A 55,184-nucleotide genomic window follows, 5' to 3' on the forward strand; every position below is an offset into this window, starting at 1 on the left:
GTATTGGTCCAGGCTGTAGACCTGCCGCCGCCTTTGACGCGGAAGCAGAAGGCGGCGGGGCGCCCGCTGAGGGAGGTGCTCCGCCAGCCGGCACTTATCGTGGCTGTTCTCTCGGCGATGATCGCCTACGGTTCCATGAACCTGATCATGGTCTCCACGCCGCTGGCGATGATCGCCTGCGCCCATCCTTTCGAAACCGCCGCCTTTGTCATCCAATGGCACGTTGTCGGCATGTATGCGCCCTCTTTCGTGACCGGGCATATCATTGAGCGAATCGGGGTGCTTCGTGTCATCACCATCGGCGCTTTTTTGATTTTCAGCTGCGTTGTGGTCAATCTGACCGGCGTCGAGTTCCTGCAGTTTTGGAGCGGTCTGGTGCTTCTGGGCGTCGGCTGGAACTTCATGTATGTCGGGGCGACCAGCCTGCTCACGGAAACCTACAGGCCGGAAGAACAGGCCCGGGTTCAGGCTTTCAACGAGTTCATGGTTTTCGGCACGACGGCCGTTACCGCCTTGGCTTCAGGCGCTATTTTCAGCACTTTCGGCTGGCAGGCCGTCAATCTCGGGGTTGTCGTGCCGGTGGTTTTTGCCGCTGCGGCGGTGTTCTGGCTCGCCCGTCAGCGGGCGCAGGCCGCCGGCTAGGGCGGCTTGGACGGCATCAGGCTTCGGCCAGCGAAGATTTGCCCCAGCAGAACTGCGCAGTAGCGGTTGCTATCCCGGGGCGATTCTGGCATTTTCCGCGCGATTTTGGGGTGCTGCAGCATGGCAGCTAAGTCTTCGCGCTCGGTCGCAGTCGCCTGACCGGCCTATCTATCTTGAGGGATTCCTTATGTCGAACGAGTTGTACGTGGTCATCGGCTGCGGGCTGCTTGCCCTGGTCTACGGTGGCTGGGCTACCATGTCGGTGCTCTCAGCCTCCGCCGGAAACGCCCGCATGCAGGAAATTGCCGCTGCGGTACAGGAGGGGGCGAAAGCCTATCTGAACCGCCAGTACCGGACGATCGCCATCGTCGGTGTCGTGATCTTTGTTCTCCTGTCCGTCGTTCTCGACGTTAGGGAGGGTATCGGCTTTCTGATCGGTGCCGTGCTTTCCGGTGCCGCCGGTTATATCGGCATGCATGTCTCTGTCCGGGCCAACGTGCGTACGGCGGAGGCTTCGCGCACCGGCTTGGCTGAAGGTCTTTCCGTGGCCTTCCGCTCCGGCGCCATCACCGGCATGCTGGTCGCAGGCTTGGCCCTTCTGGCCGTTGCCGGCTACTACGCCGTGCTGCTGGTCATGGGGGTGGGCGAGCGTGAAATCTCGGTTGCCCTGGTGGCCCTCGGCTTCGGCGCTTCGTTGATTTCGATTTTCGCACGTCTCGGCGGCGGCATCTTCACCAAGGGCGCCGACGTCGGCGCCGATCTGGTGGGTAAGGTCGAAGCCGGCATTCCGGAAGACGATCCCCGCAACCCGGCGGTGATCGCCGATAACGTCGGCGACAATGTCGGCGACTGCGCGGGCATGGCTGCCGACCTTTTCGAAACCTACGTCGTGACAGTGGTCGCGACCATGGTTCTGGCGACCATCTTTGCCGTCAACGACCCGAACATCTCCTCATTGGTGATGTATCCGCTGACCGTCGGCGCGGCCTGCATCGTCACCTCGATCATCGGGACTTTCTTCGTGAAGCTCGGATCCTCCCAGAACATCATGGGGGCGCTCTACAAGGGCTTTGTCGCCTCTGCGGTTCTCTCGGCGGTGTTGCTGTGGCCGGTAACCGACCACGTGGTCGGCATGGATACGGTGATGAACGCGGGCGGCGTTACCTTCGATGGTCTCGACCTCTACATCTGCGGCATCATCGGTCTGGTCGTGACCGGCGCCATCATCTGGATCACGGAGTACTACACCGGTACGGAATACCGTCCCGTCCGCTCCGTCGCCGAATCCTCAGTGACCGGCCACGGCACCAACGTCATTCAGGGCTTGGCGATCTCGATGGAAGCGACGGCGGTGCCGGCGCTGATCATCTGCGCCGGCATCATTGCCACCTATCTGCTGGCCGGTCTGCTGGGCATCGCCATTGCGGTGACCACGATGCTGGCCCTTGCGGGCATGGTGGTTGCGCTTGATGCTTACGGCCCGGTGACCGACAACGCCGGCGGCATTGCCGAGATGGCGGAGTTGGAGGATGAGGTCCGCAAGACCACCGACGCTCTGGACGCGGTCGGCAATACCACCAAGGCGGTGACCAAGGGTTACGCCATTGCGTCGGCCGGCCTCGGTGCCCTGGTGCTCTTTGCGGCCTATACCTCGGATCTGGCGCTCTTCGTATCGGAAGGCTCCATTCAGCCGGGCGCGCCGGTCGACTTCTCGCTGTCCAATCCCTACGTGGTGGTCGGCCTCATCATCGGCGGTCTTCTGCCCTATCTCTTCGGGGCCATGGGCATGACGGCGGTTGGCCGTGCGGCGGGTTCGGTGGTGATCGAAGTCCGCAGGCAGTTCAAGCAGATCCCCGGGATCATGGAAGGCACTGGCAAGCCCGAGTACGGCACCTGCGTGGACCTTCTGACGAAGGCAGCCATTAAGGAGATGATCATCCCCTCAATGCTGCCGGTCCTTTCACCGGTGGTGCTCTACTTCGTCATCCTGCTCATTGGCGGACAGGCTGCGGCGCTCAGTGCCGTGGGCGCCATGCTGCTGGGTGTCATCGTCACCGGCATTTTCGTCGCCATCTCGATGACCGCCGGCGGCGGTGCCTGGGACAATGCCAAGAAGTACATTGAAGACGGCAATCACGGCGGCAAGGGTTCAGAGGCCCACAAGGCTGCTGTGACCGGTGACACGGTCGGCGATCCCTACAAGGATACCGCAGGGCCGGCGGTCAATCCGATGATCAAGATCACGAACATCGTGGCCTTGCTTCTGCTGGCGATCCTGGCGCACTAGCTGCTGCGCCAAAAGTAAAAGGGCCCCGGAAGCGTGCTTCCGGGGCCCTTTTTTGTGCCTGATCGCCGGCCTTGGCCGCGGGCTTAGTTGGAGCCTGAACCGCCGAAGCGTCCCAGGTTGCCGAACAACTGCTGCAACAGCGTCAGATCCTTGCCTTCCGTCGGCGTGATCCGCTCGACGGGCTGGATTTCCTGAGCGTCGGCAAGCGAATAACTTGTGGTTTGGTCGACGTAACCCGCTTCGTCGAAGGTCACGACGAGAACCTTGCGGTCCAAGACCTCAGGCTTCAGGAAGGCGAATTCCTGGGTTTTTTGGCCGATGTAGTACCACTTGCGGTCCTGGAAGGTGGAAACGGTGGAGGGCGATCCGAGGAGATCCGCAACATCCTGGCGGCTGTGAACCCCCGGCTCCAGGACAGCGACGTCCTCCACATCGGGCATATTGCCGCGAACCTGAACCGGTCCGCCGCAAGCCGCCAGGCCCAGACAAGCTGCCGTCAGCGCCAAGGCTGGCAAAGCGAAAACCCGCCGGCGCAGGGACTGCTCCTTCGTTGCGATCACGATAAACCTCTCATTTGACCCCGAACAGCTTGATTAAACCGTCAGGTGGTGCCATTTCAAGCCCCAAAATAGGGCTGCTCAGGGCAGACCCGAGACTGATCGTTCCCTCGAATTTCCGTGATCTATATGATTTTCAAGCGATTTTTCGGAACTAAGCCAGATGAGGACATCGCCTGGACGCTTTACGGCGAAATCGTCGAGCAGGCACGCAGGCCGGCGCTGTTCGCGGATATGAAGATTCCCGACAGCGTCGATGGCCGGTTTGAGTCCATCGTCCTCCATATGGTTTTGGTGCTGCGCCGCCTGAAACGGGACTTTCCGGAGGGCGAGATGTTGGCGGGCGCTCTTCAGGAAGCTTTCTACGCCGATATGGACCGTTCCTTGAGAGAGATGGGGGCCGGTGATTTGGGGGTCGGCAAGCGGGTGCAGCGCATGGCAGAGGGCTTTACCGGGCGCCTGGCCGCCTACGAAGCGGCCCTGGACGACGACCCGGGCGCGGAAGGCGAAGATGATCTGTCGGCGGCCCTGCTGCGCAATGTTTACGGTACCTTGCCGAGCGGCGCGGTCGACCCTGCCGACCTTGCGAAATACGTGACGGCGCAGGCTGCGGCGCTGGATGGCCAGGACGGGGCGGCCCTGCGTCGCGGCAAGGTCGGATTCGCCGCCCCCTAGCGGCTGAAAGCACCGGATTTGTGGTCTTTTAAGGGGATTGACCCGGGCCTTCCCAAACCCTATGGTGCGCCGCTTTTTGACGCTGGAGACGGAGGGCTGCCATGGGCGGATCAACCGCGAAGGCGACGAGCGAGTTCTCAAGGATTGTGACCTTGGACCGGCTTGGCGAACACAAGGTCGCCGAGCGCATAGAGGCGACGGTTGAGGAGAGGGCGCTGGTTTCAGCGCGCCTGGGGCTGCTGGGTCTTGATAGCCTGAGCGCCGACTGCCGGTTGTCGCCGGGGCTTGGGGGCTTGATCGTCGTGGACGGTCGCTGGGCTGCAGAGCTGACGCAAGCCTGTGTGGTAACCCTGGAACCGGTGCATCAGTCGCTTTCCGGCGACTTTCAGGTGTCTTATCAGACGCTGGTTGCCGGAACGAAGGTTGAGAGCGAAGTTTTGGTGGACCCTGAGGCTGATGACCCGCCCGAGCCGCTGCCCGGGGAGGGAATCGACCTCGGCGAGTTGGTGGTGCAGGAATTGGCGGTTTCGCTGGATCCATACCCGCGTGCCGCGGGTGCGGAGCTTCCAGACCGCTACCGGCCATCTGAAGACGAGGGGGAGACCAGCCCCTTCGCCGCACTGAAGGTGCTGAAGAGTAAACGATAGGTTAGGTTACCTTTGCCTCGAGATCCTGGCTTTGCTTGATGAAGAGGCTGAGATTGGCTAAGTAGTCGCTTGTGAAGGCAAGCCTAGCCTGATGAAGAAAGACGAGAATCATGGCAGTTCCTAAGAGTAAAATCTCCAAGTCCAGGCGCAACCAGCGGCGGGCCCACGATGCCCTTGCAGCTAGCAACTATCATGAGTGTCCCAACTGTGGCGAGTTGAAGCGGCCGCACCATGTCTGCGCTGCCTGCGGTTACTATGACGGCCGCGAAGTTGCGGATGCGGAGAGCATCTAAGGCCCGGCCTGTGCGACTGTTTCTGGCAGTTGACCGCAGGCGGAGCTGAGCGGGCCTATGGGCAAGGCGGTTACGATCGCATTGGATGCCATGGGCGGCGACGCGGCACCGGATATGGTGGTTCGTGGCGCCAATATTGCGCGTGAACGCTTCCCTGAAGTGCGCTTCCTAATGTTTGGACGGAAGTCCGAGGTTGAACCGCTCCTCAAGCGCAAGAAGGGCCTGAAGGCGGTGACCACGCTGCTGCATACCGACGATGTGGTGAGCAGCGAGGAAAAACCTTCGATAGCGCTGCGCTCCGGCCGCAATTCCAGCATGCGCTTGGCGATCAATGCCGTTCAGGCCGGCGAGGCCGACTGTGTTGTCTCGGCGGGGAATACCGGCGCCCTGATGGCCATGGCGAAGTTCGTGCTGAAGACCCTGCCGGGGATCAACCGGCCGGCGATTGCCTCTTTCTTTCCGACGATGCATGGCGAGTCGGTCATGCTCGATCTTGGCGCCAATGTGCATTGCGACGCCGAGAATCTGGTCGATTTTGCGGTGATGGGCAACGCCTTCGCCCGCTCGGTGCTCGGTCTGCTTCAGCCCAGCTTCGCGCTTTTGAACGTCGGGTCCGAAGACACCAAAGGTCATGAGGCTTTGCAGGAAGCCAATACCATCCTGCGTGAAAGCGCCATTCCCGGCGAGTTCCTCGGTTTCGTGGAAGGCGACGACATCGCCAAAGGCACCGCCGATGTCATTGTGACGGACGGTTTCACCGGTAACGTCGCCCTTAAGACGGCCGAGGGAACGGCCAAGCTGATCAATGAGTATATGCGCCACACCTTCCGGTCATCGATTCTTGCCAGTCTCGGCTACCTGCTGGCCCGCCCCGCCATGCGCAAGCTGCGCGAACGGGTCGACCCCCGCGGGTACAACGGGGCGATGTTTCTGGGACTGAACGGTATTGTCGTGAAAAGCCACGGCGGAACCGATGCGCTGGGCTTTGCCAATGCCATCGGCGTCGCGGTGGATATGCACCGGCACGGCATCATCGAGAAAATCCGCTCGGACCTGGCGTTGTTGGATCGCGGCCCCGACAAAGCACAAGTGGCTGCCGTCTAGTGATGTTCCGATCCCTTGTCACTGGCTGTGGGGCCTATCTGCCCTCACAAGTCGTCACCAATGCCGACTTGTCAAAGCGCGTCGATACCGACGACGCGTGGATTCGCCAGCGCACCGGCATCTGCCAGCGCCATATCGCGGCGGAAGGCGAAATGACCTCGGATCTGGGGCTCGCGGCGGCGAAAGAGGCGCTGGCCCAGGCCGGCGTGGCGGCGGATGCCATCGATCTGATCGTCTGCGCCACGTCGACCCCGGATGAAACCTTCCCGGCGACCGCGACCCGCATTCAATACGGCCTCGGTATGGCCGGCGGTGCGGCCTTTGATGTTCAGGCGGTCTGCAGCGGTTTCGTCTATGGGCTTTCGGTAGCGGACAACTTTCTGCGCAGCGGCCAGGCCTCGAAGGCCCTGGTGATCGGCGCCGAGACCTTTTCGCGTATCCTCGACTGGGAAGACCGCTCGACCTGTGTGCTCTTCGGCGACGGGGCGGGGGCCGTGGTGCTGGAAGGGATCAAGCAGGACGGCCCGCCCAACGGCAAGGACAGAGGAATCCTGTCCACCCATCTGTACTCCGACGGCAGCCACCACGACGCGCTCTACGTCGATGGCGGGCCTTCTTCCACTCAATCGGTCGGACACCTGCGTATGGAGGGCCGGGAGGTCTTCCGCCACGCCGTGGTCCGCATGGCCGAGGCCGTGGATGCTGCCCTGGAGGCCAATGGGCTGACGCCGGGAGATGTCGATTGGCTGGTGCCGCACCAGGCGAACATCCGGATTATCGAATCCATGGGCAAACGGCTCAATCTGCCCAGCGACCGGGTCGTTGTAACGGTCGACCGTCATGCCAACACCTCCGCCGCTTCCATCCCGCTGGCCCTGAACGAGGCCATCGGCGACGGGCGTATCAGGTCCGGCGACCTTCTGATGATGGAAGCCATGGGCGGCGGCTTTACCTGGGGCTCGGCTCTGGTTCGCTGGTGATCCGGCGTCCGCGCCAAGCCCTGAATTCCCCAGGTTGTCAAGCTGCGTCAAAAATTAGTCGCATCCTACGGTATTCCCTGCATAATTGACCGTCAATTGACGTTGCGTTAGTGTCTTAAGAATCAGAAAAGCATAGGAGGGGAGCATGGCCGGAGGGACAATTACCAGAGCGGATTTAAGTGAGGCCGTCTATCAGGAGGTCGGGCTGTCGCGCAACGAGTCCGCCGATTTGGTCGAATCGGTCCTTAACGAGATTTCGGACGCTTTGGTGCGGGGCGAGATGGTGAAGCTCTCGTCTTTCGGCAGCTTCTCGGTCCGGGAAAAGGGGGAGCGTATCGGTCGCAATCCCAAAACCGGTGAAGAAGTTCCGATCTTACCCCGACGCGTGCTGGTGTTCCGTGCGTCGCATGTTCTAAAGAATCGGATCAACGATTCGCTGAGCAACACGGTCAGCGAAGCCGCGCACTAGAGTCTTTCAAGGCGCTGAACAGTATAGGATCAGCATGCAAGCCAGTCGTTCTGCCGGTAAGTCAGCATCCGCTTTTCGGACCATCAGTGAGGTCAGCGAAGAGCTGGATGTGCCGCAGCATGTCCTGCGCTTTTGGGAGGGCAAGTTCAGCCAGGTCCGCCCGCTCAAACGTGGCGGCGGCCGCCGCTACTACCGCCCTGAAGACATTGCCTTGCTGCGCCGGATCAGGGATTTGCTGTACAGCGAAGGCTATACGATCAAGGGGGTTCAGAAGCTCCTGCGGGAGGGGCGCGCCAAGGAAGACGGGGCCGAAGCCGACACCGCCCCGGCGGCCGGCACGGCTTCCGCCGGAGCTGGCGACGCTGGCAAGGTTGAAGAGATCCAGGCGATCATTGCGGAACTCAGCGAGTTGAGCGCCCTGCTCAAGAAGGCTCGTTAAGGGGACGCCGAAGACAATGATCCGGGCATTGCCAACCCTCGGATCCACGGCTATACAAAGGCCGCGCGGGAGGTCGCGCAGCAATGAATTGGCGGAGCGTAGCGCAGCCTGGTAGCGCACCACACTGGGGGTGTGGGGGTCGTAGGTTCAAATCCTGCCGCTCCGACCATTTCATTGAGAGCCGCTTGTCATTGCGGCTTTTTTTGTGCCTGCACGCTGGCAGGCAGGGTCGGGGTTTGACGCCTCATGCCGCTCCACAGCAAGATCGGCAGTGCTTTGCTTTCTATTGAAATCAACTAGATATGAGCTTTTTCTTAGTTTCCAAGATAACTTGGTTTCTTTTGAAGCCTCTGCATTCCCTGATCTTCCTGCTGCTCTGCGGCGTGTTTTTCCGGATGCTTGGCTGGAAGACGATGCAACGCCTCTGCGTCCTTCTTGTCGTTCTCTACGGGGGCTTGATCATGCTGACGCCCCTGCCGGAACTGGCTGTGCGCACCTTGGAGGACCGATTTGCCGGCGCGGCATCGGGGCCTCAAGTCGCCGGGATTATCGTTCTTGGTGGCGCCACGGATGACGGCGGGCTTGTGGCGGCGCGCGGTCAGCCGGCCCTCAACGGGGCGGTGGAACGCCTGACCACGGCGATGGCTCTTCACCGCGCCATGCCCGACCGGCCTTTGATCGTGACGGGCTACAGCGGACGTTTGAACCCGCGTGGCCTGAACGAGGCGGAGATCACGCGGATGTTTTTCGAAGAGCAGGGCCTGCCCATGGCCCAGGTCCGCTTTGAGGCAAGATCCCGCAATACGGCCGAGAATGCGCGTCTGACCGTAGAACTCGCCGGCCAGGACGAACGCCCCTGGCTGTTGATTACCTCGGCCTCTCACATGCCCCGCGCGGTGGCGAGCTTCCGGGCGGCGGGCCTTACAGTGCTGCCCCATCCGGTGGATTTCCGTACGGAACCGGGCCGGCTGGTCTGGCCGCGGGAGCCGGACAGTTCGCTGAGGCTTGCCTCGGTGGCGCTGCACGAGTGGCTGGGGCTGCTGGCTTACTACGTGACCGGCAGGACCGAGACCCTGTTGCCTGCACCGACCCCTGAGGGACGACCCTGAGGGACGACTGGGGGTCAGGCCGACGGCGGCGCGCTCATTACTTGGCAGTACTGCTTCTTGGCCTTAAGGGCGCCACAGAGCTGCTTTGCGGCCTGTTTGGAAGGCAGCGGGCCCGCCAGCACCCTGTAGAAGGTCCCGCGCTGGGCGATTTCGGTTCGGGCGAAACGGGGGCTCATGGCGGAGAGCTGCTCTGGAAAGGCCTGCTTCAGGGCCTCCCATTCCTTCTTTGCGGCCTTTTCCGAGCGCAGGGAGGAGAGGTGGACTACCATCGGCGCCTTGGACGAATTCGCCGCCTTTGGTGCGCCGGGAGTCTTCTTTTCTGCGTTTTCGGCCGGTTTTGCAGGTTTCAGCTTTGGCCGCGGGGGCGAGGCCGGTTTGGCCTCTGCCATGGGCCCGGTCGGGTCCATGGCTTCGGGGGCCTGCTGCCCGCTCGGCGGAGGTGCTGGCACAGGGGCAGAGGCAGAGGCGATGGCCGCTTTGCTCTCGTCGGCGGCCGTGACCGCCTCTTCGGGCGCCGCCATTGCTGCCGCAGCTTCTTCCACCAGGCCTTGTGGTTTGCCTGGAGCCGGGGAGACGGTGGCCTCTTCACCGACCCACTCGACCCCGGTTGGGGGGCGGCTCTGTGCTTCGCTGAGGTTGTTCCCGAAATCCTTGGCCGCTTTCATCAAAGACGCTTCCACCCGATTGGCCCAGCCTTTTGTGTCGTCATACATCGCCTGGCAACCGGAGAGGCTGAGGGCAAGGGCGAGCGGCGCAAGGGTACCGGCGCGAAGGCGGAAACGGGGCAACACCTGGGTATCTCCATTGCCTCGGAGGATGAATTCGGAGCCGCCTTGGGCTGCCCCGGGCTGATCCGTCAAAACTATCCCGCCTATGGTTTAAAATCCTTAAATGCCGGTGACTTAGAGAATTTCCCTAAAGTTCATCCCTTTGTTATTGCTTAACATCTCGCTGCGATGATCGCCTCTGCTGGGCTCTTTACGAGAGCCGCTGGAAAAAGGGCGAAACGATGCAGGCGGTTGAGAATCTGGAACAAGCTTCGGCAGCTCCGGCGAAGTCGGCTGGCACGGCGATTAAGGTTGGACACATCGTCTCGGTGAGCGGCGCCAAGATCACCGGTAGCCTGGTTTCGGTCGGGCCCGATGCGGAATCGGCGGCAAAACTGAATGAAGCGGTTCAGATCGGCGCTCTTTTGAAGATGCCGACCCCGCGCTCCGTTGCCTTCGGCATCGTCTCTTCGCTTTCGACCGGCAATCCCTCGCCGTCGCCTTCTTTGGGCGAGCAGTGGGTCGTTGAGATCGATCTCTTCGGCGAATACCTCCTGGCGGAGGGGCAGGATGCAGAGAGCGGGGAGAGTTTCGATCTGCTGCGCGGCGTCTCGAACTATCCCGGGCTTGGCGAGCCGATCTTTGCCGCGACGTCAGAGGAACTCCAGCAGATCTACAAACGCCCGCGTGGGTCGAATGTGCGGATCGGTACGCTTCACCAGGACGAAACACTGCCGGCCTACCTGGTGACCGACGATCTCTTGGGTAAGCACTTTGCCATCCTCGGCACCACCGGTTCGGGCAAGTCCTGTGCGGTGGCCACGGTTTTGCATGCAATCCTTTCCGAACACCCCTTCGGCCACGTGGTCCTGCTTGATCCCCATAACGAATATGCGAAGGCCTTCAAGGGGCTGGCCGAGGTGGTTACGCCGGAGACCCTGCAACTGCCGTACTGGCTGCTGAACTTTGAAGAGATGGTCGAGGTGATGTGCAGCCGCGACGACGCCAACCGGTCATCCGAGGCCTTCATTCTGAAAGACGCGATCCTGAACGCGAAACGCGCCACCGCAGAAGATGACGAGGCCAAGCGTTACCTCACCGTCGATACGCCGTCGCCCTATCCCTTGAGCGCCCTGCTCCAGAACATCGAAGCGGCAATGGGGCAGTTGCAGAAGGCCGAACAGGCAAAGCCCTACCTGCGTTTGCGCTCCCGCATTGAAAACCTGCGGGCGGACCGGCGCTACGCCTTCATGTTCTCCGGGCTTTCCGTGCGCGACACGCTGCCGGATGTTCTGGCGCGTATCATCCGGGTGCCGGTGGAAGGCAAGCCGCTGACCACATTCGATCTGGCAGGGGTCCCGTCTGAGATCGTTGACGTGGTGATATCGCTGCTTTGCCGAACCCTCTTCGACTTTGCGATTTGGAGCGAGCGCGACGTTTCCGTTCCGGTGCTTCTGGTCTGTGAGGAGGCGCATCGCTACATCCCCGAGGACGAAGGCATTGGCTTTGAGCCGACCCGGCGGGTGATTTCCCGCATCGCCAAGGAAGGCCGAAAGTACGGGCTTTCCCTGGGGCTTGTCTCACAGCGTCCCTCTGAGCTCTCGGAAACCATCATCTCCCAATGCAGCACGCTTTTTGCTTTGCGCATGGGCAATCAGAAAGATCAGGACTTTGTCCGGCGGGCCCTGCCGGAGAGCGCGGAGGGGATGCTGGCCAGCCTGCCGGCGCTGCGCAATCAACAAGCCGTGGTGGTGGGCGAGGGTGCCGTCCTGCCGATGCGCATCCGCTTTGACGACCTGCCGGAAGACAAGCGTCCACACAGCGACACGGCAAGCTTCTCCGAGCATTGGAAGGAGGAGCGGGGGCTCAACGGCTTCATTCCCGACACCATCGAGCGTTGGCGCAAACAGATCCGCTGAAGCGGGCTTCTGCTTTCGGGCCTGTCCGCAAGCCTGCCTTCAGCTAAACAGGTCTTCGACCAGTTCCCGGATCTCCGGCGAAGCTCTTTCGGCCGCCGTGCCGGCGACCTCTTTGCCGGCCTCGGTAAGCTTGCAGATCAGCCAGTCAGGCTTGGTCGGATTGTTGAACCAAGGTTCCGCCCAACCCTGCTCAATACAGCTTCGGATCGTTCGGCTGTCGTATCTTTGACCATAGCGATCGAACAACGGCAACTTACCGCCAGCCTGATTGAGGCCGCGCCGCAACCAGGCAAGTTGGGTTACCGTCGGACGGCTGCGCCGCCGCTTTGGTTCGAGCGCATGGGCCGTGGGGGACAAATCGGCCATGCTCACTCTCCCTGCTAAGCCTCTATGGTAAGCTAGCTTGACTGAGAAAGCGAATCGGGAGCCTGGGCCGTGGCTGCTTGTCTGGTCTACGTCACGACGTCAGATGTCGAGGAAGCGCGGACGATAGGCCGCGCGATGGTTAAGGCGCGCCTTGCCGCCTGCGCGAATATCATTCCGGCCATACATCCGATTTTCTGGTGGGAAGGCGAGGTTCAGGAGGGGGAGGAGACCCTGCTTCTGCTAAAGGCGGCGGAACACCTGGTCCAGGCTCTGACCGAGGCGGTATCGAGACTGCACAGCTATGATTGCCCCTGTGTCGTCTCGATTCCCCTCACCGGCGGCAATCCTGCCTTTCTCGACTGGATCGACGCGGAGACCGCTGGGGCGCCGTCGCTAGGAAATTAGTCTTTGCGCTGGAGCAGGTGGCGCATCGCTTTGCGGTACTCCGGGTCCCAGACCAGCCTTTCCAGGTCGATCGCGGCCTTCGGATCGCCCTTTCCCGGTGCACCTTCCAAAGGTGCGGTGGGGGTTTGGCAAGCCTCTTTTCCTGCAATCATCTTATCCTTTCCGCCCTTGCCGGGCTTGGGCTCATGCTTTTTCATCGCCTTCGAGCCTGCAGGGACATGATGGCAAGGAAGAGGCGGGATCATGGCCCCGGCGTGTTCGATTGCGGCGCAAAAGGGGCAGCGGTCTAATCGCATTGCTGTGTCTGGGGCCGCATAGCTGCCTTGCATGCCGCCTGCTTGCCGAATTAGTTATCAGTGTATACAGACATTCCAAGGAGTTGACGGGGAGAAGCCATGAAGGCTGGATCAGCGCAACTGGCGCTGTCTTTTTCGTGCTTAGGCCATGCCTACATGCACCTCTTCACTGCGTTCTACTTCGTCATCGCCCTGTCGCTGGAAATCGACTGGGGCATTCCCAATCACGAATTGATAAAGCTCTGGGCCCTCGGATCGCTTCTCGTCGGTCTGGCGGCGCTGCCGGCTGGTTGGTTGGGGGACCGCTGGTCCGCCTCCGGCATGATGGCCGTCTATTTCATCGGCCTGGGGATCTCGGGCATCGTCTGCGGTCTTGTCGACTCTGCCAGCGCCCTGATGCTGGGATTGACCGCAATCGGCCTTTTCAGTTCGATCTATCATCCCGTCGGCATTGCTTGGCTGGTGCGCAACGCCAAGAAGCGTGGCATGGCCCTGGCCGTGAACGGCATCTTCGGATCTCTGGGCGTCGGTTCCGCCGGCTTGATTGCGGGTTTTCTCATCGACGCCATCTCTTGGCGGGCCGCCTTCATCCTGCCTGGTATCATCTGTTTGGTGACCGGGCTTGTCCTTGTTGTGGCGCTGCGCCGGGGATGGGTCACCGAAGGCGGGCCCGAAGAGGCACGTGATCCGCCGCCGGCGCGCCAGGACATGATCAAGGTCTTTGCAATCCTGCTGCTGACCATGTCGGTGATGGGCCTGATGTTCCATGCCACCCAGGCGTCGCTACCGAAGATGTTCGATCTTCGCATGCGCGATCTGACGGGGGAGGGTGCCTTCGGTATCGGTGTGCTGGTCGCGGTGGTCTATACCGCCGGCGGTGTGATGCAGCTTGTCGGCGGCTGGCTCGCGGATCGTTTTTCGCTGAAGCTCATCTATCTCAGCGCCTTCGTCTTTCAGATTCCGGTCATGGCCTTTATCGCCACCGCCGTGTCGGCGCCCTTGATTGCCTTGGCGATCCTGACGGTGCTTTTGAGCGCCGCCGCGCTGCCCGCGGAGAACATGCTGCTGGCCCGCTACACACCGCAGCGTCACCGCAGCCTGGCTTATGGCGTGAAGTTCGTGCTCGCCTTCTCGATCGCCAACCCCGCGATCCTCCTCGCATCCTGGGTCGAAGGCAGCAGCGGAGAATACGTCTGGCTTTACATGATCCTGGCGCTGGCCGCCGCAGCAGCAGCGTTCGTCGCCCTGTTTCTGCCAAACAAACCGCCACGGGCCGTTGTGGCGGTCCCCGCCGAATAGTTCGTTCTGACCAGTACCTGTTGTTAAAGAGAGTTGTTACCCGTCTATGACTTCCACACCTTTGGAACTCGACCGCCTCGATCACTTTGTGCTGACCGTCCGCGACATTGACGAGACCTGTGCCTTCTATGAAACGGTTTTCGGGATGCGTCGCGTGGACTTCGGGGAAGGAAGGGTAGCGCTGCACTTCGGCAGTCAGAAAATCAATCTTCATCCCAATCCCTCGCCGGTCGAGCCCAAGGCGGCGGTGCCGGTACCCGGCTCGGCCGACTTCTGCCTTATCGCTTCGGTGCCGACAGAGGAGGTGGCAAGGCGGTTGCGCAGCTGGGGAATCGGCATCGAGCGCGGACCGGTTTCCACCGTAGGTGCCCAGGGGGATATGCGCTCCGTCTACTTCCGCGATCCCGACGGCAACCTTATCGAGGTAGCCTGCTACGGCGCGGAGTAGCGCGAGCCCGGGCGCGCTTCGGACAGCGCGTCACAAGTTTCTGCTTCACGATATCCCAAGCCGCTATCTGCGATCCTTTGGACTGCAGTTGTAGACGGCGGTTCGAGCCGGCCTGGCCGAACTAGACGGTGGCCGCGAGCGCCTTGCCAAGGTCGTCGATGAGGTCTTCCACCGTCTCCAGGCCAATCGAGAGGCGCACCACCGCCGGGCCGGCACCGGCGGCTTCGCGCTGTTCTTCGGTCAGCTGGCGGTGGGTGGTCGATGCCGGATGCAGGATGAGGGAGCGGCTGTCGCCGATGTTCGCAAGATGCGAGAAAAGCTCGCAGCTCTCGACCACCTTCACACCGGCTTCGTAACCGCCCTTAACCCCGAAGGTGAAGACAGAGCCCGCACCCAACGGCAGATACTTCTGGGCGAGATCGTGATAGGGGCTGGCCGGCAAGGCAGCGCAGGAAACCCAGTCCACCGCTTCGTGGTTCTCCAGAAACTCGGCAACGGTTTTCGCATTGGCACAGTGACGCTCCATGCGCAGGCTGAGCGTTTCTGTACCGAGCAGTGTCTGGAACGCGTTCATCGGTGCCATGGTGGCGCCGAGGTCGCGCAGGCCGACGGCGTGGGCCTGCATGGTGAAGGCCATGTCTCCGAAGGTCTCGTAAAAACTGAGCCCGTGATAGGCCGGTTCGGGTTCGGCCAGGCCCGGGAACTTCCCGCTCTTGGCCCAGTCGAAACGGCCTGAGTCGACAACGGCACCGCCGACGGAAGTTCCGTTGCCCGAGAGGAATTTGGTGGTCGAGTGCACCACCAGATCCGCGCCCCATTCGAAGGGACGACAGAGATAAGGCGTCGCCATGGTGTTGTCGACGATCAGCGGAATCTCCGCCGCTTGGGCAATGGCCGAGAGGGCTTCAAGGTCGCTCACCACGCCACCGGGATTGGCGAGGCTCTCGACAAAGATCGCCTTGGTCTTCGGGCCGATGGCCTTGCGGACGTTCTCAGGGTTATCGACGTCGACGAAGTCGACCTGCCAATCGAACTTCTTGAAAGTCTTGCCGAACTGCGTGATCGATCCGCCGTAAAGCCGGTTCGACGCGACGAAGCGGTCGCCCGGTGCCATAATGGCAAAGAACGCCAGGATCTGCGCCGCGTGTCCCGAGGCACAGCAGGTCGCCCCGCGTCCGCCCTCCAGGCTCGCCAGGCGTTCTTCCAGAGCCGCGACGGTCGGGTTGGTCAGGCGCGAATAGATGAAGCCGAAAGTTTGGAGATTAAATAGCGAGGCGGCGTGGTCGGCGTCATGGAATACGTAGGAGGTGTTCTGGAAGATCGGCGTCTGCCGGGCGCCGGTCACCGGTTCCGGCTGGGTGCCAGCGTGGATCATTCGTGTCTCGAAACCCGGTGTCTTGGTTTTTTTCATGCCGGACTCTTTCTCATGAGAGGCGGACCCTGCGGCGCTTTGCGGAGATGATGCCGGAGTTGAAGCCGCCCCAGGACAGTTCGGCATTGAGGCGGCCGAACTCGATCTTGGGGCAGCGGTCCATGACCACGGTCAGGCCGGCAGCCTCGGCTTTCTCGGCGGCTTCATGATTGATCACGCCGAGTTGCATCCAGATCACCTTGATACCCTTGTCCACAGCGACGGCGATCGCCTCTTCGGTGATGGGGCCGGCCGCCGCGGAGTTTCGGAAGATGTCGACCATCTCGAACTTCCCGGGGATTTCGGCGAGGGAGGCGTAGACCTTCTCGCCCAGGATCTCCTTGCCTGCCACCCCGGGATTGATCGGAACCACCCGGTAGCCCTTTTCCTGCAGATACTTCATCGCAAAGAAGCTGGGCCGGTTCCATTTCGGAGAGGCCCCGACCATGGCGATGGTCTTGGTTTCCTGCAGGATGGCGAGCAGCTCTTTGTTGGTGTAGGCGAGGCTGTGGGTCATGGCTCAGTCTGAAGCTCTATCTGGGATCGGGTCCTGGCCGCTTCGGCTCTCTGTGGGCGGCACGAAAGTCTCGGGCCGGTCGTCGGGCAGGCTTTCGATATAGAGCGACTGGCTGGGGAAGGCGAAGCCGCTGCCTGCGCCCTCGACCACTTCCATGATGTAGTAGGCCAGCTTCTCCTTGATCTCCAGCCACTCGCCCCAGTTGGTGGTCTTGGTAAAGCAGTAGAGCATGATGTCGATGGAAGAGTCGTTGAAGCTGTCGATGCGCACGAAGGTCGAGGCTTCGCTGGGCGGCGCAAAATCATCGTTGTCCAGAACATAGCGCTCGATGCCGTCGCGGATCTCGCGCAGTTGGGGAACCGTGGTTCGATATTCGACGCCGATTTTCCAATAGATGCGCCGATGGGTCATGGCGCTGAAGTTGGTGACGGCGTTGTCTGAGAGCTTGGCATTGGGAACGAAGACCGGGGCCTTGTCGAAGCGCCGCACGCGGGTCGAGCGAAACCCGATGGTCTCCACGGTGCCCTCGACCACACCGTCGACCCGGATCCAGTCACCCGGATGAAAGCGCTTTTCCGCGAGGACCAGAATGCCGGCGATCAGGTTCTTGAAAAGATCCTGGGCCCCAAGCGCGACGGCAACGCCGAACAGGCCAAGGCCGGCGATGATCGGTCCGACCTCGATGCCCCAGATCTCCAGGACCGTGGCAACCCCGATGAAGACAATGCCGATCTTGATGGCCTTCACCAGCCATTCGATCATCGGTCGGGTAAAGATGCGCTCCAGCCGGCTGAACAGGAAGGAGAGAGGGCCGACTGCGTTGAAGAAGCCCCAGAAGATCGCCAGCACCACAAGCGAGCGCAGGATGTTGTCGACGATCAGCTCGAATGTACCTTCGGGCCCCAGATACTCCGCCGCAAAGAAGGCGCCCATAACCACGGGGATGAAACGGACCGGTTGCTCCAGGGCGGCGATCAGTTCGTCGTCGAACTGCCCGTCGGTTCGCTTGGCGAGCCGCTTCAGGCGGGCCAGAACGAACTTCGTGAAGAGACGGCGGAAAATCAGGAAGAGCAGGAAGATGCCCAGCGCGCCCAGCAGGCGGCTGATTTCGATTCCAAGGAATCCCTGGTTCCAGACATCCAGGACCAGGGCCCAGAACTCTTGCAACTGCTGCATAGGGCGAAAGGCTTTCTAACGTTGACTGACTGAAGGGGGGCGGGCGGCTATCTAGCGGCCCTGCCACTCGGGCCGGCGCTTCTCGATAAAGGCATCGATCCCCTCTTCGGCATCGCGCGCCAGCATGTTGGTGGTCATGACCTCGCTTGTGTAGGCATAGGCCTCCACCAGACCGTACTCGACCTGTCGGTAGAAGGCTTCCTTGCCGATCTTCACGGTCAGCGGGGACTTGGCGACTACTTTCTCGGCCAGGCGCTCTGTTTCGCTCTCCAGGTCGCTCGCCGCGACGGCCCGGTTGATCAGGCCCAGACCGACGGCGGTCTCGGCATCGATCATCTCGCCGGTCAACAGCATCTCCAAGGCCTGTTTGCGCGGGACGGCGCGGGACAGCGCGACCATCGGCGTTGAGCAGAACAGGCCGATATTGACCCCTGGGGTGCCGAAGTGCGACGCCGCATCGGCAACCGCCAGATCACAAGTCGCCACCATCTGGCAGCCCGCCGCCGTGGCGATGCCATGCACCTTGGCGATGACCGGCTGCGGCAGGTTGGTCAGCCTGATCATGAGCTTGCTGCACTGTTTGAAGACGGATTGATAGAAGGCCCGGTCGCCGCTTTGCGCGCGCAGCTCCTTCAGGTCATGGCCCGCGCAGAAGCCTTTGCCGGCGCCTTCGATGATCACCGCGCGAACGGAGGAGTCTTCGGCGATCTCGTCGAGAGTGGCCTGCAGTTCGGTCATCAAGGCCATGGACAGAGCATTGTACTGCCGGGGTCGGTTCATGGTCAGGCGGGCGATCCCGCCACTGTCGGAACGAAGGAGAAGAGGGGGCTCGCTCGCTGGTGCGGCTTCGGCTGGCATAGGGACCTCTCGCGGGTTCTGGAAAGCGGGGAGACTTTGGCGCTTTCGCAGGTGTGTTATCAAGCGGTATTAGAGTTCTCTTAGAGCAGATCCGGGTTGGATGAATCGCGTGAGCGATTCATCCAACCCGGTGAATCTGCTCTAACTATTTGATGCCGATCGGATTCACATGTTTTGGCGCAACCACGAAGTGGTTCCGTCAAAACATGATCCGATCCAGGACAGGATATCCAAGAAGGAAGACGTCATCCAGATGGACTACTCAAGCCAGGCCCCCCGCATCACCCTGGAGGAGTTCAATCGGCTCCTCGACGAGTCGGCCCCTTTTCAGAAGATATACGGCTTCGTCACCGAGGAAATCGGCTACGGCACGGCAAGGGCGCGGCTGCCCGCCAGTGCGGACCATGTGCGCCCCGGCGGCACCGTCTCCGGGCCCGCGCAGATGGCGCTGGGCGATTTCGCGGTCTATGCCGCCGTCCTCGGGGCCATCGGCAACGTACCCCTGGCGGTGACCACCAGTCTTTCGATCAATTTTCTGCACAAGCCGCTGCCCGGCGATATCCAGGCCGACTGCCGGCTCATCAAGCTGGGCAAACGTCTGGCGGTCGGGGAGGTCTTTCTGACCTCCGGAGGTCAGGAAGCACCGATTTCCCACGTTACCGCGACCTATTCGATCCCGCCAAAGGGCTGATTCCTGGGGCTTTGCAGGGGTGCGCGGGGTGGTTAAGAATTCTCGTTCTTTGTGAATGAGTTATCAGTGAGGTACTATAATACCACCATTCTAACCTATTCGCAGAAAGGTGCTTTTTGCGATTGACAGAACACCTCTTGCCCCATAGAAAACCGCTCTTCGGAGCCGGCCCGGGCCGACGCTCCATCTCCTATTCATTCGGACAGTGATTGGCACGATGAAAACCTTTTCCGCCACACCGTCGGATATCGAGAAGAAGTGGTTTCTGATCGATGCCGATGGGCTCGTCCTCGGCCGTTTGGCCTCGCAGGTGGCCAAGATCCTGCGCGGCAAGCACAAGCCGAGCTTCACGCCGCACATGGACTGCGGCGACAACGTCATCATCATCAATGCCGAGAAGGTCAAGCTGACCGGCAAGAAGACGACCGACAAGATCTACTACTGGCACACCGGCCATCCGGGCGGCATCAAGCAGCGCACCGCGGGCCAGGTTCTGGATGGGGACCATCCGGAGCGGGTGGTGATCAAGGCGGTGGAGCGCATGATCACGCGCAACAGCCTTGGCCGGCAGCAGATGCGGAACCTGAAGGTTTACGTCGGTGGTGAGCATCCCCATGAGGCTCAGCAGCCGGAGACGCTCGATCTCGCGGCGATGAATGCGAAGAACAAGAGGAGCCAGTAAGCATGGCCGATGAGACTCAAACCCTGAGTGATCTGGGCGATCTGGCTGAAGCAACCGGCGTGACCCCGGAAGCGGCCGCTGAGACGGCGGAGCCCCAGCGCGACGCCCAGGGCCGTTCCTATGCGACCGGTAAGCGCAAGGATGCGGTTGCCCGTGTCTGGATCAAGCCTGGCAGCGGCAAGGTGACGGTGAACGGTAAGGACCAGACCGAATACTTCGCACGGCCGGTTCTGCGTATGATCCTGGACCAACCCTTTGTGGTTGCCGACCGCACCAGCCAGTTCGACGTGGTCTGCACGGTCAGAGGCGGCGGTCTTTCCGGTCAGGCCGGTGCCGTTCGCCATGGCATTTCCAAAGCCCTGATGCTTTACGAGCCGGGCCTGCGCCCGGTGCTGAAGCGCGGCGGTTTCCTGACCCGCGACTCCCGTGTTGTGGAGCGTAAGAAGTACGGCCGCGCCAAGGCCCGCCGGAGCTTCCAGTTCTCCAAGCGGTAACCGAGACATACAAAACAGAAGTAACGATCTATGCGGCGTCCCCAGGTTATGGGGGCGCCGTATTTCTTTGCCAAAGCCGCGGTTAGTCCTTGGTCAGGTCAGGACCTTGTCTCCATCTCACTCGATGGTTTCTGTCTTGGTCGACGGGGGGACAAGTAGGTCCTCAAAGAACCACGCAGTGAGTTCGTTTCGACTTGAAACACCCGCTTTGCGATAAACCGATGAGGCCTGTTGCCGGACAGTTTTTTCACGCGTTTCCCGTAGTCCAGCAATTTCCCTAAATGAGAGCCCCTTGAGTATCCCGATCACGACGTCTTGCTCGCTAGCAGAGAGCTTCCAGTGATCAAATTGCTTTTGCATGACGGCTCGGTATTGGTTTGTGATTTCGCTCGAGCTGCTATCGAGTTTCACCAGTTTTCCGCGCGCATTTTCCAGTGCTGCGCGAAGCTGATGAATCTCCCGCAAACTCAGTCTGCGCTGATGCAAATAGAACAATACAAGAGCTGCGCTCAAGGCGAACCAGAGGACGTCATCCCACATTGAGATAAGCGAGCCGCCAGCGAAGAACTCCGAGACTATTTCGATGGCGCTTGTGGCGAAAACGATCAGGACAAAAACAACCAGTGATTTTTGGCCGATCGAAAGCTGCCCAAATTCATCGAACACGTCACTTCTTCCCAACTCTTATCTCCTCACGGTCCCCCAACTCTTATCTCCTCACGGTCCCCCAACTCGTTGAAATCGGACATAAGCACTATGAAACCTCCTGCGCAATCGGGCATTTGTCCGATAGCGGAATGGCCGAACTTGCCTTACTGAACTGGGAAGCGAGCAGGGAGTCAGCCCGCTTTCAAACCATTGCGAAACGAGAGGTTTAGTGCCCGTGACCCTATCGCGTCGACGCTTTCTTACAGGTAGTGCTGCCTTCGTTGGTACGGCATTCGCCAGCAATGCTTGGTCGAATTCCAACCGGCCCGAGTTGCCAATCCCCACCTTGATTGATGGTACCATTGAGGCACCTGTTCATCTGCAACTTCGCGAGGGGCTCTGGTCGTTCAAGCCCGGTATCATGACGCCTACCCTCGGGATCAACCAAGACTATCTTGGACCGACGATCCGGGCGCGAAAGAATAGGGAACTCAACCTGAGTTATCACAACACCCTGAATGAGGGGGTGGCTGTACATGGACATGGGCTCCATGTACCGGGTGAAGTTGATGGAGGACCGCAGTTGGAAATTGCGCCGGGTGATCGCTGGTCCCCCAAGCTATCGATCGTTCAGCCCTCTGCTACCTGCTGGTATCACTCTCATACGCACGGCAAATCAGGCGAGCAAACCTATCGTGGCCTTGCAGGAATGATCCTGATCGATGATGACGAAACCGATGCAATGGATCTTCCTCGGCGATATGGCATCGATGATATACCCATTGTTATTCAAGACCGGACTTTCGATGAGCAAGGCCGTCTCGTCTATTCCTTGATGGAAGCAGATGAAGACGGTTGGTATGGCGATACCGTGGTGATAAATGGCGCCATTGCTCCGGTTGCCAAAGTCCCTGCTGGTAGGGTGCGTCTACGTCTACTCAATGGCGCCAATGCCCGATTTTACATCGTCGCTTTTGCAGATAATCGGGTGTTCCACAAAATCGCAACAGATGGTGGTTTGCTCGAAGCGCCTGTTCCCATGACAACAATGGAAATGTCACCCGGGGAACGTTGCGAGATCATTGTTGATCTTTCAGATGGCAAATCCGCGGATCTGTTCACACTGTTCGAAGATGACGTTGACGAGGCTGAAGAGGGTATTGTCAGCGGCATGTTGGGGGTGCTGGGCTCGTCAGAGGTTGCGGCTGAGATGCCGTCGTTGACCTTGGAAGTCGATACCTCGCTTGTCCCAAACCTTGTCCCGCTGCCTGAAAAGCTCGTCAACATTATCCGCCCCAAGGCGAGCGATGTCGTACGAGTCCGTGAGTTTGAACTAACCATGGAGCACGGTGGTGGGGCCTCAGGTCATCACGGCCACGCTGTAATGGATATGGCCATCAACGGTGCATCAATGGACATGAACGTGATCAATGAAAGGGTCAATCTGGGCGAATGGGAGCGATGGCGTATCCGCTCGGATATGGGCGCGCATCCCTTTCATGCGCATGGTTGCTCTTTTCTCATTGATCAAATGGAAGGTGCAACTGCGCCGGAAGACCAGCGGGGATGGAAGGATACCGTTGTCCTGGACGACGACGATTGGTCTGAGATTGTCGTGCGCTTTGACCACGTTGCCACAGACCAGTTCCCTTATATGTATCACTGCCATATCCTGGAACACGAAGACCGCGGCATGATGGGGCAGTTTACAGTCACGTAAAAAGGGGACCTTTCGCATATTCTGACGACTTAGGTCTCGGGTGCTTTCAACACGGTACCGACGAGCACGGCAGCGCCAAGGCCAGCGAAGCCGTCCCGCGTTCGGTGGTCCAAACGCTGTCTGTCGGCCTGTTCGCCTCAGCGGAACCAGCAAGCCCCGGAGACGCCGACTCTGCGCTTGAGCAGGGGACTCATTCTTGGGTGAGTGTCAGCCCGTGGCCGCCACGCGCCGCCAGGCCGGGAAGGGGTCTGGCAACTCCGGTAGGTCGTCAGGGCCCTGCGAATGCTGATCAGGAAGGAGACAGGCATCCAGCCGCGCCTTTAGCACCTGCCAGTCTATGCCGCTGCCGATGAAGACGATCTCCTGCCGACGGTCGCCCCAGGGCTCCTGCCAGTGATCACGCATGTAAGCACGCGCGCTTTCATGTTCCACCCAACGCTCTTTCGGTACCGCCGCCCACCAGGTGCCAAGTGGACTGATCGACGACAAAGCGCCTGCGAGCGAGAACTCCACGACCCAATCAGGCCGCGTGGCGATCCAGAAATGGCCTTTGGCGCGGATCACGCCGGGAAGGGCTCCGTTCAATAGGGCGTGGATGCGTTCCGGCACGAAGGGACGACGCGCGCGGTAGACAAAGCTTGCGACCCCGTATTCTTCGGTTTCCGGCACGTGATCGGCGAAGCCGTAGAGTTCCTTGGCCCACATCGGATGTTCATGCGCTTTCTCGTAGTCGAACAACCCTGTATCGAGGATTTCATCCGTGCCGACTTTGGAATGGTTGGTCTCGATGATCTTTGCATCCGCATTCAGGCTGCGGATGATCTTGCGCGCGGCGTCCACCTGCTGCGGCTCCGCATCGGCCACCTTGTTGAGAATGACCACATCAGCGAATTCGATCTGGTCGGTGAGAAGGTGTACAAGCGTTCGATCATCTTCTTCTCCCAGAGTTTCGCCACGGTCCCGCAAGAAGTCGTGACTGGAGTAGTCATGGAGTAGATTTACGGCGTCGACGACGGTCACCATGGTATCAAGGCGGGCAACATCCGACAGACTCACGCCCTCTTCGTCTCGGAAGTCGAAGGTCGCCGCCACAGGCAAAGGCTCAGAAATGCCGGTTGACTCGATCAGCAGATAGTCGAAACGCCCCTCTTCGGCGAGGCGCCGCACTTCTGCGAGGAGATCATCACGCAAGGTGCAGCAAATGCAGCCGTTCGACATCTCGACCAGTGTTTCATCGGTGCGGCTGAGTTCGTTGTCCGCACGTACCAGATCGGCGTCGATGTTCACTTCGGACATATCGTTGACAATGACGGCGACACGCCGGCCATCGCGATTGTTCAGCACGCGGTTGAGAAGTGTCGTCTTGCCGGCCCCAAGAAAACCGGAGAGCACGGTGACGGGAAGGCGGGAGGCTTCGGCAATCATGGTCTTGTCCTTGGTCATTGGTGACCAGTTGTCAGAATCTGCAGGATGCGCAGCCGCGCAGAATGAACCCGAAGACCTTTCCTTCGGGAAGAAATGTAATGTAATAACATCACATTGTGATGCAATCAGTTTCTTGCCCGCGATCCCGAGAGGAGGGCATCGCAAAGTCTCAAAATGAGTTTCCGTCAGAGATAACGCATAAATATCAGGGTTTTGTAGAGGTGCGAGTCAGAAAGGCGGTAAGTCTACGCGCGCGGCTGGGAAGACGGACTGTGGCGCCTGCGGCCCATTTGCCCTGCCATTTGTTTGCGAAGCAAAATCGGTGTCTGAGGAAGCGCCGTTGGATGAGGATTTCCGGCCGGAGAGTCGCTGAGATAATCTGACGTCCCAACAGCGGCTTGCCCCGCCACCTTCAAGCAGAGGTTATCTCCATGCCCAGCCTGATTCTTCCTTATCGCGGTGTCACCCCGCGGATCCATCCCGATGCTTTTGTCGCGGAGACGGCGACCATCATCGGTGATGTGGAGATCGGGCCACGGGCCTCAATCTGGTACGGCTGTGTGCTGCGCGGCGATGTGAACAAGATCCGGGTGGGGGCGGGGACCAACCTGCAGGACGGCACCATCGTTCACGTGAATCACGACCGGAACGGCGACTACCGGCAGACCGGCGGCGGCATGCCGACCCTGATCGGCGACAACGTCACCGTCGGGCACCAGGTCCTCATCCATGCCTGCACCATAGAGAGCGACGCCTTCATCGGCATGGCCGCCGTCGTCATGGACGGTGCCCTCGTCGAGGGTCAGGCGATGGTGGCGGCCGGCGCGCTGGTGACGCCGGGCAAGAAGGTGGCCAAGAGAGAGCTTTGGGGCGGGCGTCCCGCCAAGCTGATGCGCGCGCTGTCGGAAGAGGAGTTGGCTGATCTCCCCTATCTGGCCGAACACTATCAGGAAACGGCGGCAAGCTATCTGGCGGAGCGGCGCGGCTGAAACACCTCGTCGCTGGCGAAAGCGATCAATCCTGCGCCTTTACCTTGACGTAGCTGCCCGGGCCGTCTTCGAGAACCTTCAGTTTTCCGTCGCCCGGCTTACGCGCCGTCACTTCGCCGTTGCCGTATTGGCCGATCCACTTGTCCCACTCGGGCCACCAGGAGCCGGCGTGCTCTTTCGCAGAATTTATCCAACTGTCCGGCGCCTTCGGGTTCTTGGCGTTGGTCCAGTAGCCGTACTTGTTGGCTTCCGGCGGGTTCACGACCCCGGCGATATGGCCGGAGCCGGCAAGGATGAACTTGACCGGCCCCCCGAGAAGCTGGGTCGCCGCATAGGTCGCTTTCCAGGGGGCGATGTGGTCTTCGCGGGTCGATATCAGGCTGGCCGGTACCTTGATTTTCGAGAGATCGATGTCGACCCCTCTCAGGCGGATCCCGCCGGCTTTCAGCAGACGATTCTCCTGGTACATGTTGCGCAGATAAAAACTGTGCATCGCCGCCGGCATGCGCGTGGAATCTGAATTCCAATAGAGCAGGTCGAAGGGGAAGGGGTCTTTGCCCATCAGGTAGTTGTTGACGACGAAAGACCAGATCAGGTCGTTGGCCCGCAGCATGTTGAAGGTGGTCGCCATCTCGCCGCCTTCCAGATAGCCCTTCTGGTTCATCTTTTCTTCGAGCGCGGCCAGCTGTACCTCGTCGATGAAGACCCCCAGTTCGCCTGAATCCTCGAAATCCATCATGGTGGTGAAGAAGGTTGCGGACTTGACGCGGTTGTCTTTCTTGGCGGCCATGTAGGAGAGGGTGCAGGCCAGCAGGGTCCCGCCCAGGCAGTAACCGATGACGTTGGCATCCTTTTCGCCGGTCGCCTGTTCCAAGGCGTCCAGCGCGGCCAGCGGACCCTCCACCATGTAGTCTTCGAAACTCTTGGCCGCCAGCTTCTCGTCCGGATTGACCCAGGAAATCACGAAGACCGTATGGCCCTGTTCGACCGCCCAGCGGATGAAGGAATTCTTGGGCCGCAGATCCAAGATGTAGAACTTGTTGATCCAGGGCGGGATGATCAGCAGCGGCCGTTTGTGGACTTTTTCCGTGGTCGGCTCGTACTGCAGCAGCTGCATCAGGTCATTCTGGTAAACCACCTTGCCCGGTGTCACCGCGATGTTCTCGCCCAGCTCGAAAGCCTCGGTATCGGTCATTCGGATCTTCAGCCGGCCCTTGCCGCGCTCCAGATCCTCCAGCAGGTTTTCCAGGCCTTTCACCAGATTTTCGCCGCCGGATTCCAAGGTCTCCTTGAGCACTTCGGGATTGGTCATCAGGAAGTTCGAAGGGGCCATGGCATCGACGAACTGACGGGTATAGAAGTCGACCTTCTGTGACGTCTTATCGTCCAGGCCTTCGACATCCTTTACCGTCGACTGCATCCAGCGCGCCGTCAGCAGGTAGGACTGCTTCACATAATCAAAGAGCTCATTCTCATCCCATTCCGGATGCTTGAAGCGCCGGTCGCCGCGTTCCGGTTCGGCCACCGGATCGGCTTCCTGGCCCATCATGCGCTGGGCAGTGGATTGCCAGAGACGCATGTAGTCCTGCCAGAGGGTCATCTGGGCCTGCACCAGCTTGGCCGGGTCGGCCATCATCCGATGGGTCATTTCCATAAAAGCGGCGCCGATGTTCATCGGGTCCATGGCTGCGCCGCCACCGTTGCCTTCCTGCTGTTGACGCTCGAGGAATTCGCTGACCAGTTTCTGGCTGCGCTCTGCGATTCCCGCCATCGATTTGGAGATTTCCACGGGATCGGGCATTTTGATGTCGGGGGGCTGTTGCTCCGCCATGGCGGCTTCCTTATCCTGCCTAGAAACGTGCGCGCCGCCCTGGAAAAAGAATCAGGGCTCGGACGCAGGATCGCTGAATTGCCCCGCAAGGTAATAGGGGGGTGCGGTCTGTACAATAGCGGAGACAGCGCAGCCGAAAGTGGCGCAGGCCGGGCGATTGAGGTGGAAGACCGGGATTGTCGGCCCAGCAGGGATGAAACGAGATGACGGAAGCTCAGGAAGCGACAGATCAGGTCGCAAAAGACGCTGATCTGGCGGCAAAGGGTCAAGGGCGCCGCGCCGGTGCGGCGCTGGCTGCGGCGGTTGGACTTGCGCTTGCCGGTTGTACGGCAGTGGACGATCTCACCATGTCGCCTGAGGAACGCGCGGCCCTGGAGCCGCAGCGCGTAACAACGGAAGGCGCAAAGGAAGAATTTCCTACTCTATCGGAGGTTCCCGATGCGCCGCGACCGTATTCCTCGCCGGAGGCACGGCAGGAAATGGTCGAAGAACTGACGGATGACCGGGAAAAGGCGGATTTCACCGATCCCACGCCCTTGATCACGGCAGCGCCGCCCAAGCTCGACCCCTTTGCCGGCAGCACCATCATCTCGGCCGATTCCGTGACCACAGGCGCGCAGCTTGCGAACCTTTCGGCACCGCCATCCGCCGGGCCGGGCCAGCTCGCCGCTATCATCTTCTTCAGTCATGGCTCCGTTGAGCTGGACGGGAACGACCGCAGCGTGCTGCAGGACCTTGTTACCCTGCACAACCAGCAGGGCGGCAGTCTGCGGGTTATCGGCCATGCCAGCAGCCGGACCCGTAACACCACCCCGGATCAGCATCAGGTGGCGAATTTCGAGATGTCGCTGGCGCGGGCCAATGCGGTCTCTTCGGAACTGCTGCGCCTTGGGGTCTCTCCGGATTCCGTTTCTACGGAAGCCAAGTCCGATGCTGAGCCGGTCTATCACGAGTTCATGCCTTCGGGGGAGGCCGGGAACCGCCGGGTCGAAATCTTCCTGGAAAAATAACGGCCTCCTGGGTACAAGAAGCACCCGATAGGAAGCGTGCTGAAGGACGCCCGGGCGGGTTGTTGCCCAGATCGGTTTTGACGCTTCTTAGGTTTACGGGGTTAACGGCAGCCGTCAGCGGCCGTGCCCGCTCTCAGATTGGTTCTTTGCCAGGCCATGTCTCAAGACTTCCACCGGATCAAGCGCCTGCCGCCCTACGTCTTTGCGGAAGTGAATGCGCTGAAATCTGCTGCCCGGGCGGAGGGCCAGGACATCATCGACTTCGGCATGGGCAATCCCGATCAGCCGCCGCCCAAGCATGTGGTCGACAAGCTGGTGGAGACGCTGTCAGATCCAAGGGTGCACCGCTATTCCACATCGCGCGGCATCCCGGGCCTGCGGCGCGCGCTGAGCCGCTACTACGGCGAGCGCTTCGGCGTCGATCTGGATCCGGAGCGCGAGGTCATCGTGACCCTTGGCTCAAAGGAAGGCCTTGCCAACCTTGCCCAGGCGATCACCAGTCCGGGCGACATCATCCTGGCGCCGAACCCCAGCTATCCGATCCATGCCTTCGGCTTCATCATCGCCGGCGCGGCGATCCGCAGCCTGCCCATGGGCCCGGAGTTCGACCTTTTGGAGCAGCTGGAACGGGCAGTCCGTCACTCCGTGCCCAAGCCCTCGGCCCTGGTGTTGAACTATCCCTCAAACCCGACGGCCGAGGTCGTCGACCTAGACTTCTACGGGGCCATTGTCGAGTTCTGCCGCGACAACGGAATCTATGTGATCTCCGACCTTGCCTATGCCGAGGTTTATTTCGACGGCAAGCCGCCGCCCTCGATCCTTCAGGTGCCCGGTGCGCGTGACATCGCGGTGGAGTTCACCTCTCTCAGCAAGACTTACTCGATGCCGGGCTGGCGCATCGGCTTCTGCGTCGGCAACGCGGACTTGGTTGCCGCCCTGGGGCGGGTAAAGTCCTATCTCGATTATGGCGCCTTTACGCCGATCCAGGTGGCCGCGACAGCGGCCCTGAACGGCCCTCAGGATTGCGTTGAGGAAATGCGGCTGCGCTATCGCTCGCGCCGGGATGTTCTGGTATCCGGCCTGGAGGCCGCCGGCTGGCCGATACCGAGTCCGCCCGCCACCATGTTCTGCTGGGCGCCGCTGCCTGAGGCTCTGCGGGAACTGGGGTCCCTGGAATTCTCGAAACTGCTTTTGCGTGAAGCACAGGTGGCGGTTGCACCGGGCGTCGGGTTCGGCGAATACGGCGAGGGCTTTGTCCGCCTGGGTCTCGTAGAAAATGAACAGCGCACGCGCCAGGCCGTGCGCAACATCAAACAGTTTCTGCGTTCTTCGGGAATCGGCCCCGACGACGCCAAGGTTCGGAACATCGCTTCTTGAGTACAGCCCTTCGAATAGCCGTGGCCGGTCTTGGCACGGTAGGCGCCGGCACCCTGCGCCTTTTGAACGAAAACGCCGAGGTGATTGCTGCACGCGCAGGCCGCGCCCTGCAGGTCACCGCTGTCTGCGCCCGTGACCGCTCCCGCGACCGCGGTGTCGACCTGTCGGGCTGTCAGTGGTTCGACGACCCTGTGGCCATGGCCGCCGAGGCCGAAGCCGACGTGGTTGTCGAACTGATCGGCGGTTCCGAAGGTGCGGCCAAGCAGATGGTCGAAGCGGCCCTTGCCGCCGGACGTTCGGTGGTCACTGCCAACAAGGCACTGCTGGCCCATCACGGAACCGCTTTGGCAAGGCAGGCGGAGGCAGCCGGCTGCACCATCGGCTACGAGGCCGCCGTTGCCGGCGGCATTCCGATCATCAAGGGACTGCGGGAAGGCCTGGCCGGCAACAACGTCAGCCGCGTCTACGGCATCCTGAACGGCACCTGCAACTACATCCTGACCCAGATGTCCGCCGGTGGCGGCGCACCCGGCAATCCGGTGGAACGCCAGAGCTTTGAGGCCGTGCTGAGCGAGGCACAGCGTCTGGGCTATGCCGAGGCCGATCCCAGCTTTGACGTCGACGGCGTCGATACGGCACACAAGCTGGCCATCCTCACGGCGCTTGCCTTTGGTTGCGAGGTGGATTTCGACGCTGTCTTTGTCGAAGGCATCCGCAACGTTTCCGCCCTTGATGTCTCTTATGCCGAAGAACTGGGGTACTGCATCAAGCTGCTCGGTGTCGCCCAACAGGTGAACGGTGCGGTGGAGCAACGGGTGCACCCCTGCATGGTGCGGATCGGGCAGCCGATTGCCTCGGTGGATGGTGTCTTTAACGCAGTGGTGGCCGATGGTGACTTCGTCGATACGACGATGTACGAGGGCCGTGGCGCCGGCGCCGGTCCGACGGCCTCTGCCGTGGTGGCGGATCTTATCGATATTGCCCGCGGGACGGTGCTGCCGGTGTTCGGTATTGCCGCCGACCGGCTCAGCCGTCTGCCGACCCTGCCCATGGAAAGACACAGCTGTGCCTACTATCTGCGCCTCTTGGTACTGGACAAGCCGGGCGTAATCGCCGAAGTCTCTGCGGTACTGCGCGATGCGGACATTTCGATGGAGTCGATGCTTCAGCGCGGCCGTGCCCAAGGTGAGGGCGAGGCCGTGCCGGTCATCATCATGACCCACGAGACCAGCGAGGCAGCCATGCGGGCCGCCTTGGACCGGATTGCCGGGCTGGAGGCGACACTGGAGCCGCCGCAGCTTATTCGTATCGTCGACTTCTGAAGCGACAGGAAAGAAGAGGGACAATGCCCAAAAGCAGCACTGCGATGGACCGGAACTTGGCTTTGGAGACGGTTCGCGTGACCGAAGCGGCCGCCCTTGCGGCGTCGCGGCTGATGGGCCGTGGCGACGAGAAGGCTGCGGATCAGGCGGCGGTCAACGCCATGCGACAGTCTTTGAACGGCCTGGGAATCGACGGCACCGTGGTGATCGGCGAGGGCGAGCGCGATGAGGCGCCGATGCTCTACATCGGCGAAAAGGTCGGCGGCGGCGGCCCGGCCATCGATATTGCCCTCGACCCGCTTGAAGGAACCACCATCACCGCGAAGGGCGGCCAGAATGCGCTGGCGGTGATCGCAATGGCTGAGGCGGGTAACTTCCTGAACGCCCCCGACACCTATATGAGCAAGATTGCCATCGGCGGCGGATTACCGGAGGACCTGGTGGACCTCGACGAAGAGCCGGCCAAGAATCTGGCCAACCTGGCCAAGGCCAAGAAGGTCGAGGTTTCGGATCTGGTGGCCTGCATTCTCGACCGGCCGCGTCATGGCGAGGTGGTTGCCAAGGTGCGCGAAGCCGGCGCGCGGATCGTTTTGATCGGCGACGGCGATGTCTCCGGCGCCATGGCGACGAGCAGCCCCGACAGCGGTGTCGATATCTATATGGGGGTCGGTGGTGCGCCGGAAGGCGTTTTGGCCGCGGCGGCGCTGCGTTGCATCGGCGGGCAGTTTCAGGGACGCCTTGTGTTCCGCAACGACGACGAACGGCGCCGCGCCGACCGTTGGGGCATTACCGACTATGACCGCAAGTACAAGCTGGAGGAACTGGCCAGCGGTGACGTGATGTTCGCCGCCACCGGTGTGACCGACGGTTCGATGCTGAAGGGCGTGCGCCGCTTCCACGGCGGCGCCACCACCCATTCCGTGGTGATGCGGTCGAAATCCGGCACCGTGCGCTATGTCGAAGCCCACCACAATTTCCAGCGCAAGACCTGGTACGACGGGCTGGGCGTCTAGACGCGATGGCCGCGACCTCGCCTGCATCCAACGCGGAGCGCGGCTGTTTCCTCGGGGTCGAACGTTCGCTGACAGGCAAGCGTTGGGAGGAGCGCCTGGATGAGGCCCGGCTCGGCCTTGCCTTGTCGCAACAATTGGGTTTGCCGGAAATCATCGGCCGCGTGCTCGCCGCTCGCGGCGTTGGGGTGGAGGAGGCCGAAGGGTTCCTGAATCCGACCCTGCGCGATTACCTGCCGGACCCTTCTGCCTTTGCCGACATGGATAAGGCAGCAGAGCGGTTGGCCAAGGCGATCGGCGCGGGAGAGAAGATTGCCGTCTTCGGGGATTACGATGTCGACGGGGCCACGTCTTCTGCCTTGCTGTGGCGCTTCTTCGCCGAGCTGGGCGTCGATCTGGAAATCTACATTCCCGACCGTATGGCCGAGGGTTACGGCCCCAATGCCCCGGCCCTGAAGCGGCTGCGCGCCGGCGGTGTCAGCCTGGCAATCACGGTGGATTGCGGTATCACCGCCTTTGACGCTCTGGCGGAGGCCGCCGAAGCGGATCTTGAGGTCATCGTCGTCGATCACCATGCCGCCGAACCGCGCCTGCCAACGGCGGCGGCGGTGGTGAACCCGAACCGTCTGGACGACGGCAGCGGACAGGGCCAGATGGCCGCTGTCGGTGTCGCCTTCATGCTGGTCGTCGCCCTCAACCGTACTCTGCGGGACAGCGGCTGGTACGCTGCCGGAGGACGAAAGGAACCGGACCTGCGCCAGTGGCTGGACCTCGTCGCCCTGGGCACGATCTGCGACGTGGTGCCGCTGACCGGCGTCAACCGCGCCCTGGTTTCCCAGGGCCTCAAGGTTATGGCGCGCCGCGCCAATGCCGGGCTTGCGGCGCTGAGCGATGTGGCGCGCATCGACGAGCCGCCGGGCACCTACCATGCCGGCTTTCTGCTGGGCCCAAGGGTCAACGCCGGCGGGCGGGTCGGCGAGGCGCCCCTGGGCGCAAAGCTGTTGTGCAGCAACGACGGGAGCGAGGCGGCGGCGATCGCCGCCCGGCTCGACGATTACAACGCGGAACGGCGGGAGATCGAGGTCCAGGTTCTCGACCAGGCCATTCGCCAAGTGGAGGAACAGGGGCCGGGGAAGGGGCTCGTCGTCGCCGCTTCCGAGGGCTGGCACGCCGGGGTCATCGGCATCGTCGCCAGCCGTCTGAAGGAACGCTACAACCGCCCGGCGCTGGTCATTGCCCTGGACGGTCCGCTTGGCAAGGGCTCCGGCCGATCGGTACCGGGGGTGGATCTCGGGGCAGTGGTGATCGCGGCCCGGCAGGAAGGCCTGCTGGTGAACGGGGGCGGACACCCCATGGCGGCGGGCATCACCCTGGAAAGTAGCCGCCTGGGCGCACTGACGGCATTTCTGGACGAGCGCCTGGGCCGCCGCCTGGCCGAGATTGCCTACCGCCCGGCCCTGGGGATTGACGGTGCCTTGCAGCCCAAGAGCGCCACTCTGGAACTGTTTGCAGCTCTGGAGCGCTGCGCTCCCTTCGGGGTCGGCAATGCCCAGCCGCGTTTTGCCCTGCCGGCGGTCAAGGTGGCCCAGGCCTCGGTGGTTGGTGAGAACCATGTGCGCTGCTTTCTTTCCGGTGCCCAGGGCGGCCGCCTGAAGGGCATCGCCTTTCGGGCCCTGGACAGCGACCTTGGCCCCGCCTTGCTGCAAACCGCCGGAATGCCTTTGAATGTTGCGGGGCGGCTGCAGATCGACCGCTGGGGAGGCAAGGAATCGGTGCAGTTCATCATCGAAGATGCGGCGCCGCTGGGCGCCTGACAGCCTTCGGAGAGGCCGTTTTCCGCGGAACTCCGCCTTTCAGGCCATCGCCTTCAAATTCCGGTCAGCAGCGCTATTCTCCGGGACAGGAGGCTGCTTCGGCAGGTAAGCTTTACGCATGGATTTGATGCGCAGATCTCTTGCAAGAACGGTCCTGGGTGGAATGCTGCTGTTCGGCGGGCTGCCGGCTGGCTTTGCCGGCGATGTCCGGGCGAACGACCAACACCCTGAGCGGAGCCGGGACTTCGCCGCCGAGCTGGCGCAGCTTTCTGCACAGAGGCAGGTTGTCGATCTGGAGCTGGTTCTGGCCGTCGATGCTTCATCTTCCGTCTCTGCCGAGGAATTCGACCTGCAGATGCGCGGCTTTGCCGATGCTTTCCGCGATCCGGCGGTGGCCGCGGCAATCCGGGCGACCGGGGAACTGGGCGTGGCCATTGCGATGATCCAGTGGTCCGACAATCGCCGCCAGCACGTTGCGATCGATTGGCAACACCTGACGACGGCGGAGTCGGCGGAGCGCTATGCGGATCTCATCGACACCACGCCCCGCTTTCTGGACGGGGGTGGTACGGCCATCGGCGGCGCCATCGAATTCGGGGTGCGCCTGATCGAACGCAACGCCTTTGAGGGCGTGCGCAAGGTGATCGACATTTCCGGCGACGGCCGGGCGAACCAGGGGGCCCAGCCGGCGAAGCTCCGCGATCTGGCGGTTCTGCAAGGGATAACCATCAACGGCCTGGCGATCCTGAACGAGGATTCCTCGGTCGACGCCTACTACCGCAGTTCGGTGATCGGTGGCACCGGCGCCTTTGTGATGACCGCGAACAACTACGAGGACTTTGCGGCAGCCATGCTGGAGAAGCTGATCAAGGAGATCGGCGCGGTTCCGGTCGCCCACGGCCCCTCCGACGGCCCTTCAGACACGGGCGGCCCTGAGGGCGCGCCAACGACGCCTGGCGGTACCCAATTGGCCGAGAGAACCGGCACGCTGCCGGGCCCGGCCACGGACCGCGATGCCTCCCGGGAGTCCGGCGACCTCCCGGGTTATTAGTATTTCCTGTCGAAAGGGCTCAATTTCTGCCGTTCCGGGCGCCGCAGAGGGTTGCATTCCCAGTACGAAGCGGCTACATCCTCTGCGCTCTGGGACCCCATCGTCTAGAGGCCTAGGACACCGGCCTTTCACGCCGGCAACACGGGTTCGAATCCCGTTGGGGTCGCCATCCTTTCCTTAAAGCTGCCACCGGTCAGAAGGTCCTTGAGATTCTCGGGACTGAAGTTTTGTGACCGGTGTTTGCGTTAGGCGCACCCACGCGGCGGGCCTCGCGCTCGTCGGATATGAACCGCAAGGTCTGCAGATCCAGCGCGCGAGCTTGGAAGAGGATCAGTCTTAGCGGGACGCGGGGCCCTGACTGGGCGAGACTGTGACATTGCCCGAAATCAGCCGAATTATCTTGCCCATAAAGATGGCGCGGCATAGCCTTTAACCTATTATGCGAATGACTATTATTCGCACATTATGGGAGCTGCTCCTTGAGTTCACTGGATACCCTGGCGCGAAAAGGGAAAACGCCGGTTGTTGCTCGGTTTTTTCTTCGCATGTTCAGGATACGGCCCGTTGTGGGACGGCGGGTTTGGCGGCAGGCAAGCTGCTGTCTTGTTGCTGGCCTTGTGACTCTTTTTCTTCAGCCGAGTCCTGAGAACGCAAGCGCAGGGGACAGCAGCCGTGTTGTCTCCATTGGTGGCTCGGTCACCGAGGTTGTCTATGCGCTCGGTGCGGGGGATCGCTTGATCGCCGTTGACAGCACCAGCCTGCACCCGCCTGAAGCGCGTGACCATCCGGATGTCGGCTACATGCGACGGCTTTCCGCAGAGTCGATCCTGGCATTGAAGCCGACGTTATTGCTGGCCGTCGAAGATGCAGGGCCTGCAAGCGTGCTCGACCAGCTTCGCGCCGCCGGAATGAGTTTGGTTATCGTGCCTGACGTGCCCTCGAATGAAGGTGTGTTGCAGAAGGTGGATGTCGTCGCAAAAGCCCTCGACCTGGAGGCCGAAGGGCGGATGGTTTCGGACAGGCTCCGAGAGGAACTCGCGCTGCTCGGCGATGATTTGAGCAAAGTCGGTGGGAAGCCCTCAGTGCTTTTTCTGCTTTCCGTGGGCCGGGGGGCTCCGCTGGCGGCAGGGCGTGATACCTCGGCGGCGAGTATCATCGGGCTTGCCGGCGGCCGCAACGCGATTGACGCCTTTGATGGTTACAAACCCCTGACTCCCGAGGCAATGGTCGGCACTGAGCCGGACTATATTTTGGTGACGGAACGCACTCGAGACCTGCTTGGCGGAGAGCAGGCGTTGCTTACGCGGCCCGAAATCGCCGCGATGCCGGCGGGCCGTGAGCGCCGTGTGATAACCATGGACGGTCTACTCCTTCTCGGTTTCGGTCCGCGCACGCCGCAGGCGATCCGAGACCTTGCCGCTGGCCTTCATCCGGATTGGCCGGCTTCCTCCGTTTCCGATTAGCGCAGCGCTACGATGGAAATGGCTGTCGACATCGCCCAGGCGGTGGAGAGACAGGCGAGGCGGGCTAGGTTTGCGCTTCTCGCACTTACGGTGTTGTTGCTGGCGGCATTTTTTCTTGCGATTGGCTATGGCGCCGTTGCGATAGCGCCACTTCAGACCCTGGCGATCCTGCTGGACCAACTTGGCCTGAACATCCTCGATGGCTATGAGGAGGTGCAGAAGGTGGTGCTGCTGGTTATCCGTTTGCCGCGGGTTTTATTGGGGCTTCTGGCCGGCGCGGCCCTTGCTGTTGCCGGCGCCGCTCTGCAAGGGCTCTTTCGCAATCCTCTTGCCGACCCGGGACTGATTGGGGTGTCCACAGGTTCTGCCCTCGCGGCCGGTGCCGCCATCGTCTTCGGCGGTACTCTGCTGGGTGTTCTCCCCGGCTGGGTCAGCAACGCCCTGTTGCCCTTTGCCGCTTTCGTCGGCGGCTTGGCAACGACCCTTCTGGTTTACCGCATCGCCAGCCGTGATGGACGCACTGAGGTCGCGACAATGCTATTGGCCGGCATAGCACTGAATGCCCTTGCGGGAGCGGGGATCGGCCTGCTGGTCTTTGTGAGCGACGATCAACAGCTCCGCGACCTGCAGTTCTGGCTGCTCGGCGGTCTTGGCGGCGTGACCTGGCCGAGCCTCTTCTCGGCAGCGCCCCTGATCCTGACACCAATCCTTCTTCTCCTGTTTTTTTCCCGCCAACTCAATGCGCTGCTTTTGGGAGAGGCGGAAGCCACCCATCTGGGCTTCGATGTGGAGAGGACGAAAGGTACGATCGTCATTCTGGCGGCCCTGACCGTCGGCGCGTCGGTTGCCCTGACCGGTGTTATCGGCTTCATCGGCCTGGTGGTCCCGCATCTGGTGCGGCTGATGATCGGGCCGGACCATCGTACCCTGTTGCCGGCTTCGATCCTGTTGGGCGCGGCATTGCTGCTATTGGCCGATCTCGCCGCGCGAACCATCGTGCTGCCTGCGGAACTGCCTGTTGGCATCCTGACGAGTTGTATCGGCGGACCGTTCTTTCTTTGGCTCTTGATCCGCCGCCGCAGCCTGGGGATGTGGTAATGCTTGCCGCTTTGAATCTGCGATACCACTACGGAGCCAAGCCGATCCTCTCCGATGTTTCCCTTCCCATAAGGCCCGGAGAGGTGCTTGCCGTCATCGGTCCGAACGGGGCTGGCAAATCGACTCTTCTTCACCTGCTATCCGGGACGATAAAGCCGCAGAGCGGTGAGGTGAGTCTCGATGGCCGGCCGTTACGTCAGTGGAGACCCGTGGACCTGGCAAAGCGACGCGCCGTGCTGCCTCAGACGCCGCTCCTGAATTTTCCATTCCGTGTGCTTGATGTCGTTTTGTTAGGCCGCAGCCCTTTCGCCGGACAGGCGGCGCGGCAGGAGGATCTGCGGATCGCTGCCGCGGCGCTCCACGAAGCGGATGCGGTTCATCTTGCCGAGCGGATCTATCCCACGCTTTCAGGCGGCGAGCGACAGCGCGTGCAGCTTGCCCGGGTGCTGACCCAGGTCTGGCCGGCTGCTTGTGATACGGCTGGTGAAGGTTCCGGCAAGCACGAAAGCCGCTATCTGCTGCTTGACGAGCCGACAAACAATCTCGACATCGCCCATCAGCAAACGACTCTCGCATCCGCACGTCGCCTGACCGACCATGGTCATGGGGTGCTGGCGGTCTTGCATGATCCGAATCTGGCCGCATTCTACGCTGACCGCGTCTGCATCCTGAAGGACGGCGAGATTATGGCCGAAGGAACACCGGATACCGTTATCACTGAGCGCAACCTCGAGGCCGCTTTCGGTCTGCGCGTAACAGTTATGCGCCACCCTGGAAACGGACGAGCCGTCATGGTGCCGGGGTGAGCGGCGCACTTCATATGTGCAGGTAAGAGAACCACCTATCAGGACTATGGAGGATCGCATGTACATCGCTATGAACCGTTTTCAAGTGCGTCACGGTCACGAAGCCGAGTTCGAGGAAGTCTGGAAAGGCCGCGACAGCCGGCTGAAGGGTGTTCCAGGCTTTGTGGAGTTTCACCTGCTCAAAGGGCCGCAACACGAGGACTACAGGCTCTATTCGTCCCATACCCTTTGGGCATCGCGTGCTGATTTCGAAGCCTGGACGAAGTCGGAAGCCTTTCGTGAAGCGCATCGTTCCGCCGGTGGAAACCGCCACATGTATCTCGAAGGACCTCACTTCGAAGGTTTCGATGTCGTTCAGCATATGAAGTGAGGGAGTAATCCGGGCCGGCCGCCGGCCGCTAACCCCTCGGGGGTAAGGGCGGCTGTTCATTTGCGTCGCCCGCTAGACGTTCTGCGCGGCAGGACACCTAATCATTTGTGCTAGCCTTGTCCGGTTGATCCGGGCTGCCGTTCGCCTGCCCGCGGTTGTGGGTGGGCTTGGCGGCCGCGGCGACCTCCGCCTGCCAGCAAGGGGAATGCGCCATGGCCAGCAAAAAGCCGCGTAAGAAAAAAGCCAAAACCTCTCGTAAAGCCAGCCCTAGGAAGACTGCTCCCAAAAAGACCGCTCCCGGGAAGACCGCTCCCAGAAAGACCGCTCCCAGAAAGACTGGTGAGAGCGCGGAGGTGAAGATCTGCGCTTTGCCGTCGTCGCCCGAGCGCGACCTTGCGCCGACCATGGATCCCTTCCGCGCCTCGCTGATCCGCTTCATGGACAAGAAGTGGGTGAACGGCACGGCGCTCAGCTACTACTTCTTTCGCAAGCCCGCGGCCTGGCGTGGCGCCGACAATCAGGAACAGGCGGTGCGCGATGCCTTTCAGGAGTGGAAGGATCTGGGACTGGGTCTCGTCTTCAATGAGGTCGATGCGCCGGAAGAGGCGGAGATCCGCATCGGATTTGATCACCGCGACGGCTCCTGGTCCTATGTTGGCCGGGATGCCGTCGATCACGCCAGCGATCCGCGCAAGCGCACCATGAACTTCGGCTGGGACCTGACCACTCCCTATGGCCGCGACACCGCATTGCACGAAATCGGTCACGCCCTGGGCTTTCCCCATGAGCATCAGAATCCCAACGCCGGGATCGTCTGGGACGAGGCGGCGGTGATTGCCAACTTCTCCGGCCCGCCCAACAACTGGCCGGAGGATCAGATCCGCCACAACATCCTCCGCAAGATCGACCCCTCCCTGGTCGAAGGTTCGGAGTGGGACCCGGATTCGATCATGCACTATCGCTTCGGGCCCGGGCTGATCACGTTGCCCGCGATTTACAAGACTCAATCCTTGATTCCGGCGCCGGGCCTCTCGCCCATCGATATCGACCGGGCGGTGGCCTTTTACCCGATGATCAATCGCGAGCCCAGGCTGCGGCCCTATGAATCCCAGCGCATCAGCATCCTTCCGGGCGAGCAGTTGAACTTCGCGATCGAGCCGGAGCGCAGCCGCCTGTACAGCATGCAGACCTTCGGCGGCATGGATACGGTGATGGTGTTGTTCGAGGAGGTCGACGGACAGCCGTTCTACATGGACGGCGACGACGACAGCGGCAGCGACTTCAATGCCAAGATCACCGTGCGGCTGCGCCGCGGCCGGCGCTACATTCTGCGTCTGCGCCTCTACTACGCCATGCAGCAGGGTGAGGGCGTCTTGATGCTGTGGTAGCGGGCTTCCGGTTTCAGGCCCGGCCGCGGCCGCCCATTGGGACGTCGGTGCTTTGACCGAGCAGGCTGAGCAACAGCGCACAGCCGTCCCCGAAGACTTCGGTCATGACCGACAGCGGGGTCGGTTGCATGGTACGGATGCGGGCCTCGACATCGCCTTCGACTGCGGTCAGTTCCCCGGAGAACTTTCGCACGATCTTTTTGATCGGCTGATTATCCGGAAGGCAAAGCAGAAAGACCGTGCGAAGGCCGCGGTTCCGCGCGACCAGCAGCGCTTCGGCGACCAGGCGGGTGCCCAGGCCCTGCTTCTGATAGGGGCCTTCTACCGAGACAGACAATTCGGCATTCCTGGACCAGCAGGAACCGATCCTGCGCAGTTCGACGACCCCGTGCAGACGATCCTTGTCAAAGACACCCACCGCCCAGGTCTGCGACCAGTCGATGGCCTCGGCATAGCTATCCAGGCCGGCATCTTTGACAGCGTGCCCGAAACGCAATCGGACATCATCGGCAGAGAGGCGTCGCAGATGCCCCTTCAGCTGGTCGGCATCACAGGCCGACAGCTTGCGAACAGCAAACATCGTTACTCCGATTCCCGACCGCCGCCCGGCCTGTGTTGATCGCTCCTGCGGATCGCCGCCGGGCGCAACAGACAGGTGAAACGGCGGTCGCTGACGGCTGCCTGGTTACGCCTGGAGAGCGGGATTGCCGGCGGTCTGGCCGGTCCCCTTCGTCTCATCGGATTTTGGCTGCGCGCTGGCGATGCGGGCGAAGAGGCGCTTGAAAAACGTCGCGATGGCTTCGGCCTGCATGCGCCGGCCCTCGGCGATGTAGCGCTCGATCTGATCTCGATCCAGCGTGAACTCGATTCCCTCCGGCGCGCGGTTGATAGCGCTCTCGGCGGTGGCCGCTTCGGCCCCGATAACTTCGTTGCTTTGGTGCTTCATCTGGAAACGTCCTTGCTTTGGTGTTTCTCTTGAGCACCTCCCTAAACCGCACTTGTTATTGCAGTGCACGGTTAAAAATGTATGTATATTTCAGACTGTTGCAACGAAAATGTTGCGCTGCATCATAGGCATGCGAAAGACGCATAACGCTTGCCGAAAGCCCGGTTAGACAGCCTTGGCCGGGACTGAGACGGGTCTTGAGCCAGCCGGGAGTGATAGCGTTTGACGCTTGCGCGATTTGGCGTAAGGTTCGCGGCTGGAAGCGTTACAGGGGGATGAAAAGGCTGGCGGGCGGCTTTCCCGAACGATCAAGGACCCGCTTAAATCAATGAAGCAGGGGCCGGGGCGAACAGCACCCCGGCAGACGGGGTACATGGAGTATTTCCTTCAGCAGTTAATCAACGGGGTCACCCTGGGGGCGATCTACGGATTGATCGCCATTGGCTATACGATGGTTTACGGGATCATCGGCATGATCAATTTTGCCCATGGCGACATCTTCATGATCGGCGCCTTTATCGGTCTGATCACCTTTCTCATTCTTGGCCTCGCGGGCATCACCTGGGTGCCTCTGGCACTGCTGATTGTGCTGGTCGTTGCGATGCTTCTGACCTCGGTCTACGGCTGGACGGTCGAACGTCTGGCCTATCGGCCTCTACGCGGCTCGCACAGGCTGGCGCCGCTGATCTCGGCCATCGGCATGTCGATCTTCCTGCAGAACTATGTGCAGTTGCTGCAGGGCGCGCGGGTGCGCCCGATGCCGCCGGTGGTTCAGGGCGGTGTCACCCTGATGGAGACCGACGGTTTCGCCGTGCAGCTCAGCTACGTGCAGATCATGATCGTGGTGACGACGGTCGCCTTGATGACGATCTTTGCCCTGATCATCGCCCGTACGTCGCTGGGCCGGGCGCAGCGGGCCTGTGAGCAGGACCGCACCATGGCCGCGCTGCTGGGCATCAATGTGGACCGCACGATCTCGCTGACCTTCGTGACCGGTGCGGGCCTTGCGGCGGTCGCCGGCATCCTGTTCCTGGTCTACTACGGCGTGATCGATTTCTACATCGGCTTTCTGGCCGGCATTAAGGCCTTCACTGCGGCTGTGCTCGGCGGCATCGGCTCGCTGCCCGGCGCCATGCTCGGCGGCCTGCTGATCGGGTTGATCGAGACCTTCTGGTCGGCTTACTTCACCATCGAATACAAAGACGTGGCTGCCTTCTCCATTCTGGTCCTGGTGTTGATCTTCCGTCCCACCGGTCTGTTGGGTCGCCCCGAAGTCGAGAAGGTCTGAGCCATGGCTGTTGAGGCGGATAAGCCCGGCTGGGCGGCGAATGTCGACTTGCCGGCCCTTCTGAAAGAGGCCGGCCTTGCGGCCCTGGTCATGTTCGGCCTGGCGATTTCGATCATCGGGATACGCACGGTCACCATTACCGGCGGTCTGGGGCTTGAGTATCGCTGGGACTGGGTGGCGTTTTCGGTTGCGGTGGTTTTCGCCGGCCGCTTCCTCCTGGCGCTGAGGCGGGAGACACGCAGTCCGGCCAAACGCGCCGAGCGCGAAGTGGTGATGGACCGCATCGGGGCCAGTGTTCAGAAAGCGGCCAAGGTTGCGGGCCCGCTGTTCATCGTCATTGCCATTGCGCTGCCGTGGATGCCGTTCTCGAACCGCTATATCGTCGACATCGCGACCCTGGTGCTGATGTACATCATGCTGGGTTGGGGTCTGAACATCGTTGTCGGTCTGGCTGGTTTGCTCGATCTCGGCTATGTCGCTTTCTATGCGGTGGGAGCCTATTCCTACGCCCTGATCGCCGTCCATTTCGATCTTTCGTTCTGGATCTGCCTGCCGCTTGCCGGGCTTTTCGCGGCCACCTTCGGCGTCATTCTCGGCTTTCCCGTATTGCGATTGCGCGGCGACTATCTGGCCATCGTGACACTGGGCTTCGGTGAGATCATTCGGGTTGTGTTGCTGAACTGGTATGAGTTCACGCGGGGGCCGGACGGAATCTCGGGCATTCCGCGGCCAAGTTTCTTCGGTCTGCCTTTCAGCCGGCGGGTACAGGAAGGCGAGCAGTCGTTCCATACCTTCTTCGGGCTCGACTTCTCTTCGATGCACCGCATCATGTTCCTCTACTACCTGATCCTGGTGCTGGCGCTGATCACCAATTTCTTCACTCTGCGCATTCGCAAGTTGCCGGTCGGCCGCGCCTGGGAGGCGCTTCGGGAGGACGAGATCGCCTGTCGTTCCCTCGGCATCAACCCCACCAACACCAAGCTGACGGCCTTTGCCATCGGCGCCATGTTCGGCGGTTTCGCTGGTTCCTTTTTCGCGACGCGCCAGGGCTTCATCTCGCCGGAGAGCTTCACCTTCGTTGAGTCCGCGGTGATCCTCGCCATCGTGGTGCTGGGCGGCATGGGCAGCCAGATCGGCGTGGTGATCGCCGCAGTGCTGCTGATCGGCGGTACCGAGCTGTTCCGCGAACTGGAGCAGTTCCGCATGCTGGCCTTCGGCGGCGCCATGGTGTTGATCATGGTCTGGCGTCCCCGCGGCCTGCTGTCTCACCGCGACCCGACCCTGCGTCTGAACGATACGCCGAAGGGAGGGACGTCATGACCCTGGCCGAGGCGGATTCACCGAGTCACGATCCCCACGACACGACAGTGCCGAGCGGCGCGCGGCCGCTGCTGACGGTGGAGCACCTGACCATGCGGTTCGGCGGTCTGGTGGCGGTCAATGATGTATCCTTTGCCGCCGGCGATGCGGAGATCACTGCCATTATCGGCCCCAACGGCGCCGGCAAGACAACGCTCTTCAACTGCCTTACGGGTTTCTACAAGCCGACGGTCGGACGCCTTACCCTGGACAGTTCAGGGCGCCAGCATTTTCTCGAACGGATGGACGATTTTCGCATCGCCCAGAAGGCCCATGTCGGCCGCACCTTTCAGAACATTCGGCTTTTCCCCGCCATGTCCGTGCTCGAGAACCTCATGGTGGCGCAGCACAATGCCCTGATGGTCGCCTCCGGCTACTCGGTTTTCGGCCTGCTGGGTATCGGTGGTTACCGAAAGGCGGAACACGAGGCTGTCGACTACGCGCGCTATTGGCTGGAGCAGGTGAACCTGATCGACCGCGCCGACGACAATGCCGGCGACCTGCCTTACGGCGCGCAGCGCCGCCTGGAGATCGCCAGAGCCATGTGCAGCCGCCCGGTGCTGCTCTGTCTCGACGAGCCGGCGGCCGGGCTCAACCCGCGGGAATCGGCCGAGCTGAATGCGTTGCTGCTCTACATCAAAGAAAAGCACCAGATCGGTTTGCTGCTGATCGAACACGACATGAGCGTGGTGATGGAAATCTCCGACCACATCGTCGTTCTGGACTACGGCCGCAAGATTTCCGACGGGACGCCGTCTTTCGTCCGCGGTGACCCGACGGTGATCCGGGCCTATCTGGGTGAGGAAGAGGACGACGAGATCCCGCCGGAAGTCGCGGCCGATCTCGCGGCCGAAGCGGATTCCGGCAACGATGGGGAGGGGCGCTGACATGGCCATGCTTTCGATCGCCGGCGTCCACTCCTTCTATGGCAATATCGAAGCCCTGCGCGGCGTCGACCTGGATGTGGAGCAGGGCGAAATCGTCACCCTGATCGGCGCCAACGGCGCCGGCAAGTCGACGCTGTTGATGACGGTCTTCGGCAACCCGCGTGCCGCGGTGGGCAGTGTTCACTTCGATGGTCAGAACATCACCTCCATGCTGGCCCACGACATCGTGCGGCTGGGGGTCGCCCAGTCGCCGGAGGGGCGGCGGATCTTTCCCCGCATGACGGTCATGGAGAATCTGCAGATGGGCGCCACCGTGGCGCCGCCGGAACACTTCGATGATGATCTGGACCGGGTGTTCACGCTGTTTCCGATCTTGAAGTCGCGCCAGCAGCAGCGCGGCGGGACCCTTTCGGGCGGCGAGCAACAGATGCTGGCCATCGGCAGGGCTTTGATGAGCCGGCCACGCCTGCTGTTGCTGGATGAGCCGTCTCTCGGTCTGGCGCCGCTGATCGTGAAACAGATCTTTGCGGTGCTGAAGGACATCAATCAGCGCGAAGGGATGACTATTTTCCTGGTGGAGCAGAATGCCTTTCACGCGCTGAAGCTCGCCAACCGCGGCTATGTGATGGTGAACGGTCGCATTACGCTGAGTGGTGCGGGTGAAGAACTGCTGGCGATGCCGGAAGTGCGGGCCGCCTATCTTGAGGGCGGGCACTAGACGATGACGCAGGGCCTGCGATACTCGGCGAAAGGAGTGGCATGATCGACCTGTTGGGGACTTCTCTGCCGGTTTTCATCGCGGTGACGGTGGTTCTCACCGGCGGTGCCGCCTTTATGACCGGACATGCGCTGAGCGCCAATTGGCGGCCGGCCTGGCAGGCGGTGGGCTACTCCTGCCTTCTGGGGCTGGCCGACCGTTTCATTATTTTCAGCCTGTTCGGCGGCGAACTGCTGCTCCTCAGCGGATATGTTATCGATACCGCGATCATTATGGCCATTGCGCTGCTGTCCTATCGGCTGACCCGCGCACGCTCCATGGTGGCGCAGTATCCCTGGCTGTATGAGCGCGCCGGACCTTTCGGGTGGCGCGAGCGCTCTGCGGGCTAGGGTGAAGTCTTTGGAATAAAAGGGATTGCGGGCCTTCGCAGGCCTGCCTAAGCTGTCTGCCGAAACGGTATGACCAAGGTGTGGAGGGGCCCTCAGGCGCCACGCCGGGTATAAGTGAGAGACAGGGATTTCAAGCAAGACGGGAGGTAAACCCCTATGCGTAAATTTACTTCGGTACTTATGGCCGCGGCGGCGGTGACGACTTTGTCGGTCACGGCTGCCAAGGCGGACATCGTGATCGCGACGGCCGGGCCGATGACCGGTCAGTACGCCAGCTTCGGTCAGCAGATGAAAGCCGGTGCCGAGCAGGCGGTGGCCGACATCAATGCCGCCGGCGGTGTGCTCGGCCAGCAGCTTGTTCTGGAAGTGGGCGATGACGCTTGCGATCCGAAGCAGGCGGTGGCCGTGGCCAACCAGATGGTCAACAAGGGCGTGGTCTTCATGGCCGGGCACTTCTGTTCCGGTTCCTCCATTCCGGCCTCTCAGGTCTATGAGGAGGAAGGCATCATCCAGATCTCTCCCGCGTCGACCAATCCGGCTTTGACGGAAGAGGGCGGCGACAACGTCTTCCGCGTCTGCGGGCGTGACGATCAGCAGGGTGAAGTCGCTGGCGCATTCCTGGCCGATAGGTTCGGTGCCAAGAACATCGCTATCGTTCACGACAAGACGGCCTACGGTAAGGGCTTGGCGGACGAGACCCGCAAGAACCTGAACTCGGCCGGTGTGACGGAATCGCTCTACGAAGCCTATACGGCTGGTGAGAAGGACTACACCGCGCTGGTTTCGAAGTTGAAGCAGAACTCTATCGATGTGCTTTATGTCGGCGGTTATCACACCGAAGCCGGCCTGATGGTCCGCCAGATGCGCGACCAGGGTATGGACACGCTTCTGATCTCCGGCGATGCGCTGGTCACGGATGAGTACTGGTCCATCACCGGTGATGCCGGTGAAGGCACGCTGATGACCTTCAGCCCCGATCCCCGGAAGAACCCCGTAGCGGCACCGGTCGTGAAGGTCTTCCGCGACAAGGGCGTCGAGCCGGAAGGCTATGTGCTCTACACCTATGGTGCCATCCAGGCCTGGGCACAGGCGGTGGAGAAAGCCGGCAGCACCGATATCGATCCGGTGATTGCCTCTCTCCAGGCCAACCAGTTCGATACCGTTCTGGGCAACATCGGCTTCGATGAGAAGGGCGATGTCACCGCGCCGGGTTATGTCTTCTACGAGTGGAAGGACGGCGCCTACGACTATCTTCAGTAGGCTCTGACATGACCTTGAAAAAGGGCGGTCCGCTGCAAAGCGGGCCGCCTTTTCTTTTTGGCGGGTGAAGGGGCGTTTGACGATCCGGTAAGGCTTTGGCTCTAGCCTGCGGCCATGTACCGATTTCAAAGAGCCCTCGCTCTCGCTGGTCTCCTGGCGGTCTTGCTGCCCTCCGGGTCGGTTCTGGCCGACCGCCACCACCTGCCGCTGGCGCCTGCCTTGCCCGCTTTGCGTGGGCCGGTGGAGGCCCCGGTACCGCCCCGACGGCCGGTCAATCCGCGCAAGAACGCGCACATGATTTATGAGGATGATCGTCCGCTGCGGGATTTTGACCGCGATCGCGGCCTCACCGATCTCTGCCGCAGCGGACGCTTCCGACAAAAGCGCGAGCGCTTTCTGTCGATCCGGCTGGGCGGCTTTGTTCATGGCGCCGTTGTCGGCGGACATTGGAGCCTTTATGACCCCGAGGGTCTGGCGGTCCCGAACCTGATCTATGCCGTTAAGGACCAGGATACCGCGCGCTGCGAAGTCTATGTCATCAGGCATCTGGAGCCGGCGCCCTGAAGGAATCGCTCTGCGCTGAAACCGAACAAAAAGACCCCGATTAACGGCTTCCTAAGCAGGCGGGCCGTACAATTTCGGCAGCTACCCAATCCCGTTTTTCCATCCTCCAAGGGCTGTGGAGCCGAATGGTCAGCGCCGACGACAGACTGCAAGATGTTGCGATCGGATCCTGGGTCCGCCTGAACAACTGGCGCTTTATGCTCGCGACCGGGCTCGTCGTTGCCGGCCTTGCTGTTGGCGCCGTTCTTGTTACGGGGAACGGCACCGCCACGGGCGGCGGGAACGGCTGGTCCTTGAGCCACTGGTTGAAGGACCAGGGCTTTCTTCTGGTATCCCGTGATGTATCCGGCCAGCCTGGTGACGGTGGCGCCCAGGGGCTGGAATCAAAGCCCTGGCATCAGCATCGCGTCTGCGGGCGTATGCTGCAGATTGTCGAGTCGGCCTGTGCGTACCGGAGCGCGGATCCGGATTCCGAGGTCTACTGGGCCTGCGTCACCGGTGAGCTGAAGTACACCATGTGGAGCGCCTACGGCTGCGGCTGACCGCGCTGGGTTCTTGTTTCCATCGATGATCAATAGAGCCTGCGGGGGCCACTCTCGCCGGCGCCCCTGGACCAACCCGCGCTGACACCGGCTTTGCAGGCTGCTTTCGGTTTTCGACTGCTTTGTCTGAACCCTTGATAGATCGGCGCCCCTGAAGGCTGCTAGTGAAGGTGGCCGATCTGTACCTTGCGCTCACAGTAGTCCAGGCCATGCGACGTGGCCATGAAGGCACGTTCCTGCTGCTGGCGGTGAAGCGCATGCAGTTCTCGGCCGAGGCTCTGGAAGAGGGTGATCTTCCACGAGTAAAGCCGGCCGGATTTCTGCTTCGACAGAGTTGTACGCGCCGCGCTTTTGTGGGCGGCGTCCTGGGTTGCCTCGCCAGCCGGGCGACCTCTTGTTGCTGTCTGGGTCCTCATGACCTTCTCCCACTCAAACCTTTGGGAACCACTCCCTTAAGCCTCCCCCAGGGTAAGTAATGAAAGTTAATCGAGGGTAAACGAACATGAAGCCACACAGACAAAATCCCCGTGAACACAGTGTTGTCACAGCTGTCTGGAAGTGGACGCCAACAATAATTCAAATTTTAGATAAATCAGTCGGAACCAGCCCGATGGTGGCTGCTTTTCCGCGCCTGATTTGGCGCAAGCCGGTTCTGAGGCTTCCTGAAACAGGCTGGCAGGTGTCGACGGTCTTCACATGAGCGGTCGTTCCTGCCGCAGCGGCGCGTCAGGAAGGGCCCGATACCTCGATCAGGCTGCTCAGGCCCCAGAGGGCGAAATAGGAGAAGAGGATAATACGTATGAGCATCTTGCTGTTTCCTGGATGACTACATGTCAATCAGACTAGGATTACAGAAGATCATTAAGAATGGGTTTTGCCACAACTTGTGACTAATTCGCCGGTCTCCGCAGCGATGGCCATTCGGCAAATCTCTCAAATGTTTTGAATACCTTAGCCTTCCCTTAAGCACCCAGCGCCTAGACTTGGCCTCAGTCTTGTTTCGTTAATGCGGGAGAGGACCGCCCTGATGATCGGCCCTGACAGGGTCCCGGCGGCCGTTTCCCTGTGATGCGGAGAACCAGGAATGACATATGGAGCTATCGGCCGCCCCCTTCGGCGGATCGCAGGCGTCCTGGCCCTGGCAGGCTTGGTAGTCGGCTGTGCGGGCACTTCGCACGGACCGGCCAGCTTTGCGCCGGCGGATTTCGGCAAGGATGACGCTAGCCGGGCCGAACGTCTGGTGCGCTATTGCGACCGCTTGGCGGGAGAGGGCAAATACATTACCGCCCTCGGCCTCTGTGCGCGGGCGCATGAGTTGAGCCCGGACGATCCCGACGTTTTGATGCGTATCGCCGGTCTTCTGAAGACCATGGACCGTGACGATGCCGCGGCGCAGACTTATTCGGCACTGCTGGCCCAGCACCCGGGCCATGCCGAAGCGCTCTACGGTCTCGGCAAGGTCTACATGGAATCAGGGCGCACCACTCTGGCTGCGACCCAGTTCAATCATGCGATGACGCGCAACCCCGCAGACCCGCGCCCTTATAATGCGTTGGGTATCATTCGTGATCAGGCGGGGGAACATCAGGCCGCGCAGGCGCTCTATCGCTCGGCGTTGGAGCGGGATCCGTACTATCTCTCGGCGCGAAACAATCTCGGCTTGTCGCTCGCTTTGGACGGTAACCGAGACGAAGCGATCGCGGTGCTGGCGGAGGTTGCCGTCGAGCCCGGTGCGGATGAAACCGTGCTCCACAATCTTGAAGCGGCTTATACCGCGGCCTTGCCCAATGTCCCCCTTGCGCCGGCACCGGACAGTGGTGCTTCCGCGCCTGTCTTAATCAGGCCACTGGAGGGGCAGGGTGCGCCGTCCGCAAATGCAGACGGTGATCCTGATAGTCCGCCGCAGACCGGGGACGGTCCGATCCCGCTGATGATGCCGAACACGGCCGGTGAGGGGGAGCAGACCAGCTCCCTGCAGCCGGACGGCCAGGGCCTGCGGCAGGATGCGGGTGATGGAGAGGGCCCGCTGTCGGTAATTGCCACCGCCGTGGCACGCCTCTTGGAACCGCCCGCCTGGGCGGATTTCGAACCGGGCGAGTTGCTCGCCGTGCTGCCGCCTGAGGAACCCTTGGTGATCGCACCGAAGAAGGTCGAACCTGCTGTGCAGGAACCGGTATCGGACGAAGTGATCGATGGGGCCTCTGATCCGGCCTCGCTGGAGATGGCGCCGGGTGGTGACAATCTTGCCGGCGTGGATCGCCCGAAGCGGCCCGATCCCTATTACCTCTCGGTCGCCAAGCAGCCGCAGCAACCCGATCCCTACTATTTGTCCATGCTGATGGTTGGGGATGCCGGTTTTAACGTTTAGACGACTGCATCCCTCTAAGACAAAGGCCCCGTCCGCTTCCGCAGACGGGGCCTTTTCTTTGCGGCGGTTGTGAGCGCTCAGCGCGTACAGGTGATCTCCTCAAAGCCATCGCAGAGGAACTTGTCGCAAATGGCTCCACTGCCGATGAAGACCGTGGGATAGAGCGCGCCGATATTCTCTTCCCTGGCCCATCGGGCAGCCCGGCTGAAGCCCTGGCTTTCACACCAGGTATTGGCCGCCGGATCGCCACAGCCGGCATCTCCCTCGACACAGAAATTCAGGCGATAGACCTGATGTACCGGAAAACGGAAGGTCTCCTCCTGCGGGCCGCTGGGTGCCCGCGGGGGTGCGGTAACGGCCGGCTGGACAGGCGCGGCTGGCACCGGGCTCGGCTGCAGGGCCTGCTGCTGCTGGACGGGCGCGCTGGGCGGCGCCGGTTGCAGGCCGCCGCCGCTTGCTTGCGGTGAAGGGCTGGCCGGCGCGGGGGGCTGCGGTTGCAGCCCCTGATTGCTTTGCGCGGCCGGGACGGCTGGTTGGCCTGCCTGGCTCTGCGAGGTGAAGGTGCTGGCAGCCGGTGCCGTCTGTGCCGGTGCGGTTGTGGCGGGTGCGGTTGTGGCAGGTGCGGGTGCAGCCGGCGCACTTGGGGGCGGCGTCGCGGCGGCAACCGAAGCGGCCTCAAGATAAGGGTCGAGAGGTCCCCGCTGATAGCGGATCAGGACCGATTGGGCGCGGCGGTCGAAATCAAAGTCTTTCAGCTTGTGGCGCGCCGGGCGTCCACCTTCGCTGCTGGTCAGCGTGATCGAGGGGCCGCTGCATCCGGCACCGGCAAAGACGGAAAGCGTGAAGCGGTGGTCCGCGCCTTGATAGCGGGGGCTGAAACTCTCCGGCTGCAGGGCTACTGCCTCACTGAGCCGGGAGAACTTCGGCGCATCCGCGCCCGCGCCATAGCTGTTGGCGACGACGGAGAGATCGACACAGGCCTCGCGGCTGGGCGGGTTCGGCACGGGAACGAAGAGCCGGTTGAAGTAGCTCTGCTCGTCGGAATTCTCGCAAGCGCGATTGTAATAGCTCCGGCGTTCCATCAGCAGAAAACCCGGCGGTGGTCCGAGGTCGCGGCGATAGGCGATCACCGAGGAGTAATCGTCATCCTGCATCTCGGCGGTCTCGTAAGGCTGCTCGGCAGCAAGGGCCGTTGGCGGTTCGAAATCCGCTGTCAGACCCAGCCACCAGGCCTTGCGGTTTTCCCGTGTGCCCAGGTTCAAGCCACAGGCATCGTCGCGGTTGGCGAAGTAGGGGCGTTGGAACAGGATGACGCCAAGCCCGGGGTCGACCCGCAGGGAACCGATCTTTTCGTTCAACTCGTCGCCGACGAAAGGAATGGCCTGATAGGGCTGATCGGCGGCCAGAGTCAGAGTCTTCGATTGGCCGGCGAAACCCGGTCCGGTGAAGAAGGTTGCGCTGGCTGATGCCCCGGCGTTGTCCTGTCCCTGGGCGGCAAGCGGTGCCACCAGGGTGGCGGTGGCCGCAGCCAGGCAGCTGCCCCGCAGAACCTTTTTCCAGTTTCTTTTTCTTGTTTGTTCAACGACGGTAACGCTCATTCAAACACCCCCAACAGCGGCGGCACGCCGGCGCGCCGGTAAAATGGTTCCATCCGTGGTCCGATCCGTCCGCGGCCCGATTATATTCGGCCTTGCCGGGCCCGACGGGAGCCACGGATATGGACAGCCTCCCTCAGGCGCATCACACTGAGGCAGGCCCGCACTTTCGCGAATCCCAGCCACAGCCGCAAGACCCAGCTACGTTCCCGGGACCCAGCTGCTTCAGTGAGACTATGACCTCTTTTTCCATTCCGCCAGTGACCCTGGTGCTGGGCGGCGCCCGGTCCGGAAAGTCCGGCTATGCCGAGAAGCTGGTCGAATCGCAGCCGGGCGACTGGGTTTATCTGGCGACGGCGACGGCGGGCGACGACGAGATGACGGAGCGAATCCGCCTGCATCGCGAACGGCGCGGTGAGGGGTGGCGCACCCACGAGGAGCCGCTGGCTCTCTCTACGGCTCTTCAAGCACAGGCAAAGGCCGATACGGTTATCCTCGTCGATTGTCTAACATTGTGGCTTTCCAATATTTTGTTCAGTGAATTGAATGTTGATAGTGAGGTTGATCGCCTGCTTGGCTGCCTGCCGGGCCTGTGCGGCCCGGTGGTCTTCGTCTCCAATGAGGTCGGTCTGGGTATCGTTCCAGGCGATGCCCTGTCGCGGCGCTTCCGCGATGATGCCGGCCGCCTGAATCAGGCCCTGGCGGCGGTTGCGGATTCGGTCGTCTTTGTCGCCGCCGGCCTGCCCCTGCGTCTGAAGCCGGCGGCCTCCTGACCGACATCAGAGACTCAGCAAGCCTGCGCCGACTACAGCAAAGGCAACGCCCCCGGCAGCAAGATAGAGATCCAGCACTTTTGCCAGATCGCCTGCGTGCAAGGTGAAGCGCCCGTCCCCCATCCAGCCGTCATCGACCACCTGCCCGCCGTAGTGCCGCGGCCCCGCCAGCGCCAGTCCCAGGGCGCCTGCAAGGGCGGCTTCCTGCCAGCCGGCATTGGGGGAGCGGTGCTTCGGGGCGTCCCGCAGCATGGTCGACCAGGCCTTTTTCATGCTGGCGCCGGGCACCAGCAGGGCCCCCAGGACGATAAACAGGCCGGCGAGGCGCGCGGGCAGGAAGTTGGCGAGATCGTCGAGCCGCGCCGAAGCCTTGCCGAAAGCTTCGTAACGGGCATTGCGGTGACCGATCATGCTGTCCAGGGTGTTGATTGCCTTGTAGGCGAGGAGGCCGGGAAGGCCGAAGATCAGGTACCAGAAGACCGGCGCGACGAAGCCGTCCGAGAAGTTTTCGGCGGCCGATTCGGCGGCTGCCCGGGCTATTCCGGCCTCATCCAGGCTTTCCGGGTCGCGCCCCACGATATGGCGCACGGCCGCGCGGCCGGCATCCAGATTCTCTTCCAGCCCTTTGGCGACCGCACGGACGGCATCATAGAGGCTGCGGAAAGCCAGCAGGCTGCTGGCGAGGATGGCCTCGACAATCCATCCCCAAGGCAGCCCGCGCAACAGCAGATGCAGGGCCAGGCCTGCAGCGGCACAGGCCAGCAGGATCGACAAGGTGCAGCAGGCCCCTAGGACTATCCGCCGATGTCGTGTTTCGGCCTGGCGATTCAGCAACCTCTCCAGGGCGGCGATGGCGCCGCCGATGATCACCACCGGGTGCGGCACAAGGCGGTAGAGCCACTTCGGGTCGCCCAGCAAGAGGTCGATCACCATGGCCAGCAGAAGGGTTGCCAAGGTCGCCCGTGCGGAGCTGACGCCGGCCTCGTCCCAAAACAGAACAGGATCTAGAAACACTGGGGCGCTTTCAGGCTTTGGTTCCGACGGCGGCGCTGATGCTCGGTGTTTCCTGACTTAATGGTAGGCAGATCGGCCATCGCTGACTGAAACCTTGCGAGATGCGAGTTGGGCACTCAGCTTTCCAAAGCATCACGGTAAGGAAAGAGCGCTGGGGTGCCGCCGGTGTGAAGGAAGACGACCGTGTCATCCTTCCTGAAAAGATTTGCGCGGATCATGCCGATGAGACCGGCCATGGCCTTGCCGCTGTAAACCGGGTCGAGCAGCAGTCCCTCCAGCTCAGCACAGAGGTTTACCGCCTCACGCATGGCCGTGGTCGGCAACCCATAGGCCTCGCCGGCGTAACCAGACTCCAGCGTGATACAGTCCGGTGGCAGTGCGCCATCCAGATTCAGCAGGGCCCAGACTTCTTCGGCGAGCTGGCGAACCGTACCCTCGACGGATTCCGGGTTGGCATCCACGTCCACACCGACGACCCGCAGCGCCGGGTCGATCGCGGCGAGGCCGGCGCTGAGGCCTCCCTGGGTGCCGCCGCTCGAACAGGCGTGCAGGATCGCTTTGGGTTTGACGCCCAGGGTGTGAAGCTGTTCGAAAACCTCCAGGGCCGCGGCGGCATAGCCCAAGGCCCCGGTCACGTTGGAGCCGCCGGTCGGGATCGTGAAGGGCCTTTTGCCGTCGGCTTTCAGCGCGGTAGCCAACGCCGCCATTGCGGTGTTTCGGTCCGTGCCGCCGTCATGAAGGTGGACGGTGGCGCCGAACAGGCGGTCCAGCTGGATGTTGCCGCTCCGCTCGTAATCATCGCCACCCCAGGGCACGACCCGCGTCAAAACCAGTTCGCAGGCCAAGCCCAGTTTCGCCGCTGCTGCCGCCGTCTGGCGCACGTGGTTGGATTGGATACCCCCGGTCGTGATGACCGTGTCGGCGCCCTGCTGCTGTGCTTCCGCCATCAGAAACTCGAGCTTCCGCGTCTTGTTGCCGCCGAGGCCGAGGCCGGTGCAATCGTCGCGTTTCACCAGAATGCGCGGGCCACCCAACGCGGCCGACAAGCGGGGCAGGGGCTCGACTGGCGTCGGAAGGTGGGCAAGACTCACGCGGGGCTGGGCCGCGAGCGCGGCCCTCAAACGGTCCGTCGCGCCCATCTCAGCTGTTCTCTTTTTCCGCCTCAATGATCGCCTGCTCAATCAGCTTGCAGGCTTCGTCGGCCTCACCCCAGCGTTTCACCTTGACCCACTTGTCCGGCTCCAGATCCTTGTAATGCCCAAAAAAATGGGCGATCTGGTCGAGCAGGATTTTCGGCAGGTCGCGGAATGAGGAAACGTTGGCGTAGAAAGGGTGAAGGTCGTCGACCGGCACCGACAAGAGCTTTTCATCTTCGCCGGCTTCGTCCTCCATGATCAGCACACCGATGGGGCGCACCCGCACCACGGCCCCGGGAATGACAGGCACCGAGTTTACCACCAGGATGTCGACCGGATCGCCGTCGTTGGAAAGCGTGTGGGGCACGAATCCATAGTTCAGGGGATAATGCATTGCGGTATGGAGAAAGCGATCGACGAAGATCGCGCCGGAATGTTTATCCATTTCGTACTTCACCGGAACGCTGCCCAGAGGCACCTCGATGATCGCGT

Annotated in this window: 58 protein-coding genes and 2 tRNA genes (2 of these 60 cut by a window edge); 42 read left to right on the top strand and 18 right to left on the bottom strand. The window is 61.7% G+C overall.

Annotated elements, in window-relative coordinates:
• Together ACP146_RS09360 and ACP146_RS09365 are read left to right on the top strand one after the other, a co-directional pair.
• A protein-coding gene (locus ACP146_RS09360; RefSeq protein WP_422366490.1) for an MFS transporter crosses the window boundary here: on the top strand, positions 1–642 show its 3' portion. Its footprint begins 546 nt before the window's first position; the window shows 642 of its 1,188 coding nt (coding positions 547–1,188); the start codon falls outside the window, past its left edge; it ends in the stop codon at positions 640–642.
• Positions 643–829: 187 nt separating this feature from the next.
• On the top strand, positions 830–2,929 hold the full coding sequence (locus tag ACP146_RS09365) for a sodium-translocating pyrophosphatase (protein WP_422366491.1): 2,100 nt from the start codon (positions 830–832) through the stop codon (positions 2,927–2,929).
• An 83-nt stretch (positions 2,930–3,012) separates the two neighbouring features.
• On the opposite strand, the gene ACP146_RS09370 is transcribed toward ACP146_RS09365, so the two are convergent.
• Positions 3,013–3,489, bottom strand: a complete 477-nt coding sequence (locus tag ACP146_RS09370) for an outer membrane protein assembly factor BamE (RefSeq protein ID WP_422366492.1) — start codon at positions 3,487–3,489, stop codon at positions 3,013–3,015.
• A gap of 126 nt (positions 3,490–3,615) precedes the next feature.
• Here ACP146_RS09370 and ACP146_RS09375 point away from each other — a divergent pair, with 126 nt between their 5' ends.
• From ACP146_RS09375 to ACP146_RS09415, 9 genes are all read left to right on the top strand, one after another.
• On the top strand, positions 3,616–4,161 hold the full coding sequence (locus ACP146_RS09375) for a ubiquinol-cytochrome C chaperone family protein (protein ID WP_422366493.1): 546 nt from the start codon (positions 3,616–3,618) through the stop codon (positions 4,159–4,161).
• A 101-nt stretch (positions 4,162–4,262) separates the two neighbouring features.
• Complete coding sequence (locus ACP146_RS09380; RefSeq protein WP_422366494.1) at positions 4,263–4,808, top strand: YceD family protein; 546 nt, start codon at positions 4,263–4,265, stop codon at positions 4,806–4,808.
• 110 nt (positions 4,809–4,918) lie between these two features.
• Entirely contained in the window at positions 4,919–5,101 is a 183-nt protein-coding gene (gene rpmF / locus ACP146_RS09385) for a 50S ribosomal protein L32 (RefSeq protein WP_422366495.1), read from the top strand.
• A 57-nt stretch (positions 5,102–5,158) separates the two neighbouring features.
• The gene (gene plsX / locus ACP146_RS09390) at positions 5,159–6,205 is read left to right on the top strand and encodes a phosphate acyltransferase PlsX (RefSeq protein ID WP_422366496.1); all 1,047 of its coding nucleotides are present in this window, start codon (positions 5,159–5,161) and stop codon (positions 6,203–6,205) included.
• Positions 6,205–7,185 carry a beta-ketoacyl-ACP synthase III gene (locus ACP146_RS09395; protein WP_422366497.1) on the top strand — a complete coding sequence of 327 codons (981 nt, stop codon included), beginning with the start codon at positions 6,205–6,207 and terminating at the stop codon, positions 7,183–7,185. Before plsX ends, ACP146_RS09395 begins: the two co-directional genes overlap by 1 nt.
• 145 nt (positions 7,186–7,330) lie before the next feature.
• Positions 7,331–7,654, top strand: a complete 324-nt coding sequence (locus ACP146_RS09400; RefSeq protein WP_422366498.1) for an integration host factor subunit alpha — start codon at positions 7,331–7,333, stop codon at positions 7,652–7,654.
• Positions 7,655–7,688: 34 nt separating this feature from the next.
• Positions 7,689–8,093 carry a MerR family transcriptional regulator gene (locus ACP146_RS09405; protein WP_422366499.1) on the top strand — a complete coding sequence of 135 codons (405 nt, stop codon included), beginning with the start codon at positions 7,689–7,691 and terminating at the stop codon, positions 8,091–8,093.
• Positions 8,094–8,185: 92 nt separating this feature from the next.
• Positions 8,186–8,262 (top strand) — tRNA-Pro (locus ACP146_RS09410).
• Between the two features lie 133 nt (positions 8,263–8,395).
• Positions 8,396–9,202 (top strand): YdcF family protein, encoded by an 807-nt coding sequence (locus tag ACP146_RS09415; RefSeq protein ID WP_422366500.1) that lies wholly within the window; start codon positions 8,396–8,398, stop codon positions 9,200–9,202.
• 14 nt (positions 9,203–9,216) lie between these two features.
• Here the strand turns inward: ACP146_RS09415 and ACP146_RS09420 are convergent, their stop codons facing one another.
• The gene (locus ACP146_RS09420; RefSeq protein ID WP_422366501.1) at positions 9,217–9,993 is read right to left on the bottom strand and encodes an SPOR domain-containing protein; all 777 of its coding nucleotides are present in this window, start codon (positions 9,991–9,993) and stop codon (positions 9,217–9,219) included.
• Positions 9,994–10,211: 218 nt separating this feature from the next.
• On the opposite strand from ACP146_RS09420, the gene ACP146_RS09425 reads away from it, so the two are divergent.
• On the top strand, positions 10,212–11,888 hold the full coding sequence (locus ACP146_RS09425; RefSeq protein ID WP_422366502.1) for an ATP-binding protein: 1,677 nt from the start codon (positions 10,212–10,214) through the stop codon (positions 11,886–11,888).
• A gap of 39 nt (positions 11,889–11,927) precedes the next feature.
• Here the strand turns inward: ACP146_RS09425 and ACP146_RS09430 are convergent, their stop codons facing one another.
• Positions 11,928–12,254 carry a hypothetical protein gene (locus ACP146_RS09430; protein ID WP_422366503.1) on the bottom strand — a complete coding sequence of 109 codons (327 nt, stop codon included), beginning with the start codon at positions 12,252–12,254 and terminating at the stop codon, positions 11,928–11,930.
• A 69-nt stretch (positions 12,255–12,323) separates the two neighbouring features.
• Here ACP146_RS09430 and cutA point away from each other — a divergent pair, with 69 nt between their 5' ends.
• Positions 12,324–12,659, top strand: coding sequence for a divalent-cation tolerance protein CutA (gene cutA, locus ACP146_RS09435; protein ID WP_422366504.1), 336 nt, complete (start codon positions 12,324–12,326; stop codon positions 12,657–12,659).
• Here cutA and ACP146_RS09440 read toward each other — a convergent pair.
• Positions 12,656–12,856, bottom strand: coding sequence for a hypothetical protein (locus tag ACP146_RS09440; RefSeq protein WP_425032489.1), 201 nt, complete (start codon positions 12,854–12,856; stop codon positions 12,656–12,658). The genes cutA and ACP146_RS09440 overlap by 4 nt on opposite strands.
• Positions 12,857–13,054: 198 nt before the next feature.
• Here ACP146_RS09440 and ACP146_RS09445 point away from each other — a divergent pair, with 198 nt between their 5' ends.
• Positions 13,055–14,254 carry an MFS transporter gene (locus ACP146_RS09445; protein ID WP_422366506.1) on the top strand — a complete coding sequence of 400 codons (1,200 nt, stop codon included), beginning with the start codon at positions 13,055–13,057 and terminating at the stop codon, positions 14,252–14,254.
• A gap of 46 nt (positions 14,255–14,300) precedes the next feature.
• The gene (locus ACP146_RS09450) at positions 14,301–14,702 is read left to right on the top strand and encodes a VOC family protein (protein ID WP_422366507.1); all 402 of its coding nucleotides are present in this window, start codon (positions 14,301–14,303) and stop codon (positions 14,700–14,702) included.
• A gap of 121 nt (positions 14,703–14,823) precedes the next feature.
• Here the strand turns inward: ACP146_RS09450 and ACP146_RS09455 are convergent, their stop codons facing one another.
• The 4 genes from ACP146_RS09455 to ACP146_RS09470 are packed head-to-tail and all read right to left on the bottom strand — an operon-like array spanning position 14,824 to position 18,664.
• Positions 14,824–16,113: an O-acetylhomoserine aminocarboxypropyltransferase gene (locus ACP146_RS09455; protein WP_422366508.1), complete on the bottom strand. Its 1,290-nt coding sequence runs from the start codon at positions 16,111–16,113 to the stop codon at positions 14,824–14,826.
• A 13-nt stretch (positions 16,114–16,126) separates the two neighbouring features.
• The gene (locus ACP146_RS09460; protein ID WP_422366509.1) at positions 16,127–16,630 is read right to left on the bottom strand and encodes a CoA-binding protein; all 504 of its coding nucleotides are present in this window, start codon (positions 16,628–16,630) and stop codon (positions 16,127–16,129) included.
• A 3-nt stretch (positions 16,631–16,633) separates the two neighbouring features.
• Complete coding sequence (locus tag ACP146_RS09465; RefSeq protein ID WP_422366510.1) at positions 16,634–17,806, bottom strand: mechanosensitive ion channel family protein; 1,173 nt, start codon at positions 17,804–17,806, stop codon at positions 16,634–16,636.
• A gap of 51 nt (positions 17,807–17,857) precedes the next feature.
• Positions 17,858–18,664 carry an enoyl-CoA hydratase gene (locus ACP146_RS09470; RefSeq protein WP_422366511.1) on the bottom strand — a complete coding sequence of 269 codons (807 nt, stop codon included), beginning with the start codon at positions 18,662–18,664 and terminating at the stop codon, positions 17,858–17,860.
• A gap of 169 nt (positions 18,665–18,833) precedes the next feature.
• On the opposite strand from ACP146_RS09470, the gene ACP146_RS09475 reads away from it, so the two are divergent.
• The 3 genes from ACP146_RS09475 to rpsI all read left to right on the top strand — a co-directional run bounded on the left by ACP146_RS09475 (position 18,834) and on the right by rpsI (position 20,531).
• Positions 18,834–19,355 (top strand): PaaI family thioesterase, encoded by a 522-nt coding sequence (locus tag ACP146_RS09475; protein WP_422366512.1) that lies wholly within the window; start codon positions 18,834–18,836, stop codon positions 19,353–19,355.
• Positions 19,356–19,572: 217 nt separating this feature from the next.
• Positions 19,573–20,037 (top strand): 50S ribosomal protein L13, encoded by a 465-nt coding sequence (rplM, locus tag ACP146_RS09480; protein ID WP_422366513.1) that lies wholly within the window; start codon positions 19,573–19,575, stop codon positions 20,035–20,037.
• A 2-nt stretch (positions 20,038–20,039) separates the two neighbouring features.
• A complete protein-coding gene (gene rpsI, locus ACP146_RS09485) occupies positions 20,040–20,531 on the top strand; it encodes a 30S ribosomal protein S9 (protein ID WP_422366514.1) in 492 nt (163 codons plus the stop codon).
• A 117-nt stretch (positions 20,532–20,648) separates the two neighbouring features.
• Here rpsI and ACP146_RS09490 read toward each other — a convergent pair whose 3' ends face one another.
• Positions 20,649–21,197 carry a helix-turn-helix transcriptional regulator gene (locus ACP146_RS09490; RefSeq protein WP_422366515.1) on the bottom strand — a complete coding sequence of 183 codons (549 nt, stop codon included), beginning with the start codon at positions 21,195–21,197 and terminating at the stop codon, positions 20,649–20,651.
• A gap of 217 nt (positions 21,198–21,414) precedes the next feature.
• On the opposite strand from ACP146_RS09490, the gene ACP146_RS09495 reads away from it, so the two are divergent.
• Positions 21,415–22,899, top strand: coding sequence for a multicopper oxidase domain-containing protein (locus tag ACP146_RS09495; RefSeq protein ID WP_422366516.1), 1,485 nt, complete (start codon positions 21,415–21,417; stop codon positions 22,897–22,899).
• Positions 22,900–23,106: 207 nt separating this feature from the next.
• Here ACP146_RS09495 and ACP146_RS09500 read toward each other — a convergent pair whose 3' ends face one another.
• Entirely contained in the window at positions 23,107–24,342 is a 1,236-nt protein-coding gene (locus ACP146_RS09500; protein ID WP_422366517.1) for a GTP-binding protein, read from the bottom strand.
• Positions 24,343–24,755: 413 nt separating this feature from the next.
• On the opposite strand from ACP146_RS09500, the gene ACP146_RS09505 reads away from it, so the two are divergent.
• Positions 24,756–25,313: a gamma carbonic anhydrase family protein gene (locus ACP146_RS09505; protein ID WP_422366518.1), complete on the top strand. Its 558-nt coding sequence runs from the start codon at positions 24,756–24,758 to the stop codon at positions 25,311–25,313.
• Between the two features lie 25 nt (positions 25,314–25,338).
• Here the strand turns inward: ACP146_RS09505 and ACP146_RS09510 are convergent, their stop codons facing one another.
• Entirely contained in the window at positions 25,339–27,144 is a 1,806-nt protein-coding gene (locus tag ACP146_RS09510; protein WP_422366519.1) for a PHA/PHB synthase family protein, read from the bottom strand.
• A 203-nt stretch (positions 27,145–27,347) separates the two neighbouring features.
• On the opposite strand from ACP146_RS09510, the gene ACP146_RS09515 reads away from it, so the two are divergent.
• The 12 genes from ACP146_RS09515 (at position 27,348) to ACP146_RS09570 (ending at position 39,853) form a co-directional block, all read left to right on the top strand.
• Positions 27,348–28,154, top strand: a complete 807-nt coding sequence (locus ACP146_RS09515; RefSeq protein WP_422366520.1) for an OmpA family protein — start codon at positions 27,348–27,350, stop codon at positions 28,152–28,154.
• A 156-nt stretch (positions 28,155–28,310) separates the two neighbouring features.
• On the top strand, positions 28,311–29,531 hold the full coding sequence (locus ACP146_RS09520) for an LL-diaminopimelate aminotransferase (protein ID WP_422366521.1): 1,221 nt from the start codon (positions 28,311–28,313) through the stop codon (positions 29,529–29,531).
• Complete coding sequence (locus ACP146_RS09525; RefSeq protein ID WP_422366522.1) at positions 29,528–30,853, top strand: homoserine dehydrogenase; 1,326 nt, start codon at positions 29,528–29,530, stop codon at positions 30,851–30,853. The genes ACP146_RS09520 and ACP146_RS09525 overlap by 4 nt, the downstream gene beginning before the upstream one ends.
• Before the next feature lie 44 nt (positions 30,854–30,897).
• Positions 30,898–31,866 carry a class II fructose-bisphosphatase gene (gene glpX / locus ACP146_RS09530; RefSeq protein ID WP_422369635.1) on the top strand — a complete coding sequence of 323 codons (969 nt, stop codon included), beginning with the start codon at positions 30,898–30,900 and terminating at the stop codon, positions 31,864–31,866.
• Positions 31,867–31,871: 5 nt separating this feature from the next.
• The gene (gene recJ / locus ACP146_RS09535) at positions 31,872–33,677 is read left to right on the top strand and encodes a single-stranded-DNA-specific exonuclease RecJ (protein WP_422366523.1); all 1,806 of its coding nucleotides are present in this window, start codon (positions 31,872–31,874) and stop codon (positions 33,675–33,677) included.
• Between the two features lie 127 nt (positions 33,678–33,804).
• Positions 33,805–34,728: a DUF1194 domain-containing protein gene (locus ACP146_RS09540; protein WP_422366524.1), complete on the top strand. Its 924-nt coding sequence runs from the start codon at positions 33,805–33,807 to the stop codon at positions 34,726–34,728.
• Positions 34,729–34,821: 93 nt separating this feature from the next.
• A tRNA-Glu gene (locus ACP146_RS09545) sits at positions 34,822–34,897 on the top strand.
• Positions 34,898–35,207: 310 nt separating this feature from the next.
• Positions 35,208–36,191, top strand: coding sequence for a heme/hemin ABC transporter substrate-binding protein (locus tag ACP146_RS09550; RefSeq protein WP_422366525.1), 984 nt, complete (start codon positions 35,208–35,210; stop codon positions 36,189–36,191).
• Positions 36,192–36,203: 12 nt separating this feature from the next.
• A complete protein-coding gene (locus ACP146_RS09555; RefSeq protein ID WP_422366526.1) occupies positions 36,204–37,289 on the top strand; it encodes a FecCD family ABC transporter permease in 1,086 nt (361 codons plus the stop codon).
• A complete protein-coding gene (locus ACP146_RS09560; RefSeq protein ID WP_422369636.1) occupies positions 37,283–38,095 on the top strand; it encodes a heme ABC transporter ATP-binding protein in 813 nt (270 codons plus the stop codon). The genes ACP146_RS09555 and ACP146_RS09560 overlap by 7 nt, the downstream gene beginning before the upstream one ends.
• 58 nt (positions 38,096–38,153) lie before the next feature.
• Positions 38,154–38,465, top strand: coding sequence for an antibiotic biosynthesis monooxygenase family protein (locus ACP146_RS09565; protein ID WP_422366527.1), 312 nt, complete (start codon positions 38,154–38,156; stop codon positions 38,463–38,465).
• 353 nt (positions 38,466–38,818) lie between these two features.
• Positions 38,819–39,853 carry a matrixin family metalloprotease gene (locus ACP146_RS09570; protein ID WP_422366528.1) on the top strand — a complete coding sequence of 345 codons (1,035 nt, stop codon included), beginning with the start codon at positions 38,819–38,821 and terminating at the stop codon, positions 39,851–39,853.
• Between the two features lie 13 nt (positions 39,854–39,866).
• Here the strand turns inward: ACP146_RS09570 and ACP146_RS09575 are convergent, their stop codons facing one another.
• Positions 39,867–40,433, bottom strand: coding sequence for a GNAT family N-acetyltransferase (locus tag ACP146_RS09575; RefSeq protein ID WP_422366529.1), 567 nt, complete (start codon positions 40,431–40,433; stop codon positions 39,867–39,869).
• Positions 40,434–40,538: 105 nt separating this feature from the next.
• Entirely contained in the window at positions 40,539–40,799 is a 261-nt protein-coding gene (locus ACP146_RS09580; protein WP_422366530.1) for an RSP_7527 family protein, read from the bottom strand.
• Between the two features lie 373 nt (positions 40,800–41,172).
• Here ACP146_RS09580 and ACP146_RS09585 point away from each other — a divergent pair, with 373 nt between their 5' ends.
• The 8 genes from ACP146_RS09585 (at position 41,173) to ACP146_RS09620 (ending at position 47,806) form a co-directional block, all read left to right on the top strand.
• Entirely contained in the window at positions 41,173–42,087 is a 915-nt protein-coding gene (locus tag ACP146_RS09585; protein WP_422366531.1) for an ABC transporter permease subunit, read from the top strand.
• 3 nt (positions 42,088–42,090) lie between these two features.
• Positions 42,091–43,407, top strand: coding sequence for a high-affinity branched-chain amino acid ABC transporter permease LivM (livM, locus tag ACP146_RS09590; RefSeq protein ID WP_422366532.1), 1,317 nt, complete (start codon positions 42,091–42,093; stop codon positions 43,405–43,407).
• 92 nt (positions 43,408–43,499) lie between these two features.
• Positions 43,500–44,333 carry an ABC transporter ATP-binding protein gene (locus ACP146_RS09595; protein ID WP_422369637.1) on the top strand — a complete coding sequence of 278 codons (834 nt, stop codon included), beginning with the start codon at positions 43,500–43,502 and terminating at the stop codon, positions 44,331–44,333.
• Between the two features lie 7 nt (positions 44,334–44,340).
• Entirely contained in the window at positions 44,341–45,051 is a 711-nt protein-coding gene (locus ACP146_RS09600) for an ABC transporter ATP-binding protein (protein ID WP_422369638.1), read from the top strand.
• A gap of 41 nt (positions 45,052–45,092) precedes the next feature.
• On the top strand, positions 45,093–45,440 hold the full coding sequence (locus ACP146_RS09605) for a DUF6867 family protein (RefSeq protein ID WP_422366533.1): 348 nt from the start codon (positions 45,093–45,095) through the stop codon (positions 45,438–45,440).
• Positions 45,441–45,596: 156 nt separating this feature from the next.
• Complete coding sequence (locus ACP146_RS09610) at positions 45,597–46,700, top strand: branched-chain amino acid ABC transporter substrate-binding protein (RefSeq protein WP_422366534.1); 1,104 nt, start codon at positions 45,597–45,599, stop codon at positions 46,698–46,700.
• Between the two features lie 114 nt (positions 46,701–46,814).
• Complete coding sequence (locus tag ACP146_RS09615) at positions 46,815–47,264, top strand: hypothetical protein (RefSeq protein WP_422366535.1); 450 nt, start codon at positions 46,815–46,817, stop codon at positions 47,262–47,264.
• Positions 47,265–47,389: 125 nt separating this feature from the next.
• Complete coding sequence (locus ACP146_RS09620; RefSeq protein WP_422366536.1) at positions 47,390–47,806, top strand: hypothetical protein; 417 nt, start codon at positions 47,390–47,392, stop codon at positions 47,804–47,806.
• A 161-nt stretch (positions 47,807–47,967) separates the two neighbouring features.
• Here ACP146_RS09620 and ACP146_RS09625 read toward each other — a convergent pair whose 3' ends face one another.
• A complete protein-coding gene (locus tag ACP146_RS09625; RefSeq protein ID WP_422366537.1) occupies positions 47,968–48,222 on the bottom strand; it encodes a hypothetical protein in 255 nt (84 codons plus the stop codon).
• Positions 48,223–48,890: 668 nt separating this feature from the next.
• Here ACP146_RS09625 and ACP146_RS09630 point away from each other — a divergent pair.
• On the top strand, positions 48,891–50,174 hold the full coding sequence (locus ACP146_RS09630) for a tetratricopeptide repeat protein (protein ID WP_422366538.1): 1,284 nt from the start codon (positions 48,891–48,893) through the stop codon (positions 50,172–50,174).
• 77 nt (positions 50,175–50,251) lie between these two features.
• On the opposite strand, the gene ACP146_RS09635 is transcribed toward ACP146_RS09630, so the two are convergent.
• A complete protein-coding gene (locus ACP146_RS09635; RefSeq protein WP_422366539.1) occupies positions 50,252–51,772 on the bottom strand; it encodes a hypothetical protein in 1,521 nt (506 codons plus the stop codon).
• Between the two features lie 233 nt (positions 51,773–52,005).
• Here ACP146_RS09635 and cobU point away from each other — a divergent pair, with 233 nt between their 5' ends.
• Positions 52,006–52,542 carry a bifunctional adenosylcobinamide kinase/adenosylcobinamide-phosphate guanylyltransferase gene (cobU, locus tag ACP146_RS09640; RefSeq protein ID WP_422366540.1) on the top strand — a complete coding sequence of 179 codons (537 nt, stop codon included), beginning with the start codon at positions 52,006–52,008 and terminating at the stop codon, positions 52,540–52,542.
• Positions 52,543–52,548: 6 nt separating this feature from the next.
• Here the strand turns inward: cobU and cbiB are convergent, their stop codons facing one another.
• The 3 genes from cbiB to ppa form a co-directional block, all read right to left on the bottom strand.
• Positions 52,549–53,556 (bottom strand): adenosylcobinamide-phosphate synthase CbiB, encoded by a 1,008-nt coding sequence (cbiB, locus tag ACP146_RS09645; protein WP_422366541.1) that lies wholly within the window; start codon positions 53,554–53,556, stop codon positions 52,549–52,551.
• A 116-nt stretch (positions 53,557–53,672) separates the two neighbouring features.
• Positions 53,673–54,695 (bottom strand): D-cysteine desulfhydrase, encoded by a 1,023-nt coding sequence (locus ACP146_RS09650; RefSeq protein WP_422366542.1) that lies wholly within the window; start codon positions 54,693–54,695, stop codon positions 53,673–53,675.
• Position 54,696: 1 nt separating this feature from the next.
• Positions 54,697–55,184, bottom strand: partial view of an inorganic diphosphatase gene (gene ppa, locus ACP146_RS09655; protein ID WP_422366543.1) — the 3' portion only. The gene runs 49 nt beyond the window's last position; the window shows 488 of its 537 coding nt (coding positions 50–537); its start codon lies beyond the right edge, outside the window; the stop codon is at positions 54,697–54,699.

It is taken from the genome of Pelagibius sp. (assembly GCF_965249265.1).
Lineage (GTDB): Bacteria > Pseudomonadota > Alphaproteobacteria > Kiloniellales > Kiloniellaceae > Pelagibius.

What these genes read in the sequence shown, in the direction of transcription:
- ACP146_RS09630 (WP_422366538.1), top strand. Translation starts at nt 48,891, where the DNA reads ATGACATATGGAGCTATCGGCCGCCCCCTTCGGCGGATCGCAGGCGTC.
- glpX (WP_422369635.1), top strand. Translation starts at nt 30,898, where the DNA reads ATGGACCGGAACTTGGCTTTGGAGACGGTTCGCGTGACCGAAGCGGCC.
- ACP146_RS09520 (WP_422366521.1), top strand. Translation starts at nt 28,311, where the DNA reads ATGTCTCAAGACTTCCACCGGATCAAGCGCCTGCCGCCCTACGTCTTT.
- ACP146_RS09455 (WP_422366508.1), bottom strand. Translation starts at nt 16,113, where the DNA reads ATGAAAAAAACCAAGACACCGGGTTTCGAGACACGAATGATCCACGCT.
- ACP146_RS09445 (WP_422366506.1), top strand. Translation starts at nt 13,055, where the DNA reads ATGAAGGCTGGATCAGCGCAACTGGCGCTGTCTTTTTCGTGCTTAGGC.
- ACP146_RS09650 (WP_422366542.1), bottom strand. Translation starts at nt 54,695, where the DNA reads ATGGGCGCGACGGACCGTTTGAGGGCCGCGCTCGCGGCCCAGCCCCGC.
- ACP146_RS09615 (WP_422366535.1), top strand. Translation starts at nt 46,815, where the DNA reads ATGTACCGATTTCAAAGAGCCCTCGCTCTCGCTGGTCTCCTGGCGGTC.
- ACP146_RS09555 (WP_422366526.1), top strand. Translation starts at nt 36,204, where the DNA reads ATGGAAATGGCTGTCGACATCGCCCAGGCGGTGGAGAGACAGGCGAGG.
- ACP146_RS09425 (WP_422366502.1), top strand. Translation starts at nt 10,212, where the DNA reads ATGCAGGCGGTTGAGAATCTGGAACAAGCTTCGGCAGCTCCGGCGAAG.
- cobU (WP_422366540.1), top strand. Translation starts at nt 52,006, where the DNA reads ATGACCTCTTTTTCCATTCCGCCAGTGACCCTGGTGCTGGGCGGCGCC.
- ACP146_RS09405 (WP_422366499.1), top strand. Translation starts at nt 7,689, where the DNA reads ATGCAAGCCAGTCGTTCTGCCGGTAAGTCAGCATCCGCTTTTCGGACC.
- recJ (WP_422366523.1), top strand. Translation starts at nt 31,872, where the DNA reads ATGGCCGCGACCTCGCCTGCATCCAACGCGGAGCGCGGCTGTTTCCTC.
- ACP146_RS09415 (WP_422366500.1), top strand. Translation starts at nt 8,396, where the DNA reads ATGAGCTTTTTCTTAGTTTCCAAGATAACTTGGTTTCTTTTGAAGCCT.
- ACP146_RS09565 (WP_422366527.1), top strand. Translation starts at nt 38,154, where the DNA reads ATGTACATCGCTATGAACCGTTTTCAAGTGCGTCACGGTCACGAAGCC.
- ACP146_RS09515 (WP_422366520.1), top strand. Translation starts at nt 27,348, where the DNA reads ATGACGGAAGCTCAGGAAGCGACAGATCAGGTCGCAAAAGACGCTGAT.
- ACP146_RS09600 (WP_422369638.1), top strand. Translation starts at nt 44,341, where the DNA reads ATGCTTTCGATCGCCGGCGTCCACTCCTTCTATGGCAATATCGAAGCC.
- ACP146_RS09500 (WP_422366517.1), bottom strand. Translation starts at nt 24,342, where the DNA reads ATGACCAAGGACAAGACCATGATTGCCGAAGCCTCCCGCCTTCCCGTC.
- ACP146_RS09505 (WP_422366518.1), top strand. Translation starts at nt 24,756, where the DNA reads ATGCCCAGCCTGATTCTTCCTTATCGCGGTGTCACCCCGCGGATCCAT.
- ACP146_RS09465 (WP_422366510.1), bottom strand. Translation starts at nt 17,806, where the DNA reads ATGCAGCAGTTGCAAGAGTTCTGGGCCCTGGTCCTGGATGTCTGGAAC.
- ACP146_RS09475 (WP_422366512.1), top strand. Translation starts at nt 18,834, where the DNA reads ATGTTTTGGCGCAACCACGAAGTGGTTCCGTCAAAACATGATCCGATC.
- ACP146_RS09430 (WP_422366503.1), bottom strand. Translation starts at nt 12,254, where the DNA reads ATGGCCGATTTGTCCCCCACGGCCCATGCGCTCGAACCAAAGCGGCGG.
- ACP146_RS09365 (WP_422366491.1), top strand. Translation starts at nt 830, where the DNA reads ATGTCGAACGAGTTGTACGTGGTCATCGGCTGCGGGCTGCTTGCCCTG.
- ACP146_RS09605 (WP_422366533.1), top strand. Translation starts at nt 45,093, where the DNA reads ATGATCGACCTGTTGGGGACTTCTCTGCCGGTTTTCATCGCGGTGACG.
- ACP146_RS09460 (WP_422366509.1), bottom strand. Translation starts at nt 16,630, where the DNA reads ATGACCCACAGCCTCGCCTACACCAACAAAGAGCTGCTCGCCATCCTG.
- ACP146_RS09450 (WP_422366507.1), top strand. Translation starts at nt 14,301, where the DNA reads ATGACTTCCACACCTTTGGAACTCGACCGCCTCGATCACTTTGTGCTG.
- ACP146_RS09595 (WP_422369637.1), top strand. Translation starts at nt 43,500, where the DNA reads ATGCGGTTCGGCGGTCTGGTGGCGGTCAATGATGTATCCTTTGCCGCC.
- ACP146_RS09470 (WP_422366511.1), bottom strand. Translation starts at nt 18,664, where the DNA reads ATGCCAGCCGAAGCCGCACCAGCGAGCGAGCCCCCTCTTCTCCTTCGT.
- plsX (WP_422366496.1), top strand. Translation starts at nt 5,159, where the DNA reads ATGGGCAAGGCGGTTACGATCGCATTGGATGCCATGGGCGGCGACGCG.
- ACP146_RS09610 (WP_422366534.1), top strand. Translation starts at nt 45,597, where the DNA reads ATGCGTAAATTTACTTCGGTACTTATGGCCGCGGCGGCGGTGACGACT.
- ACP146_RS09540 (WP_422366524.1), top strand. Translation starts at nt 33,805, where the DNA reads ATGCGCAGATCTCTTGCAAGAACGGTCCTGGGTGGAATGCTGCTGTTC.
- ACP146_RS09620 (WP_422366536.1), top strand. Translation starts at nt 47,390, where the DNA reads ATGGTCAGCGCCGACGACAGACTGCAAGATGTTGCGATCGGATCCTGG.
- livM (WP_422366532.1), top strand. Translation starts at nt 42,091, where the DNA reads ATGGCTGTTGAGGCGGATAAGCCCGGCTGGGCGGCGAATGTCGACTTG.
- ACP146_RS09375 (WP_422366493.1), top strand. Translation starts at nt 3,616, where the DNA reads ATGATTTTCAAGCGATTTTTCGGAACTAAGCCAGATGAGGACATCGCC.
- ACP146_RS09440 (WP_425032489.1), bottom strand. Translation starts at nt 12,856, where the DNA reads ATGAAAAAGCATGAGCCCAAGCCCGGCAAGGGCGGAAAGGATAAGATG.
- ACP146_RS09400 (WP_422366498.1), top strand. Translation starts at nt 7,331, where the DNA reads ATGGCCGGAGGGACAATTACCAGAGCGGATTTAAGTGAGGCCGTCTAT.
- rplM (WP_422366513.1), top strand. Translation starts at nt 19,573, where the DNA reads ATGAAAACCTTTTCCGCCACACCGTCGGATATCGAGAAGAAGTGGTTT.
- ACP146_RS09580 (WP_422366530.1), bottom strand. Translation starts at nt 40,799, where the DNA reads ATGAAGCACCAAAGCAACGAAGTTATCGGGGCCGAAGCGGCCACCGCC.
- ACP146_RS09575 (WP_422366529.1), bottom strand. Translation starts at nt 40,433, where the DNA reads ATGTTTGCTGTTCGCAAGCTGTCGGCCTGTGATGCCGACCAGCTGAAG.
- ACP146_RS09635 (WP_422366539.1), bottom strand. Translation starts at nt 51,772, where the DNA reads ATGAGCGTTACCGTCGTTGAACAAACAAGAAAAAGAAACTGGAAAAAG.
- ACP146_RS09625 (WP_422366537.1), bottom strand. Translation starts at nt 48,222, where the DNA reads ATGAGGACCCAGACAGCAACAAGAGGTCGCCCGGCTGGCGAGGCAACC.
- rpmF (WP_422366495.1), top strand. Translation starts at nt 4,919, where the DNA reads ATGGCAGTTCCTAAGAGTAAAATCTCCAAGTCCAGGCGCAACCAGCGG.
- ACP146_RS09380 (WP_422366494.1), top strand. Translation starts at nt 4,263, where the DNA reads ATGGGCGGATCAACCGCGAAGGCGACGAGCGAGTTCTCAAGGATTGTG.
- rpsI (WP_422366514.1), top strand. Translation starts at nt 20,040, where the DNA reads ATGGCCGATGAGACTCAAACCCTGAGTGATCTGGGCGATCTGGCTGAA.
- ACP146_RS09585 (WP_422366531.1), top strand. Translation starts at nt 41,173, where the DNA reads ATGGAGTATTTCCTTCAGCAGTTAATCAACGGGGTCACCCTGGGGGCG.
- ACP146_RS09510 (WP_422366519.1), bottom strand. Translation starts at nt 27,144, where the DNA reads ATGGCGGAGCAACAGCCCCCCGACATCAAAATGCCCGATCCCGTGGAA.